Annotated in this window: 54 protein-coding genes (2 of these 54 only partly in view); 21 read left to right on the forward strand and 33 right to left on the reverse strand. The window is 56.9% G+C overall.

The window, feature by feature from the left end:
* A protein-coding gene (locus GCE01_RS02105; protein ID WP_099210612.1) for an MATE family efflux transporter crosses the window boundary here: on the reverse strand, positions 1 to 380 show its 5' end (the start). Its footprint begins 1,003 nt before the window's first position; only the first 380 of its 1,383 coding nucleotides appear in the window; its start codon is at positions 378 to 380; its stop codon lies beyond the left edge, outside the window.
* An 87-nt stretch (positions 381 to 467) separates the two neighbouring features.
* Here GCE01_RS02105 and cysS point away from each other — a divergent pair, with 87 nt between their 5' ends.
* Genes cysS through GCE01_RS02125 form a run of 4 tightly spaced genes read left to right on the forward strand, consistent with a single transcriptional unit; the run spans position 468 to position 4,460 of the window.
* Positions 468 to 1,826, forward strand: a complete 1,359-nt coding sequence (gene cysS / locus GCE01_RS02110) for a cysteine--tRNA ligase (RefSeq protein WP_099210614.1) — start codon at positions 468 to 470, stop codon at positions 1,824 to 1,826.
* A 4-nt stretch (positions 1,827 to 1,830) separates the two neighbouring features.
* Positions 1,831 to 2,607: an RNA methyltransferase gene (locus tag GCE01_RS02115; RefSeq protein WP_099210616.1), complete on the forward strand. Its 777-nt coding sequence runs from the start codon at positions 1,831 to 1,833 to the stop codon at positions 2,605 to 2,607.
* Positions 2,608 to 2,638: 31 nt separating this feature from the next.
* Positions 2,639 to 3,598, forward strand: a complete 960-nt coding sequence (locus GCE01_RS02120; protein WP_099210618.1) for an ion channel — start codon at positions 2,639 to 2,641, stop codon at positions 3,596 to 3,598.
* The gene (locus GCE01_RS02125) at positions 3,591 to 4,460 is read left to right on the forward strand and encodes an aldose 1-epimerase family protein (RefSeq protein WP_244591047.1); all 870 of its coding nucleotides are present in this window, start codon (positions 3,591 to 3,593) and stop codon (positions 4,458 to 4,460) included. The genes GCE01_RS02120 and GCE01_RS02125 overlap by 8 nt, the downstream gene beginning before the upstream one ends.
* A 47-nt stretch (positions 4,461 to 4,507) precedes the next feature.
* Here the strand turns inward: GCE01_RS02125 and gltX are convergent, their stop codons facing one another.
* Entirely contained in the window at positions 4,508 to 5,842 is a 1,335-nt protein-coding gene (gltX, locus tag GCE01_RS02130) for a glutamate--tRNA ligase (protein ID WP_099210622.1), read from the reverse strand.
* A 293-nt stretch (positions 5,843 to 6,135) separates the two neighbouring features.
* Here gltX and GCE01_RS02135 point away from each other — a divergent pair, with 293 nt between their 5' ends.
* Entirely contained in the window at positions 6,136 to 6,729 is a 594-nt protein-coding gene (locus tag GCE01_RS02135) for a LemA family protein (protein ID WP_046900877.1), read from the forward strand.
* A 17-nt stretch (positions 6,730 to 6,746) separates the two neighbouring features.
* Entirely contained in the window at positions 6,747 to 7,592 is an 846-nt protein-coding gene (locus GCE01_RS02140) for a TPM domain-containing protein (protein WP_099210624.1), read from the forward strand.
* 28 nt (positions 7,593 to 7,620) lie between these two features.
* On the opposite strand, the gene GCE01_RS02145 is transcribed toward GCE01_RS02140, so the two are convergent.
* Positions 7,621 to 8,799 carry a glycosyltransferase gene (locus tag GCE01_RS02145; protein ID WP_099210626.1) on the reverse strand — a complete coding sequence of 393 codons (1,179 nt, stop codon included), beginning with the start codon at positions 8,797 to 8,799 and terminating at the stop codon, positions 7,621 to 7,623.
* Positions 8,800 to 8,952: 153 nt separating this feature from the next.
* Between GCE01_RS02145 and GCE01_RS02150 the strand changes: the two genes are divergently transcribed.
* On the forward strand, positions 8,953 to 9,153 hold the full coding sequence (locus tag GCE01_RS02150) for an entericidin A/B family lipoprotein (protein WP_046899903.1): 201 nt from the start codon (positions 8,953 to 8,955) through the stop codon (positions 9,151 to 9,153).
* Between the two features lie 63 nt (positions 9,154 to 9,216).
* On the opposite strand, the gene ade is transcribed toward GCE01_RS02150, so the two are convergent.
* Positions 9,217 to 10,914: an adenine deaminase gene (ade, locus tag GCE01_RS02155; protein ID WP_099210628.1), complete on the reverse strand. Its 1,698-nt coding sequence runs from the start codon at positions 10,912 to 10,914 to the stop codon at positions 9,217 to 9,219.
* Positions 10,915 to 11,121: 207 nt separating this feature from the next.
* Between ade and GCE01_RS02160 the strand changes: the two genes are divergently transcribed.
* The 6 genes from GCE01_RS02160 to GCE01_RS02185 all read left to right on the forward strand — a co-directional run bounded on the left by GCE01_RS02160 (position 11,122) and on the right by GCE01_RS02185 (position 21,726).
* Entirely contained in the window at positions 11,122 to 13,680 is a 2,559-nt protein-coding gene (locus GCE01_RS02160; protein WP_099210630.1) for a TonB-dependent receptor, read from the forward strand.
* An 82-nt stretch (positions 13,681 to 13,762) separates the two neighbouring features.
* Complete coding sequence (locus GCE01_RS02165; RefSeq protein WP_086634423.1) at positions 13,763 to 14,986, forward strand: TIGR03862 family flavoprotein; 1,224 nt, start codon at positions 13,763 to 13,765, stop codon at positions 14,984 to 14,986.
* A gap of 4 nt (positions 14,987 to 14,990) precedes the next feature.
* Positions 14,991 to 16,436, forward strand: a complete 1,446-nt coding sequence (locus GCE01_RS02170) for an ATP-binding protein (protein ID WP_099210632.1) — start codon at positions 14,991 to 14,993, stop codon at positions 16,434 to 16,436.
* Between the two features lie 99 nt (positions 16,437 to 16,535).
* Positions 16,536 to 18,899, forward strand: coding sequence for a TonB-dependent receptor (locus GCE01_RS02175; protein ID WP_099210634.1), 2,364 nt, complete (start codon positions 16,536 to 16,538; stop codon positions 18,897 to 18,899).
* A 10-nt stretch (positions 18,900 to 18,909) separates the two neighbouring features.
* Positions 18,910 to 20,022, forward strand: coding sequence for a glycerophosphodiester phosphodiesterase (locus GCE01_RS02180; RefSeq protein WP_099210636.1), 1,113 nt, complete (start codon positions 18,910 to 18,912; stop codon positions 20,020 to 20,022).
* A 216-nt stretch (positions 20,023 to 20,238) separates the two neighbouring features.
* Entirely contained in the window at positions 20,239 to 21,726 is a 1,488-nt protein-coding gene (locus GCE01_RS02185) for a glycosyltransferase family 2 protein (RefSeq protein WP_099210638.1), read from the forward strand.
* Between the two features lie 409 nt (positions 21,727 to 22,135).
* On the opposite strand, the gene GCE01_RS02195 is transcribed toward GCE01_RS02185, so the two are convergent.
* The 11 genes from GCE01_RS02195 to tkt form a co-directional block, all read right to left on the reverse strand.
* Entirely contained in the window at positions 22,136 to 22,663 is a 528-nt protein-coding gene (locus tag GCE01_RS02195) for a type 1 glutamine amidotransferase domain-containing protein (RefSeq protein WP_099210642.1), read from the reverse strand.
* Positions 22,664 to 22,719: 56 nt separating this feature from the next.
* Positions 22,720 to 24,162, reverse strand: coding sequence for an aldehyde dehydrogenase (gene aldA / locus GCE01_RS02200; RefSeq protein ID WP_099210644.1), 1,443 nt, complete (start codon positions 24,160 to 24,162; stop codon positions 22,720 to 22,722).
* 143 nt (positions 24,163 to 24,305) lie between these two features.
* On the reverse strand, positions 24,306 to 25,172 hold the full coding sequence (locus GCE01_RS02205; RefSeq protein ID WP_099210646.1) for a LysR family transcriptional regulator: 867 nt from the start codon (positions 25,170 to 25,172) through the stop codon (positions 24,306 to 24,308).
* 75 nt (positions 25,173 to 25,247) lie between these two features.
* Positions 25,248 to 25,727 carry a YaiI/YqxD family protein gene (locus GCE01_RS02210; RefSeq protein WP_099210648.1) on the reverse strand — a complete coding sequence of 160 codons (480 nt, stop codon included), beginning with the start codon at positions 25,725 to 25,727 and terminating at the stop codon, positions 25,248 to 25,250.
* Positions 25,711 to 26,289 carry a gluconokinase gene (locus GCE01_RS02215; RefSeq protein WP_046899915.1) on the reverse strand — a complete coding sequence of 193 codons (579 nt, stop codon included), beginning with the start codon at positions 26,287 to 26,289 and terminating at the stop codon, positions 25,711 to 25,713. The genes GCE01_RS02210 and GCE01_RS02215 overlap by 17 nt, the downstream gene beginning before the upstream one ends.
* Entirely contained in the window at positions 26,277 to 26,969 is a 693-nt protein-coding gene (gene rpiA, locus GCE01_RS02220; protein WP_046899916.1) for a ribose-5-phosphate isomerase RpiA, read from the reverse strand. The genes GCE01_RS02215 and rpiA overlap by 13 nt, the downstream gene beginning before the upstream one ends.
* Positions 26,966 to 27,706: a 6-phosphogluconolactonase gene (gene pgl / locus GCE01_RS02225; RefSeq protein WP_099210650.1), complete on the reverse strand. Its 741-nt coding sequence runs from the start codon at positions 27,704 to 27,706 to the stop codon at positions 26,966 to 26,968. Before pgl ends, rpiA begins: the two co-directional genes overlap by 4 nt.
* On the reverse strand, positions 27,703 to 28,563 hold the full coding sequence (locus GCE01_RS02230; RefSeq protein WP_099210652.1) for a Cof-type HAD-IIB family hydrolase: 861 nt from the start codon (positions 28,561 to 28,563) through the stop codon (positions 27,703 to 27,705). The genes pgl and GCE01_RS02230 overlap by 4 nt, the downstream gene beginning before the upstream one ends.
* Positions 28,564 to 28,645: 82 nt before the next feature.
* Positions 28,646 to 29,644 carry a phosphogluconate dehydrogenase (NAD(+)-dependent, decarboxylating) gene (gene gnd, locus GCE01_RS02235; RefSeq protein ID WP_046899919.1) on the reverse strand — a complete coding sequence of 333 codons (999 nt, stop codon included), beginning with the start codon at positions 29,642 to 29,644 and terminating at the stop codon, positions 28,646 to 28,648.
* 2 nt (positions 29,645 to 29,646) lie between these two features.
* Entirely contained in the window at positions 29,647 to 32,517 is a 2,871-nt protein-coding gene (locus tag GCE01_RS02240; RefSeq protein ID WP_099210654.1) for a bifunctional transaldolase/phosoglucose isomerase, read from the reverse strand.
* Positions 32,518 to 32,528: 11 nt separating this feature from the next.
* Positions 32,529 to 34,586 (reverse strand): transketolase, encoded by a 2,058-nt coding sequence (tkt, locus tag GCE01_RS02245; RefSeq protein ID WP_099210656.1) that lies wholly within the window; start codon positions 34,584 to 34,586, stop codon positions 32,529 to 32,531.
* A 121-nt stretch (positions 34,587 to 34,707) separates the two neighbouring features.
* On the opposite strand from tkt, the gene GCE01_RS02250 reads away from it, so the two are divergent.
* The 4 genes from GCE01_RS02250 to GCE01_RS02265 all read left to right on the forward strand — a co-directional run bounded on the left by GCE01_RS02250 (position 34,708) and on the right by GCE01_RS02265 (position 37,751).
* Positions 34,708 to 35,727, forward strand: coding sequence for an MBL fold metallo-hydrolase (locus GCE01_RS02250; protein ID WP_244591049.1), 1,020 nt, complete (start codon positions 34,708 to 34,710; stop codon positions 35,725 to 35,727).
* 35 nt (positions 35,728 to 35,762) lie between these two features.
* The gene (locus tag GCE01_RS02255) at positions 35,763 to 36,266 is read left to right on the forward strand and encodes an ankyrin repeat domain-containing protein (protein WP_046899923.1); all 504 of its coding nucleotides are present in this window, start codon (positions 35,763 to 35,765) and stop codon (positions 36,264 to 36,266) included.
* On the forward strand, positions 36,263 to 37,333 hold the full coding sequence (hisC, locus tag GCE01_RS02260) for a histidinol-phosphate transaminase (protein ID WP_099210660.1): 1,071 nt from the start codon (positions 36,263 to 36,265) through the stop codon (positions 37,331 to 37,333). The genes GCE01_RS02255 and hisC overlap by 4 nt, the downstream gene beginning before the upstream one ends.
* 133 nt (positions 37,334 to 37,466) lie before the next feature.
* Positions 37,467 to 37,751 carry a hypothetical protein gene (locus GCE01_RS02265; RefSeq protein ID WP_046899925.1) on the forward strand — a complete coding sequence of 95 codons (285 nt, stop codon included), beginning with the start codon at positions 37,467 to 37,469 and terminating at the stop codon, positions 37,749 to 37,751.
* Positions 37,752 to 37,770: 19 nt separating this feature from the next.
* Here the strand turns inward: GCE01_RS02265 and GCE01_RS02270 are convergent, their stop codons facing one another.
* Positions 37,771 to 38,562, reverse strand: a complete 792-nt coding sequence (locus GCE01_RS02270) for a glycosyltransferase (RefSeq protein WP_099210662.1) — start codon at positions 38,560 to 38,562, stop codon at positions 37,771 to 37,773.
* Positions 38,563 to 38,759: 197 nt separating this feature from the next.
* Here GCE01_RS02270 and GCE01_RS02275 point away from each other — a divergent pair, with 197 nt between their 5' ends.
* The 3 genes from GCE01_RS02275 (at position 38,760) to GCE01_RS02285 (ending at position 41,006) form a co-directional block, all read left to right on the forward strand.
* Positions 38,760 to 40,007 (forward strand): aminopeptidase, encoded by a 1,248-nt coding sequence (locus GCE01_RS02275; RefSeq protein WP_099210664.1) that lies wholly within the window; start codon positions 38,760 to 38,762, stop codon positions 40,005 to 40,007.
* Positions 40,004 to 40,516 (forward strand): hypothetical protein, encoded by a 513-nt coding sequence (locus tag GCE01_RS02280; RefSeq protein ID WP_099210666.1) that lies wholly within the window; start codon positions 40,004 to 40,006, stop codon positions 40,514 to 40,516. The genes GCE01_RS02275 and GCE01_RS02280 overlap by 4 nt, the downstream gene beginning before the upstream one ends.
* Before the next feature lie 73 nt (positions 40,517 to 40,589).
* On the forward strand, positions 40,590 to 41,006 hold the full coding sequence (locus tag GCE01_RS02285; RefSeq protein WP_174694770.1) for a hypothetical protein: 417 nt from the start codon (positions 40,590 to 40,592) through the stop codon (positions 41,004 to 41,006).
* Here GCE01_RS02285 and GCE01_RS02290 read toward each other — a convergent pair.
* Positions 40,998 to 41,423, reverse strand: coding sequence for a flagellar FliJ family protein (locus tag GCE01_RS02290; protein WP_099210668.1), 426 nt, complete (start codon positions 41,421 to 41,423; stop codon positions 40,998 to 41,000). The genes GCE01_RS02285 and GCE01_RS02290 overlap by 9 nt on opposite strands.
* Before the next feature lie 20 nt (positions 41,424 to 41,443).
* Positions 41,444 to 42,820 carry a flagellar protein export ATPase FliI gene (gene fliI, locus GCE01_RS02295; RefSeq protein ID WP_099210670.1) on the reverse strand — a complete coding sequence of 459 codons (1,377 nt, stop codon included), beginning with the start codon at positions 42,818 to 42,820 and terminating at the stop codon, positions 41,444 to 41,446.
* 153 nt (positions 42,821 to 42,973) lie between these two features.
* Here fliI and GCE01_RS02300 point away from each other — a divergent pair, with 153 nt between their 5' ends.
* Entirely contained in the window at positions 42,974 to 43,714 is a 741-nt protein-coding gene (locus tag GCE01_RS02300; protein WP_099210672.1) for a response regulator transcription factor, read from the forward strand.
* A gap of 10 nt (positions 43,715 to 43,724) precedes the next feature.
* On the opposite strand, the gene thiD is transcribed toward GCE01_RS02300, so the two are convergent.
* From thiD to GCE01_RS02380, 15 genes are all read right to left on the reverse strand, one after another.
* Entirely contained in the window at positions 43,725 to 44,534 is an 810-nt protein-coding gene (gene thiD / locus GCE01_RS02305; RefSeq protein ID WP_099210674.1) for a bifunctional hydroxymethylpyrimidine kinase/phosphomethylpyrimidine kinase, read from the reverse strand.
* A gap of 3 nt (positions 44,535 to 44,537) precedes the next feature.
* A complete protein-coding gene (glmM, locus tag GCE01_RS02310) occupies positions 44,538 to 45,896 on the reverse strand; it encodes a phosphoglucosamine mutase (protein ID WP_086634403.1) in 1,359 nt (452 codons plus the stop codon).
* Between the two features lie 102 nt (positions 45,897 to 45,998).
* Positions 45,999 to 47,903 (reverse strand): ATP-dependent zinc metalloprotease FtsH, encoded by a 1,905-nt coding sequence (ftsH, locus tag GCE01_RS02315; RefSeq protein WP_099210676.1) that lies wholly within the window; start codon positions 47,901 to 47,903, stop codon positions 45,999 to 46,001.
* Positions 47,904 to 48,070: 167 nt separating this feature from the next.
* A complete protein-coding gene (gene tilS, locus GCE01_RS02320; RefSeq protein WP_244591050.1) occupies positions 48,071 to 49,315 on the reverse strand; it encodes a tRNA lysidine(34) synthetase TilS in 1,245 nt (414 codons plus the stop codon).
* A complete protein-coding gene (locus GCE01_RS02325) occupies positions 49,293 to 50,180 on the reverse strand; it encodes a tetratricopeptide repeat protein (protein WP_099210678.1) in 888 nt (295 codons plus the stop codon). The genes tilS and GCE01_RS02325 overlap by 23 nt, the downstream gene beginning before the upstream one ends.
* Before the next feature lie 155 nt (positions 50,181 to 50,335).
* Entirely contained in the window at positions 50,336 to 50,815 is a 480-nt protein-coding gene (gene pal, locus GCE01_RS02330; RefSeq protein WP_046899934.1) for a peptidoglycan-associated lipoprotein Pal, read from the reverse strand.
* Positions 50,816 to 51,413: 598 nt separating this feature from the next.
* Positions 51,414 to 52,778 carry a Tol-Pal system beta propeller repeat protein TolB gene (gene tolB / locus GCE01_RS02340; RefSeq protein ID WP_086634401.1) on the reverse strand — a complete coding sequence of 455 codons (1,365 nt, stop codon included), beginning with the start codon at positions 52,776 to 52,778 and terminating at the stop codon, positions 51,414 to 51,416.
* A gap of 17 nt (positions 52,779 to 52,795) precedes the next feature.
* Complete coding sequence (locus tag GCE01_RS02345; RefSeq protein WP_099210680.1) at positions 52,796 to 53,791, reverse strand: energy transducer TonB; 996 nt, start codon at positions 53,789 to 53,791, stop codon at positions 52,796 to 52,798.
* 12 nt (positions 53,792 to 53,803) lie between these two features.
* A complete protein-coding gene (tolR, locus tag GCE01_RS02350; protein WP_046899937.1) occupies positions 53,804 to 54,241 on the reverse strand; it encodes a protein TolR in 438 nt (145 codons plus the stop codon).
* 3 nt (positions 54,242 to 54,244) lie between these two features.
* The gene (gene tolQ / locus GCE01_RS02355) at positions 54,245 to 54,988 is read right to left on the reverse strand and encodes a protein TolQ (protein WP_046899938.1); all 744 of its coding nucleotides are present in this window, start codon (positions 54,986 to 54,988) and stop codon (positions 54,245 to 54,247) included.
* Between the two features lie 77 nt (positions 54,989 to 55,065).
* Positions 55,066 to 55,491, reverse strand: coding sequence for a tol-pal system-associated acyl-CoA thioesterase (gene ybgC / locus GCE01_RS02360; protein WP_046899939.1), 426 nt, complete (start codon positions 55,489 to 55,491; stop codon positions 55,066 to 55,068).
* Positions 55,492 to 55,520: 29 nt separating this feature from the next.
* Positions 55,521 to 56,564 carry a Holliday junction branch migration DNA helicase RuvB gene (gene ruvB, locus GCE01_RS02365; RefSeq protein ID WP_046899940.1) on the reverse strand — a complete coding sequence of 348 codons (1,044 nt, stop codon included), beginning with the start codon at positions 56,562 to 56,564 and terminating at the stop codon, positions 55,521 to 55,523.
* Entirely contained in the window at positions 56,561 to 57,163 is a 603-nt protein-coding gene (gene ruvA / locus GCE01_RS02370; protein ID WP_064273851.1) for a Holliday junction branch migration protein RuvA, read from the reverse strand. The genes ruvB and ruvA overlap by 4 nt, the downstream gene beginning before the upstream one ends.
* Positions 57,160 to 57,666 (reverse strand): crossover junction endodeoxyribonuclease RuvC, encoded by a 507-nt coding sequence (gene ruvC / locus GCE01_RS02375; RefSeq protein WP_046899942.1) that lies wholly within the window; start codon positions 57,664 to 57,666, stop codon positions 57,160 to 57,162. The genes ruvA and ruvC overlap by 4 nt, the downstream gene beginning before the upstream one ends.
* Positions 57,663 to 57,671, reverse strand: the end of a protein-coding gene (locus GCE01_RS02380) for a YebC/PmpR family DNA-binding transcriptional regulator (protein WP_046899943.1). 741 nt of this gene lie beyond the right edge of the window; the window shows 9 of its 750 coding nt (coding positions 742-750); the start codon falls outside the window, past its right edge — the gene reads right to left on this strand; its stop codon occupies positions 57,663 to 57,665. Before GCE01_RS02380 ends, ruvC begins: the two co-directional genes overlap by 4 nt.

Consider the following 57,671-nt stretch of genomic DNA (forward strand, 5'->3'; position numbering starts at 1 on the left):
AGCCATGCAAACAATGGCTGCACGAACCATAAGAGCAACGCACAGGGAATGAAGATCAGCAGTGCCAGAACGAACGCAGCGCTCATGACACTGCGACCGTCATGAGAATCCCGCCCGTGATCTTCCGCCCCACGACTATGAGACAGAAGAACGCCAGCTCCACCCAGAATGGTCTGGCAGGTCACCATGGTGGTAAAGAAAAAAGTATTGGCCAGACCGCCGACCGCCACTTCAGCTACCCCCAGACCGCCCAGAAGGATGGTGTCCGTCACGCCCATCGACATTTCGGAAAGCTGGGAAAGTGCAAGCGGAAGAGCCACGCGAAGCAGGGCAAGAGCATGCCCGCGTGAAGAGGTCGGATCTTTGAAGGTTCTACACATAAGCCTCACTATCGCAGTGCAGATCATACAGACAAGAGTAACAAAGCCTGTTGCACCAAAACGGTGGCTGGCGCATTGATCCCATCTATGGCCGATCCCGTTCCTCACGTGCTCCGTCTGCACGACACCCACGCGCGCGAAAAGCGACTGTTCACACCACTCGATCCGCAGAATGTGCGGGTCTATTTCTGTGGACCCACAGTCTATGACCGGGCGCACCTGGGCAATCTGCGCGCCATGATGGGCGCTGATATCCTGATCCGACTGCTCCGCGTGCTGTATCCACGTGTCACCTATGTCCGCAACGTCACGGACGTGGACGACAAGATCACAGCCCGCGCGAAAGAAAACGGTGAGGACATCTCCGCCCTAACCGCCCGTACGACTGAAGCCTTTCATGAAGATTTGGCGTCACTCGGAATTCTGCCGCCGGATATCGAACCCCGCGCAACCCACCACATTGGTGAGATGCTGGACATGATCGGCCGCCTGATCGAAAACGGGCATGCGTATGAAGCCGAAGGGCACGTCCTGTTCGCGGTCCGGAACTTCTCCTCTTATGGCGAGCTCTCCGGCCGCTCGCTGGATGACATGATCGCGGGCGCCCGCGTTGAAGTGGCTCCTTATAAACGTGACCCCGGCGATTTCGTGCTCTGGAAGCCGTCAACACCCGATCAACCCGGTTGGGACAGCCCTTATGGTCGTGGTCGCCCCGGCTGGCATATCGAATGCTCGGCCATGTCACACCGGTATCTGGGAGACAGCTTCGATATTCATGGGGGTGGCGACGACCTGCTCTTCCCGCATCATGAAAACGAGCGCGCGCAGTCTCTCTGCTGCTACCCGGGCAGCAAGTTCGCCACGCACTGGCTCCATAACGGCATGCTGCTCTCCAACGGGGAGAAGATGTCCAAGTCTCTGGGCAATTTCTTCACCATCCGGGAAGTTCTGGAAAAGTCCCCGGCGGAACCGCTGCGTCTGCTGTATCTGGGCGCGCATTACCGTTCGACGCTGGATTTCACGTGGGAGAAGCTGGAAGAAGCCCGCCGTATTCTGGATCGCCTCTACCGCGCCCTTGAGCGTGGAGACGCGCAGCAGGGCGCAAACGTTCCGGCCAGCGTGCTGGATGCCCTGTGTGATGATCTGAACACGCCACTCGCCATCGCTGCCCTTCACCCACTGGCAGACGCCGCCATGCAGGGCGATCAGGAAGCCGCATCCGGTCTTCTGGCTGCTGGAAAGCAGCTTGGTCTGTTTCAGGTCTCCCCGGCCGAATGGTTCCGCGCAGGAGTTGATGCGTCTGCCATCGAAGCGCTGATCGAGGAACGTCTAACAGCCCGAAAAGCCCGCAACTTCGCCCGTGCGGATGAAATCCGGAACCAGCTTGCCGCAGACGGCATCACGCTGGAAGACGGCCCCGGTGGCACCACATGGCGAAAGGCATAATCTCATGACCGGACGTGATGGTGGTGCCGATCTGGAACCGATCGGCGAATTTGACCCCGTTGTTATTCTCGTGCGCCCGCAGTTAGCCGAAAACGTCGGCACAACCGCGCGCGCCATGGCGAACGGTGGACTGTTTCATCTGCGCCTCGTCGCCCCACGGGATGGCTGGCCGCAGGAACGCGCATGGCCTGCGTCTTCCGGCGCCCATCGCATCCTCGACAACGCACAGGTTTTCGAAACGGTCGATGAGGCCGTGGCTGACCTGCACCGCGTTTTCGCCACCTGCCCCCGCCCCCGCCATGTCGTGAAGCCTGTCATGACGGCTCGCGGGGCAGCGGCGGAACTCCGGGTCGCTTCTACGCGCGGTCTGCGTACCGGCATCCTGTTCGGGCCAGAACGGGCGGGCCTCGACGTCGAAGACATGGCCCGCGCCGATACGCTGGTGCGTTACCCGCTCAATCCGAAGTTCATGTCCCTCAACCTCGCACAGGCCGTGCTCGTCATGGCTTATGAGTGGTACCTGACCGAAGACATGACGCCCCCACGCGAGCTCATGACCAATGAGACGCATGTGGCCACCAAGGGCGAGCTGGAAAACTTCATGTCCCATCTGCTGCGGGAACTTGATGACTGTGGCTTCCTGCGGAACGAGCAGAAGAAACCGGGCATGATCCGCAATCTACGGCATTTCTTCACACGAGGCGAAGTCACCGAGCAGGAACTTCGCACGCTCCATGGCGTGGTCAGCGAACTGGTCAGCGCCAGAAAGGCAAGACGGTAAGACCATGATCCACTGGCGACACAGGCACCGGATGACTCCACGGCCTGAGGCGCTGGTGGTCGAAACGGCCAACCGCATCCGGGCCCATGTTCTGGAAGAAAACGGCCGGGGCGACATTATCCGCACCGGTCTGAAAGACGGCTCCCTCGGGGACCTCTATCACCATCTGATGACCATGACATGGGGGGCGTTCTTCTGGGCGTCCCTCGCTCTGTATCTGGGCATCAATATCGGATTTGCCTGCCTTTATTACATGATCCCCGGCAGCGTCAGCGGCGTCCCGCACGGGGATTTTCTCGATGACGTGTTCTTCAGTGTCCAGACGATCTCAACCGTCGGATACGGCACGATGGCCCCCGTCGGACGCCTGACCAACACCATCGTGTCCTTTGAAGTGCTCGCCGGCATGATGCTCAACGCACTCGCGACGGGACTGGTCTTTGCTCGCTTCTCGCGCCCAAGCGCCCGTATCCTGTTCAGCCATGTCGCCGTCGTGGCCTATGATGACCTGATCCCGACACTGACCATCCGGATCGCGAACCGTCGTCGCACGCTGATCCTGTCTGCCAATGTTGAAATGACCCTGACGCGCCTGATGCCGGACGATCATGGGCGACTGGTCCGCCGTTTCGACAGACTGGCGCTAATCCAGTCGCATGTTCCGATCTTCCGGATCAGCCTGAACGCCACACACATGATTGATGAGACCAGCCCGCTTTATGGCCTGTCAGCAGACACGCTGATTGACCAGAATGCGGAAATCATCATCACGATGGATGGGACAGACGAAATCTCCTCCCAGACACTCTTCGCACGACATGCCTACGAGATCGGCCACGTGAAACACGGATACCGTTTCTCGGACATGATCCATCACCGCCCGGATGGCAGGGTCGAGGTCGACTTCACCCGGTTCCACACAACCGAACACGGGGACCACGAGCCGATTGATCCGTCCACAGCGCATGAAAGGCACCATCACCATGTCTGACACCCGGCACAGCTTCGGAAAAAATGGCCTGACGGCAACGGTTTCCGCCCATGGCGCAGAGCTGACCTCCCTGCGGACCACTTCGGGGCAGGACCTGCTCTGGAACGCTGGCCCCGACTGGAAACGCCATTCGCCCGTTCTGTTTCCTATTGTTGGAAAACCACCGGAAAACCTGACACTCAACGGCAAACCAGTTACGCTGAATCAACATGGCTTCGCACGTGACATGACCTTCCACTGGGTTGAGCGAACAGAAACCGGCTGCGTTCTGGAACTGGAAGACACGCCCAAGACTCGCGCACTCTTTCCCGCTGCCTTCCGCCTGCACCTCATCTACCGGATGGAAGAAACCGGCCTGCATGTCGGTTATGTTCTAACCAACCCGTCCGAAGATGCCCCGCTTCATGCCTCTCTGGGCGCACATCCCGCATTCATGTGGCCTCTCAGGCCAGAAGCAAAGCGCGCAGGTCATCGCCTGACATTTGAGAGGGTTGAAACCGATCAGATCCGGCGCATCAGCCCAGACGGGCTACTGCCAGATGGTGCCCCCTCCCCGATCAAGGATCGCGTTCTTCCGCTGGAAGACAGCCTGTTTGAAGCTGATGCCATCATCATGCTGGATGTACACAGCAAGGCCGTCGATTTTACAGACCCGGACGGAAACGGCCTGCGTGTCCGCTGGAACGGCTTCAGAGATCTCGGGATCTGGACCAAGCCAGGCGCGGGTTTCCTGTGCATCGAACCTTGGTATGGCTATGCCACACCCATTGGCTTCTCTGGCGATTTTTCGGAAAAGCCCGGCCTGCTGCATTTGCAGCCCGGCGAAAGCTGGGAAGCTTTCTGGAGCGTCGAACCAGTCTGACACTCGAAATTGGGAATGCCCGGATTACCGGCATTCCCAATCATAATTCAGGCGCCGATTGCGTCCTGAAGGCGGGACATCGTCCGCGCATGACCCATCAGGCCCAGCAGCACATGCAGTTCCGGCCCATTATCCTCACCCGTCAGCGCCAGACGGAGCGGCATGAACAGGGTCTTCCCCTTACGACCTGACTTTTCCTTCAGAGCCGTGGTCCAGTCCTGCCATGTGGTTTCGCCCCATGGCTCGGCTGGAAGGGTTTCAAGCGCCTGCTGAAGGAATTCACGGTCTTCTGGCTGCGACGGCGGAATGATCGTACCCTGCGTCACATCCCACCAATGCGGGATTTCAGCCGTCAGATCGACATTACCGCGCACTGCATTCCAGAATTCTTCCGTCGCCTCGGCCGGGAGATGTTCCTTCGCCACCGAGAACGGCAGATTGTGCAGAGCCTTGCGGTTCAGAGCCAGAAGCTGGCGCATATCGAACCGCGCCGCAGACTTGGAAACATGGGAAATCTCGTAGGCTGCAATCGCCTCTTCCATCGTCATGACTTCCGGATCATCAGACGTCCCAACGCGTGCCAGATACGACACGATGGACATCGGCTCGATCCCATCCTGACGAAGCGACTTGAGGCCCAGCGCATCGAAACGCTTGGACAGCTTTCCGCCGTCAGAATCCAGCAGCAACGGCAGATGCGCGAACGTAAAGCGATCCGGCTTTGCACCCAGCGCTTCTGCAATATCGATCTGAACACCCGTGTTCGTCACATGGTCTTCACCGCGGACGATATGTGTGATGCCCATTTCCAGATCATCAACAACCGAGGCCAGCGTATAGAGGATCGTGCCATCAGCGCGGATCAGAACCGGGTCTGAAATTGCCGTCAGCTTGACGGAGCAATCGTCCATGACGAGATCCTGCCACTTGCGGCTGCCATCCGTCAGCTTGAAGCGCCAGTGCGGCGTCTTGCCATTGGCTTCGGCACGGGCCCGCTGGTCCGGCGTCAGTTTCAGCATAGCGCGATCATAGATCGGGGCCTTGCCAGCCCGGATCCGCATCTCGCGCTTGGCGTTCAGCTCGTATTCGGTCTCGAAACACGGATACAGCCGACCAGAGGCTTTCAGCTTGTCGATCGCCGCAGCATACCGCTCCATCCGCGAGGACTGACGGGCCTCTTCGTCCCAGTCCAGACCGAGCCACGCCAGATCCTTACGGATCGCGTCCTCATATTCAGGCTTGCTGCGCGCGACGTCCGTATCGTCGATACGCAGGAGGAACTTGCCGCCATGGCGGCGGGCGAACAGGAAGTTGGCGACGGCCTGACGGGCGTTACCAACATGGAGATAGCCGGTTGGCGATGGGGCAAAGCGCAGTTTCATGCCGCCTTAATGCCGCATGATTGCGCGTCATGCCAGATGCATGAAGCATCGTGTTCAGAACACCCAACACTCTCCAGTTTCTCGACACTCCAGCGGGCAAATAAAACATGGCCATTCTACCGATATAACATAACGGGAAACCGGAATACTTGGCTCACAAACATGGACTAAAAAGAAACGTTTTTTCCTTCAGCCCACCCTGTTGTATAAAGGCGAAGAACAGACACTCGCGACTGACGATTTTTTCTGCGATCGGAGTGATGATCCGTTTTTTGATTTAAGAGGACCCCCTGATGAGAAAACTTCTCATTCCTGCCATTCTGGTAATCGGCATTATTGCCCTGCTGGGATCAAGTTATAACCGTTTCATGGGAGCGGACCAGAACGTCAAGGAACAGATGGGTCAGCTTCAGAACGAAGTTCAGCGCCAGACCGACCTGATTCCCAATCTGGTCAACACAGTCAAAGGCTATGCCACCCACGAGCATGACACCCTGACGGATTACGCTGCGGCACGTTCGGGTGAAACGCCCCTGAACCGCATTGATCCCCGCTCGGTCAGTGATGAGGACCTTCAGAAAAAAATCCTGGACGCACAGACCCGTAACGCACAGGAAATCAAGGCCATCAACGTTGTGGCTGAACAGTCCCCGCAGCTACAGGCCAATCAGAACTTCACAAGCCTGATGGTTCAGCTTGAAGGCACACAGAACCGCATCACTGTGGCACGCCAGCGTCTGCAGCAGGCCATTTTGGCTTATAACCAGACGGTCATGCACTTCCCGGGCAACCTCGCCGCCGGGATCATGGGCTACCATCAGCGCGTCTACTACGAGGCTTCCCCAGCCGCACAGACGCCGCCAGTCGTAGACTTCTCCAAGCATTGATCTAACTGAAGGACCGGATGAACGTGCCGACCGTTTCCCGCCCGCTTCTAACGCGCACCCTGCATCTGGTCCTTGCCGTGACTGCCCTGCTGTGCCTGTCCCTGACTGGTCCGGCAGGCGCGGCCACACCTTTAACCGAGCTCGTGACAGACCCGCATCAGAGCCTGTCCGGGCAGGAACAGGATCAGCTCGTCCAGAAACTGACGGACCTTCGGCAAACACTCCCAAGTCACCCGCACATTCTGATCGTTCTTCCCGGCCATGTGGACGATATCGATCAGTATGCGAATGAGACGTTCCATGCCTCCGGCATTGGTCAAAAAGGGCAGGACAACGGTCTTCTGATTGTTCTGGATATTCCGGATAATCAGGCCCGCATCGAAGTCGGGTATGGGTTTGAAGGCGACCTGACCGACCTTCAGACATTCAATATCCTGCATGCTGCCCAACCGGACCTGAAAGCCGGTCACTATGCCGCCGCACTAAACGGGATGCTGGATTCCATCGCCGACATTTTGCGTAAAAGCGAGACGCAGGTGCACGAGGAGCAGGCCACATCCGATACGGACTTCAACATCAACGGATTTGATCTCGCACTCGGTGTCGGAGGGATGGTGCTGTTTGCTCTTGGCTCTGGCTTTACCGTCCGCGCTCAACGCCGCGAAGCTCAGGGCCTGCCTCTTTCAATTTTTGACAGGTTTCTGATCAGCATTCCCTGGGACGTTATCCTGAGCCTGCTGATCAATATTCTATCAGCCGCCTCACGTAATAACGCCAACTCGTCCGGCGGCGACAAAAAGAGAAACTCTTACAAATCCGGCGGAGGCGATTCTGGCGGAGGCGGCGCGAAGGACTCCTGGTGACGGACGCCTTCGTAAGTTTATCCTTCGGTCAGCGGCCTGCAGCATCAAGACGCAGTAACTGAGCCAACGCCGCATCAAGCTTCTCGGGCGTATGATTCTGCAATATCAGATCACGCCCGTGACGAACGACCATCTCCCATCGAGAGGCCTGTGTGTAGAGCGCCACAATGGCATCCACCACATCCTGCGGAAGATCAGCAACAACCAGCTCTTTGAGCTGCGGCGTGAAGTCGAAACCTTCAGCGGCAACGGATGTCATGACACAGGGTACGCCATGAGACAGGCTGCTTAGAACCTTTCCTTTCGTCCCAGCTCCATACCGAAGCGGCGCGACAGTTATCCTTAAACTGTTCAACACGGCCCCCAAATCTGGCACGTGCCCTAGCACAATCAGCCGCGCGTCTTTCTCCGCCCATTCTGTCAGCCAGTCCGGCGCACCCGCCCCCACGATCAGAAATCTGCAATCCGGCATGCGGACAGCCAGATCCGGCCAGACATGCTCTAGAAAATAACGCACCGCATCTTCATTCGGCCGATGCCCGAAATTGCCGATGAAACCAATATCGCGGCGCGCGTCCCAGCCCTCTCCCTCCGCAGATGGCCGGGGGAAAGCCAGATGAACAACCAGCGCTTCTGGCAATTCCTGACGTAAAAGATTTTTCTCATAACTGGACACCACCAGTGTTGCATCCGCACGACGCATAATGGCGAATTCATTATCCCGCGTGACCTCAACGGCTTTAAGCGCGGTATGATCTCCCTCCAGACGCGCAGCCCGTTCTTCTCGCAGAAAATGCAGATCACACGCGTAGAAAATCATGCGGGCGGATGGAAACGCCGCACGAAGCCGATCGTAAGCTGCGCCCCCACAGCTCACGCGGCATGGGATGCAGGTATCAAGACTCGGCCCGATTTGTTGAAGAGCCTCTTCGATCCCCTTCCATCCGGGTGAAGCCACATCATCACCGGGCGTCAGGCAGGTCACTCCAAAGGCGCGATATTCTTCCCTCGCGTTCCTATCCCGCTGCTCTCTGGGAAGGAAATACTCCCCCAGCGCAAGGAAGCTGACCTTACATCCCTGACGCAGCAGCGAGTGGATCAGCGCGTCCAGATCCATCGAACCGGAATCATGGAGGGGCCGCGGAAAATTACAGTCCACAATCAGAACTGACTTTCCAGGCGAACGCTCCGGGTTACGACGAAACACTCTGAACGTCGCTGTGGCCCAATGAAATTTCTCTAACAATTTTCAGGCCTTTTTCCGTTCCTGCCCACGCAGGTCAGTACTTAAAAACGCAACTTTTTGACACGACAGGCTTTTACCCCTGAACAAACACACAGAACATAAGGACATGCCCGCATGACCAAGACCCGTAAATCCACGTTCGCTCGCCTGATGCTGGTCTCTGCCCTGCTTACAGGTACGGCAGTGTCTCTGTCCGCCTGCAACACGACGCGTGGCGCAGGCCAGGATGTCAGTGCTGTTGGCCATGCAACGTCTCATGCTGCAACCAGTGCACAGCAGGGCATTGCCAATGCAACGGGTGCCTCCACCCACTGATCAGCCTTCGTCAGGCCTGATGAAAAAGACCCGCCCTCTCACAGGGGCGGGTCTTTTTGCGTTTCAGACCAGTTCCATCGTTCTGACGTCAATCATTCCAAGATCCGTAATCTTGAGATGCGGGATAACAGGCAGAGGCAGGAAAGCCAGTTGTAAAAATGGCTCTTCCAGAGAAACGCCCATCTCTTTCGCAGCTTTCCGCAATACGATCAGTTCGTCGCGGACCTGTTCGAACGTTGCATCACTCATGAGGCCCGCCACCGGCAGCTTCAGTTCTGCCAGCACCTTGCCATCCTGAACGGCAACAAATCCGCCACCCGTCGCCTCCAACCGGTTCACAGCAGTCGCCATATCCGCGTCATTGGTGCCCACAACGCAGATATTATGGCTGTCATGGCCGACAGACGATGCCAGTGCTCCGTGCTTCAGTCCGAACCCTTTCACAAACCCCCTGCCGATATTGTCATTATGTCCATGTCGCGCCACCACACAGACCTTGGCCACATCGTTCGGAACATCCGGCAGGGCCTGCCCGTTCTCTTCCGGCAATGTCAGCCGCAGATATTCCGTAATAATCTGCCCAGGAATGAGCCCCATCACAGGGCGGTCTGTTCCGCTGCCCTGAATTTCCATATCCGACGCAGAAACCACACCTGGCAACTTCACGCTGCCCAGCCCCACGGGTGGAATAATCTCCCTTGCAGCAAACAGGGCATCCGTGACCAGACGCCCGGCAGAAATGACGTCTGACACCAGACAGGCCTCAAGATCATCCAGAAGCACAACATCTGCCCGCTTGCCTGGAGCAATCTGCCCGCGGTCCCTCAGACCAAAGGCATTGGCAGCCGAAAGTGACGCTGCACGATACGCAGCCAGCGGCTCAACCCCCAGTTCGATTGCCCGGCGGATCAAAAAGTCCAGATGCCCTTCATGCGCGATTTCAAGCGGATTACGGTCGTCTGTGCAAAAGGCAAAGAAGGGCGACGTTGCAACATTCAACAGCGGAACCAGAGCTTCCAGATCCTTGCAGACGGAGCCTTCCCGGATCAGCACGGTCATGCCCTTTCGGACTTTTTCCAGCGCTTCTTCCGCGGCGGTTGCTTCATGGTCCGTCGAAATGCCCGCAGCCAGATAGCCATTCAGGGCCTTGCCGCGCATCAGCGGCGCATGACCATCAATATGACCGCCAGCAAATGCGGCCAGCTTGTCCAGGCAACCTGGATCACCGTTCAGAACACCCGGGATATTCATGAATTCTGCCAGCCCGATCACCTTGGGATGGTCCCGGTAGGCCACCAGATCAGTTGCATCCAGTGTGGCCCCGGATGTTTCCATAGGGGTTGCGGGAACGCAGCTCGACAGATTGACCCGCAGATCCATGACGGTCCGCTCAGCCGCTGCCAGGAAATAATCGAAGGCTGACCGCCCAAGGACGTTGGCCATCTCATGGGGGTCACAGATAGCGGTCGTCACGCCATGCGGCAAAACGCACCGATCAAACTCGAAAGGCGTGACCAGAGAGGACTCAACATGAAGATGGGTATCAATGAAACCGGGAACAGCGACCCGCCCGCGTCCGTCGATCTCCTTCCTGCCTTCGTATGTCCCGTACGTTCCAACGATCCGGTCACCGCAGATCGCAATATCAGTCGGGACCAGTTCGCCTGTCACGAGATCCAGAAGACGGACGTTGCGGATCACCAGATCTGCTGGTTCCCGTCCCTGCCCCTGAGCCACCCGGCGCTGGATTGCGTTCTGCATGCCTGAAACCTCCGAATGTCAGCAATGACCACTTATAGCGCGCAGATGCCCCGGCACTCAAAGCAAGCTTTCGGGCCACTTTTTGTTGCGAAAATATCACGATTATTTATGTCATAATGTTTCATATGCCAAACTGTTGATGATTGTGACAAAGCGTGGTTTTCCCCTTCTCGCTTATTTCACTATCCGAGAAAGACCATCTTCCTGATGCGCCTTGCACGCCTGCTTTCAACGTCTGCACTCATTGCCTTAGGGGTTGCTCCTGCACTGGCAGCCCCCGCCGCGTCGTCCCCTGATCATAAGTCAAATCGCCATCAGGCAGCCGCAGCGGCACCATCAATGATGGGTAATACCGCGCCAACAGATGAAGTGCATGAAGAGCACGTGTCCGTCAGCGGTCGTCGCAAGTATTTTGATGGCGTTACACGCCGTGACGTTGGTGGCGGCCTGATGCAGAAGCAGGACGCAGCAAAATCGGTTTCCAGCGTGTCTCGCGATTTCATTGAAAAGCAGGCCCCGGGTCAGGACCCGATGCAGCTCATTTCCCTGCTTCCAGGCGCCAACGTGTCGTCTTCCGACCCTGCAGGCCTGACAGGAAGCCACATGAGCTCCCGTGGCCTCGATCAGACGCAGATGGGCTTTACCCTTGAAGGCTTCCCGATCAACGACGTCGGCTCTTTCCAGACATATTCCCAAGAAATCGTGGATTCAGAAAACCTTCAGAAGGTTAATCTCGCTCAGGGTTCCGCGGATCTGGACAGCCCACATCTGAGCGCCACGGGCGGCGTGGTCGACATGTACATGATCGATCCGAAGATGAAGGCTGGCGGCGCATTCGACGTGTCCTACGGGTCTTATGATTATACCCGCGGCTTCCTGCGCCTCGACACCGGCAAGATCGGCCACACGAACCTGCGCGCCTATTTTTCCGGTTCCTATGCGACGGAAGATGCCGTCCACAGTGAAGCAACAAACCGGAAGCTGCACGCCGAAGGCAAGATCGTGAATGACTGGGGCGACGGCAACCGCGTCTCTCTCGCAATCGTTGGCAATCGCCTCTACAACTACCTGAACCGCTCCGTGAACATGGCGTCGTGGGACGAATACGGTCTGGGCGTGAAGGACAAATACGTCACGTCCTGCTCGGCTGGTGCAACCTGCACGCGCCCAAATGGCAGCACATTCAAGAACACCACCACGTCCACGATCTCCAACACCGTCTATAATGGCGTGTACAAAGATCCAACCGGCCAGACCACGAAGAGCGATGCGGACTATTACAAGTTCCATCAGAACCCGTTCACCAACATTTATGTCAGTGCACCGTCCACCTTCAAGCTGACCGATCACCTGACACTGACGGAAACGCCTTACTTCTGGTACGGCAGCGGCAGTGGCGGCGGGGCATACACGGTTCCCACTAGCTATGGTGCGACAACAATGGGCGGAACGCTTGAAGGGCAGTCCGTTGCCAAGGGCAGCCTGCTCTATGAACCGTCCATCACCACAACCTACCGTCCCGGTGCCGTCACGAAGCTGACGCTGACCACAGGGGTCAACCGCCTCATGGTTGGTTACTGGTTCGAATATTCCAAGCAGATCCAGAGCGGCCCCGCCACGGGCATTGGTGCAGACGGAACGCCCTGGAGCGTTTGGGGACAGGCTGCAAACTACGTCTTTGATAACGGGCAGACCTATCAGTACCGCTCGAACCTCACGCAGACCCGCGTGCACACGATGTTCATCGGTGACAGTCTGTCTCTGCTGAACAACAAGCTCACGATCGAGGGCGGCCTGAAATACGCCATCGTCACCCGTGATGCGCAGAATATGCTGCCAAACACATCCACTGGCCCGTACATCAACAAGACGTACTATGAGCCGCTGCCGACGGCGTCGATCCGCTATCAGATCAACCCGGAAAACCAGATCTTCATCTCCGGTGCGACCAACTTCCGGATGCCAACGAACTACGCGCTTTTCGATGCCGGCACGTATTACAATGTGAAGGCTCCCAACCAGGCCAGCAGCGGTTACGCCACACGCGGCACCTCCAACCTCAACCCGGAAATTTCCATCTCGGAAGAAGCGGGCTGGCGTTACACCGGGTCAACCGTCATGGGATCGATCACGTACTTCCATTATAATTTCACCAACCGGTTCTTCTCGCAGAGCCAGTGCACCGATGACGCCTGCTCAAACTACTACAGCAACAACATCAATGCGGGCGGCCAGAGCACAAACGGTGTGGACGCAGAAATCGGCACACGTCCGATTTTCTATCATCTGCGCCCGTATGTATCCTTTGAGTATGTTGATGCCCGCACGACCAGCAACCTGCGCGGCGGCAGCGGAAGCTCCGTGGATTACCTGCACACCAAGGGCAAGTTCGCGCCTGAAACACCAAAATATCAGGTTGGCTTCAATCTGGATTACGATGACGGAAATCTCTTCGGCGCCTACAGCCTGAAATACGTGGCCAAGCAGTATTCAACGTTCATGAACGACGAGGCACTGCCGTCTTACGTGCGTATGAACCTGACCGTCGGTTATCGCTTCCACAATGTTGGCTTCATGCAGAGCCCCAACGTCAAGCTCAACATCTCCAACATTGCCGACAAGCACTATCTGGGCTTCCCGCTCAGCGTGCAGACGAATGCAACAACCATGAAGGGCATTTTCGGCAATACGGTAAAGGGCACAGCCCCGACCTACGCCATTGCAGCACCTTTCGCCGCAACGGGCTCCATCAGCGCCGGTTTCTGATGCCCTCCTGAGGCTGACCCTCGTCGGCCTCAGAAGCACGTAGAACCTGACAAACCATCCGGCTCATGGCAATCAGACAGCCATGAGCCCTTTCTCCACGCCTCCAGTTGTTGCCATCGTTGGCGCAGGTCCCGCCGGCCTGTTCGCCGCTGAATATCTTTCTGGTCATGGATGTCACGTCGAAATCTTTGAGCAGATGCCCAGCGTGGGGCGGAAACTGCTCATGGCAGGCCGAAGTGGCCTTAACCTGACCCACTCTGAGCCACTCGACCTTTTCATAACACGCTATGGACCAGCTCAGGACTGGCTGACCCCAGCCGTGCTGAACTTCCCGCCAGATGCCCTACGCCGCTGGGCTGAAAGCCTTGGGCAAGAGTGCTTTAGTGGAAGCTCGGGGCGAGTTTTCCCCAAAAGCATGAAAGCGTCTCCCCTCCTTCGCGCATGGCTCAATCGACTTGCAGAACAAGGTGTTCAGATCCGGACACGCCATCGCTTCACAGGATGGGAGGCTTCACGACTGACCTTTGAAAGCCCTTCAGGTCCTGTCACCTTTGCTGCGGACGCCACGCTCATGGCCACAGGCGGAGCAAGCTGGTCTCGCCTGGGGTCAGACGGGCGGTGGGCCAGTCTGTTCCCTGCGGAAACATCCCCTTTCAAACCGTCAAACTGCGGCTTCATGCCCAACTGGCCCGATGACGTCCTGCAACGCCATGACGGGGAAGTGCTCCATTCCGTCGGACTGTCGTTTCAGGGAACGGAAACCCGTGGAGACCTCACCATTACGCCGCGCGGACTGGAAGGCTCTGCCCTTTATGCCCTCTCGGCCTCTCTCCGTGATGCCATCACCTCTACGGGCACCGCCACCCTGTCACTGGATCTGCGCCCCCCCCTTTCTGAAGACGCCATTCTCAAACGCCTTCAGAACCAGCGACCGAGAGAGAGCCAGTCCAACCGCCTCCGCAAAGCTCTGTCTCTCGATAGTGCCTCCCGAGAATTTCTGCGACAGGCAACGCCAAAACAAGCGACACCCCTCCAACTGGCCCGGGCCATTAAAGCCCTCCCCATCGTCCTGACCGGGACAGACACCCTCGACCGCGCCATTTCGACGGCAGGGGGATTACGTCAGGACGCATTGGACGAAAAATTCATGGTGAAGGCTCATCCCGGGGTGTTTGCAGCTGGCGAAATGCTGGATTGGGAAGCCCCAACCGGGGGTTATCTTCTGCAGGGATGTTTTTCCACCGGTCTTGCCGCAGCAAAAGGCGTCCTTGGGTGGCTAGAATCGTCAGTTTCGGGTATCCGCTGACGCCATGACATCCATCGTTCTCGGACAGGGCCGCGACGGCTCAGACACCTGCATTGATTTGCCGGAACTGCTGGCCACGCGCCTATTGGTTCAGGGTAACTCCGGCTCGGGCAAATCCCACCTTCTGCGCCGCCTGCTGGAACAGACAGCAACTCTCGTTCAACAGGTCATGATCGACCCGGAAGGCGACTTCGTCACCCTGGCAGACCGCTATGGCCATCTGGTCATTGACGTTGAAGACCAGTCTGAAGCCAGTTTGCGCGCAGCCGGTGAACGTGTCAGGGCGCATCGTGCATCTGTCGTGCTGAATCTTGAACAGGTGGAAGCGGAAATGCAGCTGCGTGCAGCCGGTGCATTTCTGAACGGCATGTTCGAAGCACCCCGCGCCAACTGGTATCCGGCTCTGGTTGTGGTGGACGAAGCCCAGCTTTTCGCACCCGTTGCGGGCGGGGACACATCCGATGAAGCCCGTCGCCTCTCACTCGGGGCCATGACGAACCTCATGTGTCGTGGGCGCAAACGTGGTCTGGCCGGTGTCATCGCAACTCAGCGTCTGGCCAAACTGGCCAAGAACGTCGCGGCAGAGGCCTCGAACTTCCTGATGGGCCGGACCTTCCTCGACATCGACATGGCCCGTGCCGCAGATCTTCTGGGCATGGAGCGTCGGGCCGCGGAATCGTTCCGTGATCTTGCCCGTGGGCAGTTCATGGCGCTCGGCCCTGCTCTGTCCCGTCGTCCGAAGCTGCTGACAATCGGCCCCGTAGAAACAGCCAGCCACAACACGGGGCCAGTGCTTGTTCCCTTGCAGCCCATGGATGCCGAGGACCTGCGAGACATTATTCTCGAGCCCGTTCACGAATTTTCGCCCCGCCCCCGCCGCGAAACGCGACCCCCTCCGCCGGATCTTCTCGCACAGCTTGATGCCTATGGCGCGACCCGCGAAGCGGCTGAAGAACCCACCACAGCAGCCGAAACGACCGAGATTGATCCAGCCCATATCTGGGACATGGTTTCTGGCGTGGCATCCGAGGAGGGCGCGGATTACAAGCCGCTTGCCACCCTCTATCAGGACTTCCAGCTCCGGGCGCGCATTCAGGGGCTATCACGAAATATCCTCGATCTCGGTCGTTTCCAGCGCATTCTTGCAACCATCCGCGCGGGTCTGGACCGGGAACGTGCAGAAAGTGAAGAGTGGCAGAAAGCCGAAGCCATAGCCGCGTCTCTGCCGGAAGACGTTCAGGGCGTCTTTTTGTTGCTGGCGCGCACGGCACTCGATTCGGAAACCTGCCCGGATGACAGCGCTCTTGCCCGCGCCTACGGCACGCACTCCCTGGGACGGGCCCGCCGCCAGCTGACCTATCTTGAGGAAAGAGAAGTCATAGTATTGCAGGAGACCCCGTTCGGACGGCGCGTCGCGATCGTGGGCCTAGGCTGGCAAACGGCGTCATAAAACTGTCACGCCGCCTTCACACTAGGTTCACACAACCATCACGATATTGAGACTAGTTTCCGCCCGTTCCGACTCCGCTTCGTTACGGGAAAGCTATCCATGTCATCCAAATCCCAGCGCAACCGCGCGCTGCTCTTTCTTTTCTGCTCTCCGCTGGCAGTGAGCATGGCACTGCCTTCAGCCAAAGCTGCCACCGCGTCGACAAACAGCAAGAAACACACCGCAGCGCACAAGGCCGCAGCCGTTTCCGGCGGATCGGAACAGCTGGTTATTACCGCAAAGCGCACCCGTTCCGAGCAGACACTTGGCCGCGTTCAGATCCAGCGCATCATGCCGGGCATCAACCCCATCAAGGCGCTTCAGATCCTGCCAGGTGTTGTGTTCAACAATGCTGATCCCTGGGGCAACAACGAACAGAACTCATCACTGTATGTGCATGGTTTTGCCAAAGAGCAGCTCGGTTATACGCTTGATGGAATTCCCCTCGGCGATCAGGCCTACGGTAACTACAACGGTCTTTCACCGCAGCGCGCATCCATCAGCGAAAACATCGGCTCTGCGTCCATTGCCACCGGTGCAGGCGGTCTGGGCACGGCATCCACGTCCAATCTCGGCGGTACACTCGAATTTACGACGCAGGATCCACTGCGCAAGCGCGGTGCTCAGATCGAACAGGTCTTTGGCAGCTGGTCCACATTCCGCACCTTCGCGCGTCTCGACACGGGTGAGTTCGGAAATGGCAATTCGGCTTATGTCTCATTCGCTCGTCAGGATGCACGCGCGTGGGACTTCGCCGGTCATCAGGGCGGCTATCAGGTCAATGCCAAGTTCGTTCACCACAGCGCCCATGATCACTTCTCAGCTTTCTTCGACTGGTCCCAAAAGGTTGAACCGAACGAAGACAGCGTAACCCTGCCGCAGGGCTACGGCACTTATGTCCGTCCGTTCATGTACCCAGACTTCAACTATGCAAAAGCCAACAGTAACGCCGTCGGCCTGAATTACCGCAATTACTATTCCGCAGCCCAGCGCGAGGATTTCCTCGCCTATTCCAAATGGACGCATGATTTCAGTGCCAACCTGCACTGGGACAACTCGATTTATTATCATCACGATCTGGGAGAAGGTGTCGTCGCCGGCCCCATTTCTGCCGCAGGCCTGCCGACATTGTTCGCAGCGTATTTTCCGGGCCAAGACCTCAACACCGTTTTCGGCGGCTCCGGCTATGCGACCCGTACAACCGAATACTGGGACAACCGCGGCGGCCTGATCTCCACGTTGCGGTATCACCTCGGCAAGCATTCCATCGAAGTTGGTGGGTGGTATGAGCGCAACAACAATACGCAGGCTCGTCGCTGGTACCCGCTGGATGCCAACAACCCGACCACACCATACGAGCGCCAGCAGAACGCCCTGATCGACCAGTATACAAACAACTTCTACACCAACACGTTCGTCACCCATCTGCAGGACAACTGGCAGGTTTCCAAGAACTTCTCCCTGACGGCTGGTTTCAAGTCTGAGCTGGTTTACACGAACGGCACACTGCCTGTTGCGGCAAAGGCGGGCTCGCTTTCTCCGTCCTACGCTGTCACAGCTCCGGGTGGTACGATCGCTGCGGAACGTCCGTTCCTGCCATCCTTCGGTGCGGTCTGGAACATCACGCCGAATGAACAGTGGTTCGCCACCATTCAGGAAAACATGCGCTCCTTCCAGGACGCGGGCTATGGCAACGCCACACCTTGGGGCGCAACCAGTCAGGCTGCGTTCGAAGACTTCAAGAAGAACGGCAAACCCGAAACATCATGGACGTACGAGACCGGTCTGCGTGAGCATCGCCAGATCCATCTTGGCCCGCTGACGTCTATCGAAGGGCAGCTGTCATACTATCACGTGCACTTCTCGAACCGCCTTCTGGCTGTTGCCACCACGCAGACGCTGTCTTCCATCATCGGGTCTGCCACAACGCTTGCCAACGTCGGTTCCGTCACGACCGATGGTATGGACTTCTCCTTCACGTCCCATTTCGGCGAGCATTTCTCGCTCTACAACGGGCTGTCCTATAACAAGTCCACCTACAACGATAACTACAGCACCGGCACGACAGTCGTGCATACGGCTGGCAAGAATGTTGTGGGTATGCCTGCCTGGTCTGAGAAGTTCGTCTTCAGCACCAACTGGGGCAATGCTTATGGCCAGTTCATCGGTGTCGTCACCGGCAAGCGTTATGCAACCTACACCAACGACATGTACGCCGCCCCGTTTGCTCAGTTTGACATGAACGCCGGCTACACGTTCCATGGCATCCCACACATCGCAGCCCTGCGTGTCCAGGGTAACATCACCAACCTGACCAACACACACGCCTGGTCCACCATCAACGCGACCCAGACTTCTGGTCAGTTCAGTGCCTTCCCGGTTGCCCCGCGCAGCTTCTTCCTGACACTGAACGCCACGCTGTAAGGACTGATCCATGCTGACGCGCCGCCGCACTCTGGGGCTGCTTTCCGCCGCCCTCCCTGCCCTTCACCTGAGCCGCTCCGCAAAGGCGGCTCCCTCCCTGGCTCCAAAGCCACTGGTGTTCGCCCACCGTGGCGCGTCGGCTCTTCGTCCTGAACACACACTCGGTGCTTATGCCAAGGCAATGCTGGACGGTGCTGATTTCATCGAGCCCGATCTAGTCATGACAAAAGACGGCCATCTGGTCGTCCGTCATGAAAGCAACATCGCCGATACGACGGATGTTTCCGATCATCCGGAATTTGCCGACCGCAAAAAGACCGTCACCATCGACGGCCAGAAGCAGACCGGCTGGTTCACCACGGATTTCACGCTTGCGGAACTGAAAACACTCCGCGCCCGTGAGCGTCTGGCCACCCTTCGTGTCCATAACACCCGCTACAACGACCGCTTTGAAATCCCGACGTTTGAGGAGGTCATCGAAGTTGTGGCTGCCCAGGCGGCTGCCACCGGCAAGACCTTTGGCCTCATCCCGGAACTCAAGCATTCAACGCATTTTCACAGCCTCGGTCATGATCCGGAAGCGATCTTCCTCAAGACCATCGCGGCACACGAATATACGCGTCAGGCCCCGCTCGAAATCCAGTCTTTCGAAACGTCCAACCTTGCCCGTATCCGGGAGCAGGCACTGGCCATCAATCCCCAGACACGGCTGATGCTTCTGATGGGTGAACGCAAACAGGTTCCGCCTGATCTTGCCGCAGCAGGAAAAACAACAACCTTCGGCAACCTGATGACACCGAGCGGCCTCAAGGATGTCCGCCATTATGCTGACGTCATCGGCCCATCGAACACGGACCTGATCCCCCGTGATTCTAAAGGCGCCTGGCTCGAACCCAGCACACTGGTGGATGACGCGCACCGTGCAGGTCTGCTCGTTCATTCCTACACAGCACGCCCGGAAAACTACTTTCTTCCTGCTCAGCTTCGAAATGACGCAGGCCCAGCGGCTCGCAACCCCCAAGGTATGATCGCAGAGGTCCGCCGCTACCTGGATATGGGGATCGACGGGTTCTTCACAGATGACCCAGCCCTGGGACGCCATCTCGTGGACACAAATTTCTAAATAGAACCCACATGTTACTCAGAAACGTATAAATCAATCTATGTGGAGAGGAGATTTCATCTTCTTGAAATTAAGGTAACAGGCCCTCAGTAAAATGCAAAAATAGACTTCTGCATCCTATTTTTCTAATAAAATTTTCCGCTTGGCTTTAAATTTTCTCCATGATTTAAATACAAAAAACGCTTCTGATCTGGTATTTTAAAAACGGAGAGTACAATGAAAATTGCGGTTGTTTTATTTATAAAAGATGAAGTAGAAGAAATATATTCTTGGATATCATGGTACAAACTCATTGGTGTCGACACAATAATAGTTGCCGATGATAATTCCAATGACGGAACATTTGAGGCGCTCTCCGATATTTCCAACAGTTTTGACGTTAGAGTTACCAGATTACCTCCATCAGAAACTCCTCACTCATGGAGACAAAAAGAAGTTTATATTTCTGCTATAAATAACTTCAAAGATGAATTTGAATGGATCGGATTCTTAGACTGTGATGAATATCTTCTTTTAGAAAAACATCAGAACCTAAAAGACTTCCTTGGCGAATTCAGACCCACTGTGGGTCAAATTTGCTTTAATTGGTGCAATTACGGAAGCTCTGATAATATCACAAAGCCTGCATGGCCAAGTACTTTTTCTTACAGGCATCACCTCTCTAAAGAAGAGTTCATCAACAAACATACAAAATCTTTCATACGACCAAAATACTGGTCCGGAGAATGGCAAACAGTTCATTCTTTCAAAATGAAAAATGACATAGAAACCGTAAGCTCTTCAGGAAAAAAATTTACCTGGTCAGATACAGTCGGAATCATGGAAGATGAACCAGACTGGACCAATGGAAAGGTTATGCACTTCCAATGCAGAAGCATGGAGCACTTTGTAGAGAGATTTAAAAAGAGAACAAATATAAACCCCTCTACCCATCTATGGCTTGAATACAATAAGGGACATGAATACGATGATAAGGGGAGTAAAAATGTTTTAAAATTACGCGAAACAATGGGATACTTTTTTGAAAATACCATCCAAAGAGTTGCCAATGAAATTGGCGTATTTGGAAAACAATACAAATATATTTCAATGGAAAAATTTGAATCGGATCTTTTTCAAAGCATTAACATACTCCCACACGTTAATTTGTTTAAGCTGAAAACATTTCATGATAAATATTGCGGCGTTGATTCCCGCGGGCTGACCGTTGCCAATGATGGCAATTTACAAGAAATATATGGTATAAAATTTACGGATAAAAATAAAATTTTTATTTTTTCTAAAAATTTAAATCGATTTTCTATTCTGCATGATCGCAGATTACGCCGGTTTTTTTCTTATGAAATTTTCCCAACAGGAAAAGAAAACCAGTTCTTTTTAAGACATCCTAACACAAAACATTTTTTAACTTCCGAGCCAGTTCATATAGGCGGAACTATAATTTCCGACAGAAAAAAAACAGGAGATTGGGAAAAATTTCATATAGAAAAGGTTAATGTTACTGAAGAAACACTTAAGGAACGCTTACAGCATATTTCCATGTTTGTTTGTAATTTTCCAAATAGGTTAATTACCACGAGGAATGAAGAGATAACAAAAAAAGATTTATCATGCGTAACAGAAATAGTTTTTGACTTGCTAGATAAAGATGGAAAAGATTTCGTTCGTGCAAAACTAAAGGATAGCAGCTCCTATATAATATAGTAATTAATTCGGAATGTAGAATAAGATGCTTTCAAAATATTCTTGAAAGCATCTATCATCCATTTTTATATATTCCATATTATCTTACATCATTCCAATCGAAGCATCAGACGACTGCAAGCAGAGCCCGTTTTCCTTGGAACTTCCTAGTCAACGTATGGATGAGCGACTGCAAAACCTTGCTCACCAGACAGGGTGTTTCGTAGAGGTGGATCCGGCGCTTCTAGGCACCATGAAAGCGCCAGCCGTCTCAGGTGTCTTGACGCCCCGACAGGCATTCAGTCGATCCCTAAAAGGGAGCGGCCTACGCTATCGGTTTGTGAAAGATCATTGGAAAATTACATCTCCAAGCCAGACGACCGACCATCCAATTCATGACTCGTTCGTCCAGCCTTGGTGATGCGATGTATCACCCCACCTTGAAATGCTTGATAATCGCCTTGTTGAAAGCAGGCAGATCGTCGGGGCATCGTGAGAAAACATAAGGGCCGTCTGTCACAACTTCTGTGTCCACCCAGCTTGCTCCCGCATTTTCAAGATCGGTCTTGATTGCAGGCCATGATGTAACGGTACGGCCTCGTAGCTCGTTTACTTCGATCAAGACCTGCGCTCCGTGACAGATCGCAGCGATCGGCTTGTTGGCCTTCACAAACTCCTTCACGAACGCCACGACATCCCGGTTCATGCGGAGGCTATCAGGAGAGGCAAGCCCTCCCGGCAGCAAAAGAGCATCAAAATCGGAAGCTTTCGCATCCGCAATACCCAGCTCTGCTTTAATTTTGCGAGACGGATAAATGTCCTTGTTGACCGCCTGGAATTCCCTAGCTTTCAACGAGATTACAGTAACAGTAGCGCCCGCTTTCTCCAGCGCCTCTTGTGGCGATGTCAGCTCGATTTCTTCCAGGCCATCAGTGGCCAGTGCAGCAACTTTAACCATGTTTCCGGTCCTTTCATAAAAAAGGGCAGTCCGGTTTCGGACTGCCCTTTTCAACATCAAGCGTTGAGATAAATCGTCTTGGTCTGCACATAGGCTTCCAGCCCGTGCTGTCCGTCTTCCCCCCCAAGGCCACTTTCTTTGTAGCCATGGTGGAAACCTTGCGGCGCTTCACCGCCGGGACGGTTCACGTAGACCTCCCCGAACTCCAGTTCGCGCGTCATACGCAGGATACGACTCAGATCCTTCGTGAAGAGGTAGGCTGACAGCCCATACCGGCAGTCATTGGCCCAGGCGAGCGCCTGATCAAAATCCGCCACCTTGATAAGCGACATGACAGGGCCAAACACCTCGTTATGAACAATGTCCATATCCTGTGAGACGTCCGTCAGCAGTGTGGGCGCGTAAAAATAGCCCTTATCGTAGACACCGCCCGTTAAGCGTTTCCCACCGGTTTCCAGCGTAGCACCTTGGCGAACAGCCTTTTGGACAATCTCGTGAACCTTGGTGAGTTCGTCTTCGCTAACCTTGGGGCCCATGTCCGTTGAAGGGTCAGTCGGCAGACCAACCTTCAGTGCGTCGATCTTCTGGCGAACCTTCTGCACAAAGTCGTCATAAACTGCTTCATGGATGTAAGTGCGTTCATTGCATGTACAGACCTGCCCCGTGTTCATGAAGCGAGATTGCACGGCCGCTTCCGCAGCCTTCTCCAGATCAGCATCTTCCATCACCAGGAAAGGAGCCTTGCCACCAAGTTCCAGTCGAACTTCCTTCAGCGTCTCCGCTGCGGCGGCCATGATCTTTTTCCCGGCAGGCGTTGAGCCGGTCATGGTGATGAGCTTCACATCCGGATGCGCGACCAGCGGAACCCCGACTTCCGGGCCATCACCCGTAACGATATTAACGACACCTTTGGGAATGCCCGCTTCCTCAACCAGCTTTGCCAGATGAAGCGACGCAAGCGGCGTCAGTTCGTGAGGCTTTACAACGATTGTATTGCCCGCAGCGATGGCCGGCCCAATCTTGCGAGCACAAAGAGCCAGCGGAAAATTCCAAGCCGTAATGGCTCCAATCACGCCAAGAGGCACACGATCAATCAGAATTTTCTCGTCCGGGGTACTCCCAGGAATGATTTCCCCCTGAAGGCGCAACGTGTTTTCAGCCGAAAACCGCAGTAGCCCGATTGCGAAATCAACTTCGACTTCAGCTTCTTTCAGGGGCTTACCCATTTCGGACGTAATGATCTGGGCCAGAACCGTCTTGTCCCGCTTCACCAGATCTTTCAGCGCATGGACATAATCAGCGCGCTCCGTCGCTGTCTTTCGGCTCCAGGCCGGAAATGCCGCCTTGGCTGCGGCTACTGCCTTATCCAGATCGGCTTCACCACCCCGAGCCGCCTGGCCGACCGTTTCTTTCGTGGCAGGATTTTCGACAGCAATCCATTCTCCCGTCTGCGGGGAAACCCATTCACCGTTAATGAAGAGATCGTATTTCTGAGCCATGAGTGCTCCTGTTTTGCAGGAAGCGCATCCTGCGCCGCTTTATTCCAGACGCATGAGACCGCTGCCGGTTCAATCGATGGCCCGACACTGGCAAGAGATATGTTTTATTAAAAGTGATGATAAATCAGTGTTTCGTTCACTATTTATGAGTCTTTAGAGATTGAACCCAGACTATCCATGAACAGCCGGGCCAACACGCTCACTCGCGGCTCCCGCCAGACCGAATAGATATCACTGCCCTGAAGATCGGTGGGGTACTGCACAGCGATACTTGTCTTACGGACAGACCCCAGAGTTGAGAGAACACTCTGAGGAATACACGAAATACCCAACCCCGCCTCTACGCAGGCCAAAATGACGTCATAAGACTCAACGGTATGGATAAGGCCGCCGCCAAAGCCCTTCTGCTCCAGCCAAGCCTCAAAATACCGGCGATACAAACAGTCTGTATTGAACAGAAAGACTGTCTGGCCTGACTGAAGTGTCTTCTGTCCTTCGGGCAAAATAAGTGCCAGACGCTCGCGAAAGGCAAATGCACTGCCCATCATGGGATGCTCGATTGGCCCATCCGTCAGAGCAAGATCAATCTCGCCATCAACCAGCATACGCTCAAGTGTATCTGTCGGCCGGATCAGAATTCTGATTTCCACACCCGGTGCCGCCGCCAGAAACTGCGGCACTCGACTGGGTAAATATTCCTTCAGTGCGACGTCCAAGGCCCCGACAGTCAGTATTCCGCGAGGCACACCTTCAGAAAAGAGATCTGTCAGGTGCCGTGCCTCTTCCACGACGGTTTTGGCCTGTTGGTGAAACAATCGTCCTTCCGGCGTCAGAAAGAGACGGTTCTTTTCCCTCGTAAACAACTCCCGCCCCAGAAGCTGCTCCAGTTCCCGCAAGCGCGCTGTCACGTTGGATGCCACACAGTTCAGTTTCCGTGACGCTGCGACCACCGTTCCTGTCTCGACGACAGCACAGAACATTTCCAGCTGTGCAAGACGCAACGGATTCATGGGCGATTTTTCCTCAGCAGCGGACTCTTATCCCCAGATTCATGGAACATCTCCGGGGACGTCCCTGTGGATGTTTTATGAAGAACTGGGGATCACTCTGGAAAGGGCAGCTTTCCTGCGGAGTCGCACGATGAGCGTATCGAGAGCGGAAAGAAACCGGCTTCGATCTGCTTTTCCAAAGGATGGATTGTACGTATTCATCACCCCGGTTTCGCGCAGGTCATGCATCAGATCCCGCATGGCCGAGACCATTCCCACGGACCGATCATCGATTTCTTCGCCATTAGGGCGCAAAACGGCCGCCCCCTTTTCCAGACACCGCACGGCCAATGGCACGTCGTTCGTAACCACGATGTCTGCTGTGACAGCCTGCTCTGCAATCCAGTCATCCGCAACGTCTGGCCCTTCCGGCACGACCACACGCTCAATCAGTGGCGACTGGGGGATATTGATCCAGCGATTGGCAACAACCAGCGTCTGGAGGCCATAACGGCCTGCCACACGGTAAATCTCGTCCTTTACAGGGCAGGCATCTGCATCAACCAACAGCCGCATGGAGTTCCTTCTGGTTTTCTTCATCACGAAACTGCTGGATCAGTTTCTCCAGCACAACATCGGGGTGATCTTCACCACAGACATGAATAACCGGCTCGTCGTCACCCGGCTCTTCAAATGTGGAAAGCTGGCTCGGCAGCAGACTTGGCGGCATGAAATGACCTTTTCGATGGGTCATACGATCAGCCAGAGTGTCACGAGCAACACGGATATGAATAAATTCAACGGGAAGATCGCGGCGTAGCTGTTCGCGATAAATGCGCTTCAAGGCGGAGCAGGTCAGGACAGCACCGTGACCCGCTTTTACTTCCCTGCTCAGCCAGTCATGACAGAGTTCCAGCCAAGGCTTGCGGTCTTCGTCCGTCAGCGGCTGACCTGAGCTCATTTTGTCAACGTTACTTTGGGGATGGAGCGCATCCCCTTCCTGAAAATGCCACCCCAGACGGGTGGCAAGGCCGGTGGCGATTGTTGTTTTGCCTGTCCCGGAAACACCCATCACGACCAGAAAACGCGGCCGGACACCTATGGCCTTACTGACGTGCGCAGTCTCTATGGTTCCCATCGCTCCACTCCCTGTTCTGTCGCAACCAGAACTTCAGACGCCATGTTCAGGAACATGCCGTGTTCCACCACGCCCACGATCGCGTCTATTTGGCGCGCCAGATCTTCCGGGTCCTCGATCGGGCCGAACGTGCAGTCCAGGATCATGTTGCCATTGTCACTGACGAACAGGTTCCCATCACGGTCGGTCCGGGGCTTAACGCCCTTGGCACCGCAGGCTGACAACCGTTCTGCCGTGCATTCCCAACCAAAAGGAATCACTTCCACGGGAACAGGAGCACGCTCCCCAAGGTGATCAACTGGCTTGCTGCCATCCACAATCACCACAAATATCTTCGAAGCCTGAGCTACGATCTTTTCACGCAGCAGCGCCCCGCCAAGGCCCTTGATGAGGTGCAACGGCCCCCGCTGAACCTCATCCGCGCCATCAATGGCGATATCAAGCTGACGATGAGCGGAAAAATCCGTCAGCGGAATCCCCGCTTTTTTGGCCTTGCGGGCACTGTCTTCGGATGTCGGAATCCCGACAATGTGAAGGCCTTCTGCCACCCGCTCACCGAGCCGCTCGATCATGTAGGTGGCGGTGCTTCCCGTGCCGAGTCCAACCACCATGCCACTCTTGACCATATCGGCAGCACGACGAGCGGCAGTGCGCTTGTGCGCCTCCATATCCGAACTCATGCGGCGTCTCCCGTTGCGGCACGATCTGCCAGAATGACGATACGGCCTTCACTGGTCACATTTGCAGACGGCAGAGTTTTGTCGCCCTCACGAAGACGCTGGAGCATTTCAACCTTGGATGCCCCGGTCACCAGAAAGACGACCAGCGCGCTGGACTGGATGGCAGGATACGTCAGCGTAATGCGCTCGTAGGGTGCGGTCTTCGGCGCTGCAGTTCCCACCCATGCCGTCTTTTCCTGAAGCACAGGCTCGCCCGGAAACAGGGAGGCCGTATGTCCATCAGTTCCCAGACCAAGCATCACGAGATCAAACAGCGGACGAGCGGGATCCAGCTCCGTCGCGCCGTATGCAGTCTCAAGAGTTTTCTGATAGGCGCGCGCATCCGCCTCGACCGTCCCACCCGTCGGGATCGGATGCACGTTCTCGGCAGGAACCGGAACACGGCTGATCAGAACAGACTGGCCAACCGTATGGTTGCTGTCCGCATGCCCTTCGGGAACATGGCGCTCATCCCCGTAGAAAATCTCAATACGATCCCACGGAATGCGCTTTGCCAGCTCTGGCTCGGCCAGCAGTTCGAACAGTCGCTTGGGTGTCGAACCGCCAGACAGAGCCACACGGAACTTGCCGTCCGTCTTGGCAAAAACACCTTCCACCAGAAGATCCGCCATTCGAAGGGCAACTGCTTCTGAGCTTGGCAGTGTTTCCAGTGTGGCAGTACGGATATCGGTCGTCATGTGTTTTTGACCCTTGGCAGAATGTAGCGCTCAATGGCTTTGGCCCAGCCATCACGCTCATTGGTGTCAGTAAGAACCTGGGCAGCGGCTCTCACATCGTCTTCAGCCTGCCCCATGGCAATGCCCAGCCCCGCGACGGCAAACATCGGCAGGTCGTTATGAGCATCACCCAAACAGGCCACTTCATGCGGCTTTACACCGTGAGCGAGAGCCAGCTCACGGACGGCTTCGCCCTTGTTGGCGAGCGCAGGCGTAATATCGAGCAGCATTTCGGAGGAACGGCGCACACTGGCTTCACCACGAAGCATAACAGCCAGTTCCGTCTCGACACGCTGAAGAAGATCGTAGTTGTTGCTCACACCCATGACCTTACCGATCCCGTCAAACTCATGACGCAGATCCGGCACGGCATGAGGCGTCAGCCCGGTAATACGGCGCTCATGCTCGACAAACGGCGTCGCGGCGTCACTGACCATCCAGTAAGACTGACGCAACAGCCACGTTTCAATCCCATGGACATGCAGCATGTCATGCACCACGGAGAGCACATCACGCGACAGGACGCGGCTCACTGTTGGTGTTCCGTCCGGCGAGAAGATAATGCCGCCGTTGAAACCCGCGTTCTGACCGCTCAAGCCGAGTTGTGAAATGTATTTTGTCATCGCAGCCGGGGGCCGCGCGCTTGCCAGACAGAGCGGAATACCGCGCTTCTGGAGCTCCTTTGCCATCGCCATCGTAGAGGGAGCGATTGTCTTTTCCGGTGTCAGGAGCGTTCCATCCATGTCGGACACAACCATCCGGATCGTATCCGGAAGCGCTGGAAGTTCCGCGTGAATGGTATCTAGGTCAATGGACATACAAGCCCCTGTCGGTCGGCCATATTGAATGGGGGAGTGAGCATACTGTGCTCACTCCCCCTTGCCCATCCGTCAGAGGGGCTTATTTCTGCTCGACGTGACCGCCAAAGCCGAAACGCTGCGCCGAGAGAATCTTCTCGGCGAAGTTATTGCCCGACCGCGAACGGAAACGGGTAAACAGCGCCGCCGTCATCACTGGCGCCGGCACATTTTCTTCAATGGCGGCTTCGATCGTCCAGCGACCTTCACCAGAGTCAGCAACTTCACCCGAGAACTCGGACAGTTCGCCTGACTTCGCGAGCGCTTCCGCCGTCAGATCCAGCAGCCAGGACGACACGACACTGCCGCGACGCCAGACTTCGGCAATATCCGCCATGTTCAGGTCGAAGCGTTCACCTTCGGCCAGAACGGGCGAGTTCTTGCTCTTCATGATGTCAAAACCTTCAGCGAAGGCCTGCATCATGCCGTACTCGATACCGTTATGGATCATCTTCACAAAGTGGCCCGAACCGGACGGACCACAGTGCAGATAACCCTGCTCGGCACGCGGATCGAGATTGGTCGCATCCCGGTTCGGCGTGACAGGAACATCGCCCTTTCCAGGAGCCAGAGCCGCCAGAATTGGATCGATATAATCCGCAGCCTCTTTCGGCCCGCCATACATCATGCAGTAGCCACGTTCGAGGCCCCACACACCGCCGGACGTGCCAACGTCAACGTAGGAAATCCCCTTCGCTGCCAGCTCTTCCGCACGACGGACGTCATCCTTGTAGTAGCTGTTGCCACCATCAATGATGACATCTCCCTTGCCGAGAAGCGTGCCGAGCTGCTTCACGCAGGCTTCGGTAATCGCACCAGCCGGAAGCATGACCCAGACGACACGATGCGTGTCACCTTCAAGACCCTTCACAAGCGCCTCGACGCTGTCCACGCCTGTGGCGCGACCCTTTTCGGATCGCTCCACAGTCGCTGCCGTCACGGCAGCCGTGCGGTCATGCACAACAACATCATGTCCATGCCGGGTCAGACGGACGGCAATATTGCCGCCCATACGACCCAGACCAATGATACCGATCCGCATGTTTATGCTCCTGCCACCGCTTTATGGATTGCCGTGGCAAGGGTCTTCAGGCCCTCTTCCAACGGTCCATCGATATGCACCCGGAGGGCACGACGCCCACGGGCCGAGAGAACTTCGAAGTCACCACGTGCCTGTGCCGCTTTAACGACACCGAAGCTGAAACCATGCCCCGGAACCGGGACATCAGCAGCATCAGCCGCAGTTACCTGAAGGAAAACACCACTGTCGGGGCCACCCTTGTACGCCTGGCCCGTCGAGTGCAGGAACCGCGGACCGAACTCGGCTGCCGTGGCAACCTTCAGCACGTCGCGCAATTCCATCCGAACGTCCTGCGCCCAGTCCCGTGTTTCACGGTTGCGCTCGATATAGGCCAGAAGGCCAACATAATCGCCCGCACCAACACGGCTGAAGTGCTTCTTGAGAACGGAAACAGCGTCTCCTCCCCCAAGAACACCCGCATTCTTTTCATCTGCGTAGAAAGACAGCTTTCCGTCGATCGCGAACGGCTCTTCTGCTGGCAAGGAGCCAGTTTCAGCATAGGCGTTCGTCAGCTTGCGGGTTTCAACCTTGCTGAACTCGACATCCGGCTGATCAAACGGGTCAATGCCCAGAACCGCACCTGCGACAGCAGTTGCAAATTCAAAGACAAAGAAGGCCTGCCCGATCTCGTTTTTGTCTGCCAGACGCACGGTAATCACCGGAGCTCCAGCTTCACGCAGTGCCCCAAGACGACTGTCCGGAACATCGTCGCCCAGCAGGATGTCCACGAAAACGCGGTCCTTGCCGTAGACGTCGGGCGTGCCGAGCACTTCCTCGTCAATCGGGATCAGACCTGTGCCCTTCTTACCTGTGCTTTCCGCAATAAGCTGCTCAAGCCAGGCCCCGAAGGACGCAATGCCCTTGGACGCAAGGATTGTCACCTTGTCACGACCGAAGCACTTGGCGGAATGACCAAGGATCAGACCCAGCGTCACACCCGGGTTAACGTGTGCCGGTGCGCTTGGACCACAGCTCTCGACCATCAGATTGGTGATGGTCAGGAACTTGCGAACATCAAGACCGCTGACTGCGGCTGGCACCAGTCCAAAGTTTGACAGGACAGAGAACCGGCCACCAATCTTCGGATCACCGTAGAAAATACGCCAGAAGCCGTTCTCTTCGGCGACCTTCTGCATGTGGGAGTCAGGGTCCGTGATGGCGATGAAGTTATCGCCCGGAGCCTTGCCCAGAGCCTGACCGGCAACCGTCCAGAAATGCGCGAACAGAATGTTCGGCTCCAGCGTACCGCCAGACTTGCTGGCCACGATGAACAGGGTCTTCTTGAGATCAACGGCCTTCTCGTAAGCACGAACCTGCTGCGGGTCAGTGCTGTCAAGAACATGCAGCTTCGGCCAACCTTCCTGCTGACCGAAAGTTTCGGCCAGAACCTCTGGGCCAAGGCTCGAACCGCCCATACCCAGAAGCAGGATGTCAGAGAAACCACGACTGCGGACATCACGAGCCAGAAGTTCCAGCTCCTCAATGTGCCACAGACGATCCTGAACGATGGTCAGCCAGTTCAGCCAACCGGCTTCAGCACCATTCGTCCAGACAGAGGTGTCCTTCGCCCAAATGCGACGGACCAGACCTTCCTTGCTCCACGCCGTCTCGGATTCAGCAACATCGTCGCGGATATCCGAGGGAAGGTCAGCTGTGACGTGGAGCAACCGTTTTCCCAGCACAGACTCCCGCTTTTCAGCGACCGCACCGAGAAGAGTGTCGAAGGATTCAGAGAAGGAGGCACAGCCATCCTTCACCAGCTTCGCCGTGACACCGGCCAGATCCAGACCAAGGCGCTCGGCCTCAGCAAGAACGTGACGGGCTTCTTCAATGTTTTCCGTCAGGCTCTCACGGAGCTTGCCGTGATCGCGGAACGCATCGAACGTTGCTGGCGGAATGGTGTTGACCGTCTCAGGACCAATCAGCTCTTCGACGTACAGGACGTCAGAGTAAGCCTTGTCCTTCGTGCCGGTGCTGGCCCAGAGCAGACGCTGCGGATTTGCACCCTTGGCAGCAAGTGCCTGCCAGCGCGGGCTCTTCTTGACGTCAAGGTAATACTGATAGGCGGCCTTGGCGTTTGCGATGGCAACCTTGCCACGCAGAGCCTTGAGCGCTTCCGCATCCTTGTCACCAGCAGCGACGCGGCGATCGATTTCGCCATCGATCTTTGCGTCAATACGGCTGACGAAGAAGGAAGCAACGCTGGAGATGTGGGAAATGTCTTCCCCACGGGCTGCGCGGGCTTCAAGACCGGAAATGTAAGCTTCCAGAACGGCCTTGTAGGCATCCAGAGAGAACAGCAGCGTCACGTTGATGTTGATGCCGTCTGCAATCGCTTCGCGGATCGCACCCGTGCCTTCTTCCGTACCCGGAATCTTGACCATCAGGTTCTTGCGACCGACAGCCTTCCACAGGCGACGGGCTTCCGTGATGGTACCGTGCGCGTCAAAGGCCAGATACGGAGAAACTTCGAGGCTGACGTACCCGTCCAGACCCTTTGTCTTTTCAAACACCGGATAAAGGACACCGCAGGCAGCGCGGATGTCATCAATCGCGAGGTGTTCGTAAAGGTCTCCAGCAGAGAGACCTTCGCCTTCGAGAAGCTTGCGGATCTGGGGATCGTATTCCGTCCCCTTACCGATGGCCTTCTCGAAAATGGCCGGGTTGGAGGTGACCCCACGAAGCCCGTCTTCCTCGACAAGCTTCTTGAGGCTGCCATCTTCCGTAAAACTGCGCTGAATAAAGTCCAGCCAGGGGGACTGGCCGTGCTTTTCCAGATCCCGCAGGACACTGCCCACTTTGTCTAGGCCGGTGTTAGAGATTGTGTCCGCCACAGGTTCTCTCCTTACTTGCTACGGGCAGCCTGACGCTTCGCGGCGCCATAAACTGCTTCCGGCGTAAAACCGAACTTGGTCAGAAGTGCAGAGGCAGGAGCCGATGCACCAAACGAATTCATGGCAATGATCGAGCCGCCAAGACCGACATAACGGTCCCAACCGAAGGCCGCAGCCTGCTCGACAGCCACGCGGCCGATCACGTCAGGCGGCAGAACGGAATCGCGGTATTCCTGGCTCTGCTCTTCAAACAGATCGAAACTCGGGATCGACACCACGCGGGCCTTCACACCTTCTGCCGTAAGCTTTTCATAAGCTTCGACAACCAGCGATACTTCAGAACCCGAAGCCATCAGAATCACATCCGGCTTACCTTCACAGGAGGCCAGAACGTACGCGCCCTTGGCCAGACCGGAAGCCGCTGCATATTTCGTGCGGTCAATGGTTGGCAGATTCTGGCGGCTTAGAGCCAGAACAGCAGGCTTGTGCGTCATCGGGATCAGCGTGCGCCATGCCTCTGCCACTTCGTTGGCGTCGGATGGGCGGATTGTCATGATGCCCGGGGTCGCGCGAAGTTGAGCAAGTTGCTCGATCGGCTGATGGGTCGGGCCATCTTCACCGACGCCGATGGAGTCATGCGTAAAGATATACGTGACCGGCAGTTCCATGATGGCCGACAGACGGATCGGAGCCTTCATGTAATCAGAGAAGATCAGGAAGCCAGAGCCGTAAGCGCGGATACCGGACAGTGCGATACCATTACAGATCGAGCCCATCGCGTGTTCACGCACACCGAAATGCAGGTTGCGGCCACCATAGGTGCCACCCCACTGTGGCGGCTGGAACGATCCGCCCCCCTTGATGTCTGTCTTCGTGGAGGGCGTCAGGTCAGCAGACCCACCGATCATCCAGGGCAGGTTCTTAGCAACGGCATTCAGCACCTGGCCAGAGCTTGCACGGGATGCAACGCCCTTGGCATCAGCCTCGTAAACCGGGATGTCCTTGTCCCAGCCTTCTGGCAGACGGTGCTCGAAGATTGCTTCAAGCTCGGCGGCTTCCTTCGGATGAGCTTCCTTGTAAGCCGAGAACAGTTCGCGCCACTGAGCACTGGCCGCTGCACCGCGCTTGCCGAGACCTTCGGCGAAATGCTCTTGGACACCATCCGGAACATAGAAATCACCGGCATTTTCCGGCCAGCCATAAGCTGCCTTCGCGCCCTTGATTTCATCTTTGCCCAGCGGTTCACCATGAGCGGATGCCGTGCCAGCCTTCTTCGGCGCACCGTAACCAATGACCGTCTTCAGAACGATCATGCTTGGGCGGTCCGTGACCTTCTTGGCTTCCTGAAGGGCCTTCAGGATTGCCTGAACGTCGTTACCGTCCGTCAGTGTCTGAACGTGCCACTTATAGGCCTCGAAACGCTTGCCAACATCTTCGGTCAGGGCAAGGTCGGTCGAGCCTTCAATGGAGATCTGATTGGAATCGTAAACCCAGGTCAGGTTGCCGAGGCCCAGATGACCGGCCGTTGAAGCCGCTTCCGAAGCCACACCTTCCATCATGTCGCCATCACCACAGAAAACCGTGACGTGATAGTCGAACAGCTTGAAGCCAGAGCGGTTGTACGTTTCAGCCAGCCACTTTTCAGCAATGGCCATACCCACGGAGTTGCCACAGCCCTGACCCAGCGGGCCGGTCGTTGTTTCAACGCCTGAGGTGAAACAATATTCCGGGTGGCCCGGCGTCCGGGAGCTCAGCTGGCGGAACTGCTTCAGGTCCTCGACAGTGAGAGCTGGCTGGTCCACGACCTTTCCATCCTGGATGTCCCGAACGCCTGTCAGGAACAGCGTCGAGTACAGGAGCATGGAGGCGTGTCCGACGGACAGGACGAACCGGTCACGGGCTGGCCATAGCGGATCGGCAGGATCGTAGTTCAGATCATGCTGCCAAAGCGCATACATGGCCGGGGCGAGAGCCATTGCGGTTCCGGGATGCCCGGAATTCGCACGCTCGACGGCGTCCATGGAAAGGGTGCGGATGGTATTGATACCGAGTTCAGGAAGCGTACTCATCGGTATGGGGTCTCCGGCTTGTGACGAGCGGGGGAAAGGTCAATGATGCCCCCGCACCTTCTGCAGCCACGGCATGACGCGATATCACGTCTGACGCAATGCTTGATGGGTAAACCATATTGTGAAACACGGTCTTGTGCTTGAAGACAACCCGCCTCACTTCGATGGAACACGTTATTTCAACCCACCTTCGTGGCGCCCGGATAACGCTGTTTCAGGACGAACCCCTGCCCAGCGCTTCCGCAATATCCTGAAGTGGCAGCTCAGCCTGCGTCCCCGCTGGCCTGATGCCCTGCCCCCTCAGAAACCCCACACCCTGACTGCTCCCGCGCCCGGTGAATGTCTCGCAACGTTCATCGGCCATGCCACCGTTCTGCTCCAGTTCGGCCGACAGGGACGTGAACCATTACGCATCATCACGGACCCGGTGTTTTCAGAACGCTGCTCCCCGTTCCGGAGTTTCGGCCCCAGACGCGTCCGGCCACCTGGCATCTGTTTTGAAGACCTGCCGCCAATCGATCTCATTCTGGTTTCACATTGCCATTACGACCACATGGACCTCCCGACCCTGCGCATTCTGGCGCGCAAAGGTGATCCGCTGTGCATTACATTGCCGGGGAACCGTAGCCACCTGGAAAAAGCTGGACTGCCCCGCATTGTCGAACTCGACTGGTGGAACAGCACGCAGGCGGAAGGCGCGCGCATTTCTGCAACGCCCGCCCTGCATGGAAGTGCCCGTACTCCGTTCGATCAGAACAAGGCCCTCTGGGGCGGCTTCGTGATCGAAACTCAGGACAAAACCGTGTTCTTCGCCGGAGACACAGCCTGGGGCCGTCACTTTGATGCGATCCATAATCGCTGGAACACGATTGACCTCGCAATCCTGCCAATCGGTGCCTACGAGCCACGCAATTTCATGCGTCGTGTGCACATGAATCCAGAAGAGGCGGTCATGGCCTTTGACACCCTCAAGCCCACCCAGGCGATGGCCATTCACTTCGGGACATTCCAGTTGACTGATGAAGCTATTCTGGAGCCTGCGGCACGCCTCAATCTGGCCTTTCAGGACCGTGCCCGTCCCTTTAAAGCTCTGGAAAACGGGGAAACCCTGGCTCTTTCGCCCCCTCCCGCAAGCCGCTAACCTAACGGCACTATGTCCCCCTTGTGGAAACCGTCATGAACGCACAGACCGTCAATTTCACGCCTGAACAGATCACTGCCCTGTTCATTGACGCCGCCCGTGAGGGTGACACGGACCTCCTGACCCAGTTTCTGGATGCAGGAATGGTCATCGATACACCTGACAGTCGCGGCTACACGGCCCTCATTGTCTCGACCTACAACGGACATCTGGACGCCGCGCGGCTACTCCTCGCACGCGGGGCCAATACGGAATCCGTTGATCTCAAGGGAGCCACAGCGCTGTCTGGCGTCGCCTTCAAAGGCATGACGGACATTGCACAGGTCCTGATCGACAATGGCGCTCAGGTGGATCACGCAAATTTCTCGGGCCGGACGCCTCTGATGTTCGCCATCATGTTTGGCCGTACGGACATGGCACGGCTTCTTCTGTCTGCAGGCGCCAATCCGGATCATCGGGACGGCGACGGCGTTTCTGCCCGTGACCTCGCAGAGCGACAGGGTGTGACCGGCTTTTTCGATCAGGAAACAGGCGCATGAGCCGCTTCTGGAACAAACGCGTCCACGCTCTAGACCCTTACGTCCCCGGCGAACAACCTAAACTAACCAACCTGCTGAAGCTCAATACGAACGAGTCTCCGTATGGTCCGAGCCCGCGGGTGCTGGAGGCTATTCGAGAGACTGCAACGGACGACCTTCGCCTTTACCCGGACCCGACTGCAACGGTCCTGTGTGAAACCATCGCAAAGCGCTTCGGTGTCACAACAGACCGGGTTTTCGTTGGAAATGGCTCCGATGAAGTCTTGGCTCACGCCTTCCGTGCCCTCTTTCACGATGACGCACCGCTCTACTTCTCGGACGTCACTTACGGCTTCTATCCGGTCTATTGCAGCCTGTTTGAACAGCCCTTCAAGCAGTTCCCGCTCAACGACGACTACGAGATCGACATCAACGCTTATGATGGCCCCTGCGGTGGCGTTGTCGTCGCGAACCCCAACGCGAATACGGGTCTAGCCCTCTCGCTTGAACAGATCGAGACGCTCGCTCTTCGTCATCCGGACCGGACGGTCATCATCGACGAAGCATACGTGGATTTCGGTGCCGACTCGGCCATCGAACTGACGAAGCGTCATGACAACCTTCTGGTCGTCCAGACACTGTCAAAATCCTATGCTCTGGCAGGGCTGCGCGTCGGTTTCGCAATCGGCTCGCCGGAGCTGATTGAAGGACTGATCCGCGTCAAGGACAGCTTCAACTCCTATCCGCTTTCACGCCCGGCGCAGGCGGGGGCTATCGCTGCTATCAAAGACACGGACTGGCTGGAAGAGATTACAGCCCGGGTGATCGCCAGCCGGAAAACACTTGTCCCTGAACTGGAAAATCTCGGCTTCCAAGTCCTTCCATCCTGTGCCAACTTCATTCTCATGCGCCACCCGGCGCATCCGGCCGGATCGGTTGCGAGCGCCCTGCGCGAGCGTTCGATCCTGGTGCGGCATCTTTCAACCCCGCGTATCCAGAACTGGCTACGCGTCACGATCGGAACTGACGAGGCCTGCACACGCCTGATTGACGCCCTGCGGGCCATCATTCTCACAAACCGATCCTGAACCACAGTTGGGCGGACTAATCCGCCCTCACGATCATGACCTTTCAGAGGCTGCCCGGTGTGCATTCGCGCACCGTTCCGCATTCAGTGATGATGCGGAGGCCTCTGGCGTTTCGTGCTGAAAGACCAAGACCATGCGCGCATTCCACGGACAGATGTCCGACAATCAGCCTATCCGCCGTAACCAGGCAGAGAAGGAAAAGCAGCTTCGGGACCTCAAGGAAACACTTGCTTCCATGAAGTCTCACACATCCCCTGCTCTGAAAGAGAGCGTCCAGCGCCGTATCAAGGAACTGGAAACCGAACTCCGTGCCGCAGCCCGTGACAAGGCTACCCGCGCCGCCAACCCGAGCGCCCAACCGCAGGACCAGCAGCGTCAGCGCCGCGCGCCGCGCCGGAACACCATTCGCTCCATGTGAAATTGCGAACCGGGCAGCCTTACAGGCCAGCCCGGTTCCATGCCTCTCCCATGCACTGCAGACGAACGGGATGCATGCCGTCCGTTTCCGTCAGAACATAAAATGCTGAGTACTTTCCGGTAGGTTTGCCGGGCCGATTTTTCAGCCAGCTGAAAACACTTCGATCTGCCGTCATCCCGCCCTGATCCTGCGGAAGAGGCTGATTCCAGAGATCCAGAACCTCCGGAACTCTCGTCCGATCAATCATCAGACAATTCGGGTCTACAAACCCTCCAAAGGACTCGCGGAAGAGCCCTCCGCCCGGGCCCACAGATTCCCACTGATCTTCACAAACCGGCCTTAACGTTTTGGGATGTACAAACCATCGACCTGACCAGGCCCAGTCCTTTCCATCAATCGCTTCAAGAAGCGATGACAGATGATCTGGCGCCCACCAGTTGTCATCATCCAAATAAGCCACCCGACGCGCATTGGAGAGCTGGCTCAAGACACTCCGCAGCACGCCTCCATCACGTGCGCGGCCAAACCCTCCATGCCGCACAGACGTGGAATATCCGGGCCATAGCACGTCCACTGACCAGCCCTCCGGACGCGCCTGACAGGCACTCTCCAGCATCTCCTGCGCTCCATCTGGTGGCGTAGTATCCGCACCGATCATGACCTGCACGCGCAGGTCACCACTCTGGGCGAAGATCGACCGCAAAGCGTGAAATAATGAGGGCCTCAGCAGGCTGGGCATGACAACAGCGACATCAAACGGCTGCTGATCCGGCTGACCATCGTCAGCGAAAATATGAAGTCCAGGACGCATCCTGCAAGACTACGGCGTGCCGCACTCTCCGTCCATGCTGGTCAACCCGGCACTTCATCTCGTCCCATCTCAAAAAGCCACACCAACCGCATTAAAGCGAAGGTCCAACCACCTCAGACGCCCCCAGGCATGCTCTTGCACTTCGGACGTGCAGCCCCCACGATGAAAAACAGAATTCCACTGCGAAAGAGCAAGATGTGTCCGCTACTTCCCAATTTTCGCACGAGCAGCTTCTTGACCGCCTTGGCGAAGTCGCAGTTCGCGTCGGACTGAACATCAAGCCGGGGCAGCAGCTCCTCATTACAGCCCCGCTGGATGCCGTTCCGCTGGTCCGGCGCGTTACCGAACACGCCTACAAGGCTGGAGCATCACTCGTCACAACGCTGTACGCCGACGATGAGACGACACTCGCCCGTTACGTCCATGCCTCTGATGCCGCCTTCGATACAGCCCCGACCTGGCTGGCTGACGGCATTGCCCGCGCCTTCCGTGAGGGAGCGGCGCGCATGGCTATTACTGGCGCCAACCCAACCCTTCTTGCAGGCCAGGATCCAGAGCGGATTTCACGCGCAAACCGCGCAAACTCAGCAGCCAACCGACCGGCGATGGAAATCATTACCCAGTTCGCAGTGAACTGGAACATCATCGCCTGCGCCACCCCGGCATGGGCCGCACAGGTCTTCCCCGATCTGGCTCCAGAAGATGCACTGACAGCGCTGTGGAACGGCATCTTCAAAGCTTCGCGCGTGGATGTCCCAGATCCGGTAGCAGACTGGAAGGCCCACAACGCCCGCCTGCATGCCCGTGCAAAATTCATGAACGACACACGCTTTGACGCTCTGCACTTCACCGGTCCCGGTACTGATCTTACGGTTGGCCTTGCAGATGGCCATGCCTGGGCTGGCGGATCGGAAGAGGCACTGAACGGCATTGTCTGCAATCCGAACATTCCAACCGAAGAAATTTTCACAACACCGCATCGCTCCCGTGTGAACGGCACCGTCTGCAGTACCAAGCCGTTATTCCATCAGGGTACCCTGATCGATGACATTTCCGTCCGTTTTGAAGATGGCCGCATTGTCGAAGCACATGCGAGCAAGGGTGAAAACGTTCTCCATCGTATTCTGGACACTGATGAAGGCGCACGCCGGATTGGCGAGGTGGCTCTTGTGCCCCACTCGTCGCCAATTTCCGCAAGCGAAATCCTCTATCGGAACACCTTGTTCGATGAAAACGCGTCCAGCCACATTGCGCTGGGCCAAGCCTACACCAAGTGCATGGTCGACATTGAAGGTCTGACGCCGGAACAGCTTCTGGAGCGTGGCGTTAATGACTCCCTGATCCATATCGACTGGATGATTGGCTCGGATAAAATCGATCTCGATGGGATCAAAAACGGCAGCCGCACGCCTCTGATGCGTTCCGGCGAATGGGTAAACGCATGACTTTAAACATCAAAACGCTCACAGCGCTCGCTCTCTTCGCCAGCGCGGCTCTTCCTTGTTCTGCGTACGCACAGGGCTACCCAAGCCAGACCCAGGTTGATGGGCAGCAAGCCCAGCAGCCTGCGCAGGTTCCCCCGCAGTTCAAGGCCGACACAGAGCGCGCTATGCGCTACGCCCTGCCAGCAGACTTCATGCCACGTGCAACGAGCGCGATTGGTGAACTCCAGGCGCGCAATATCCAGCCCCCCAACTCTCAGGGACTTGGCTTGCAGGCGATGATTAGCCAGGCAGGTCAGGTTCCCGGTTTTGCCGCTGTGCTCTCATCCCATGGCTTTACGCCGGAAAGCTTCATCACGGGCATGACGACCTTTGGCATGACGCTTGCCGTAAGCAACGGACAGGTTCCAGCAGGCATGCCGTCTCCCAACCCGAACAACGTTGCGCTGTTCAAAGCCCATCCGGATCAGGTCAACGCCCTGATGCAGGCCATGGGCAACCCTCCCCACTAATTTTTACGGGCGTGCCCTGACTTTGTGCAGGGCGCGCCTTCTTTTCCCAATCCCTCGCTGATAAAAAGCCGACATGTCTGTCGTGCTTGATCCTTCCTCACTCCCTGCCGTCAACATTCTGGGGCTTGCCCAGTCTGGAGCTATTCTCCGTGCTGAACGGGAAACACCGCCCGATGGTGTTCCTGCGTTCATCACAAGAGAAGGATGGGACGAGCTTGTTGCCGCCCACGCCGCAGAACATGATACGCCGCACACCATCGTGCTTCCGGCTCTCGAAAAAGCCGTAACGCGACTCTTGGCCCATGCCGCTCAGGCGGCGTCTGAAGAAGGCGGGACTGCTCCCGTCGTCAGCCTTGAAAGCGATCTTTTCCCGAGCGACAGGACTTTGATTCTCGCCTTCGTCCGTGATGAAACGCACCCTGTTGCCTGCACACTTATCGGAACGGCACACCAACTCGCAGTCGTTCTACGCTCGGCAACGTCAGTATAAGGCCCTCTGACGCAGCGCCAGTTCATCCAGAGCGGCTTGCTCCTTACGGAGAGCGAGATAATTCATCTCAAGCCGCTGCTTATCCTGCAGTTTCTCAACAGCTTTTAGAGCTGCCTGAGCCATTAGTAGAGCCGAACGAAGACAATCCCGATCGAGTGCTGCCTCCCGGCAAAGCTCCTGCGCGTCAGCGATCGCACGCTGGCCAACGGGCAACCAACGGCTGAATGCTTCTACTGCATCGTCATCAGCCTGTGGATCTGACGCCAGCCCCTGCTCCTGAATCAGGAGCAGATGGGCCTTGCTCAACACTGCTTCAGCAGCAGTCTCGCGCGCTACTGCTTCGCCAAACGCTTTCTCAACCACCTCGAGTTCATGGCGCCGCAGGCGCTTGAGCGTATCCAAGGGCATCTGCTTCATTTTACCTGCTCCCATTGTGTCTAGGCCTCGGCATTCACAATGCTGGAAAGCTGTTCAAACGCTTCCGCACAGTTAGACCGTTCGCTCTTGCCTTGAGAAAGAAACTCTTCAAGCCTGGGCATAAGCCGCACAGCCTCATCGACGTCCGGCTCCGTTCCAGCCTTGTACGCCCCCAGACGAATCATATCGGCCATCCGTTCATAGGTTGCCATGGTCGCCCGCGCCTGCTTCGTGAGCCTGTTTTCCTCAGCTGAATTACATCCCGGTACGGCACGTGACAGAGACCGAAGAACGTCAATCGCGGGGTAACGCCCCTGCTCACCGATCCGCCGATCCAACACAATATGTCCGTCGAGAATTCCACGAACGGCGTCTGCAACCGGCTCGTTATGATCGTCACCTTCCACAAGCACAGTGAACAGGGCGGTAATCATGCCTTCTCCCGGATAACCAGGCCCGGCGCGTTCCAGCAATCGCGGCAGTTCAGCAAAAACAGATGGAGGATAGCCACGCGTGGCAGGAGGTTCGCCAGCTGACAGACCGATCTCACGCAGGGCCATGCAATAACGGGTCACACTATCCATTAGCAAAAGTACGGATTTACCCTGATCACGAAAGTGCTCTGCAATCGCCATACCCGCAACGGCAGCATCCCGACGCATCAACGGCGGGGCATCTGATGTGGCAATGACCACCACACTCCGCGCCAGCCCCTCAGCCCTCAGATCGTCTTCAATGAATTCACGAACTTCACGGCCGCGCTCACCGACCAGTGCAATGACCGCCACATCGCAGTTGGCACCGCGCGCCAGCATGGACAGCAGAGTGGATTTTCCGACCCCAGACCCGGCAAACAATCCCAGCCTCTGACCACGCCGACAGGTTGTAAACGCATCGAGCGCCCGCACTCCCAAATCTATGCGCTCTCCAAGCCGTGCCCGCGTTGCAGCGTTTGGAGGTGCGGCACTGACAGGCTGTTGCTGGAATGCCGGCGCTAATGGCCCCTTCCCGTCGATCGGCATCCCGAGGGGGTCCACAACTCTTCCAAGCCAGCTCTCATTCACACCCAGACCGGCAGACTGACACCCACTCAAAGAAATACGCGCCTCACACCCAGGCCCAATCCCTTCAAGGCTACCAAAAGCCATGACCCGGGCGTGTGCATTATGAAACCCTACAACCTCAGACTGTATCGACACTCCAGAACGTGCCTTCACGTTAATTCTGTCACCGATAGAAACGAGTCCCTCAAGGCCGTGAATGGTCATGCACAACCCCGTTACATCCCGAACAACTCCGGTTGCACCGTCAACGTGCAGGGATGAGAGCTTTTCGAGAAGGCTCTTCAACCCGCCTTTTCCCTGGATTTTCTGAGGATTTCCGAGGTGTGATGTCATCAAACAACCATAAGGAGCGCAACCTTAACAAACCCTGAACACGCACCCTTTAATGAAGCAATGATGAAAATTTTACGCTTTTTGATTTGTATCTATCGACAAACACAACTCTGGGTAGTAACCATTGCTTCACCAATCCGGGAGTTGAGAAACATGCGTATCCTTCTTGTCGATAGCGATCTTCAGGCCGCAGCCCATCTGTCTCAGACCCTTCGTACGGCTGCCTTTACCGTCGATCATACGTCCTCTGGCGAGGAAGCAATCGAGATGCTCCGGCATTACGATTATGATCTGATGGTGCTGGAACTGATGCTGAACGATATCGAAGGTTACGATGTCATCCGCCGTGTCCGCGCAGCCCGGATTACGACGCCCGTTCTCGTTCTCTCTGCGCTTCTCCGTCCCCAGGCTAAAATCCGTGCCTTCTCGATGGGTGCCGATGACTACATGACAAAGCCTTATGACTCAGGCGAGCTTGTTGCCCGCCTTCAGGCCGTCATGCGCCGCTCTCGCGGCTTTTCCGAACCTTGCCTGCGCATTGGTAATCTGGAACTGGACCTGAACGGGAAAAACGTCACTGTTGAGGGTAATCCCCTGCACCTGACGGGCAAGGAGTACGCCATTCTGGAGCTTCTGGTTATTCGGAAAGGCTCTGTCCTGACCAAGGATGCTTTTCTGAATCATCTTTATGGCGGCATTGATGAGCCTGAGATGAAGATCATCGATGTCTTCATCTGCAAACTTCGCCGCAAGCTTCAGAAAGCAGGGGCCAGCAATCTCATCTCTACAGTCTGGGGACGTGGCTATATTCTGCGTGAAGAAACAGCGGCCGAGCCCATGCCCGCTTCTGTCAGCCCAATGACCAGAGCCGTATCTGAACTGACAGTGGCCTAAAACAGACTCTTCAGGATTGGTACCAGTCCGGCCGGATCGTCACACCATGATTGACCGGCCCGTGACCAGCGCCATATCCCGGCGCATTTGAGAGCGCGAGCCGTAGATAGGCATGAGCCCGCCGCACCGCCGCTTCAAGATCCATGCCCTGTGCAATGCCCGTCGCAATGGCACTGGCAAGTGTACAACCCGTTCCATGAGTATGACGCGTATGAATTCGCGTTGCGCGGTGTACGTACTCATCTCCATTTGGGAAGACCAGAAGATCCTCGAGATCCTCTCCCGTCATATGCCCCCCCTTAAGCAGAACGGCCGCGGCTCCCCGCTTTTGCAGGATATGAGCTGCCCGACGCATTCCTGCCAGATCATGAATCACCTCACCCGTCATGACTTCTACTTCGGGAATATTGGGAGTCACGATTAAGGCCCGGGGCAAAAGACGGGTCATCACGGCATCTACGGCGTCATCAGCCAGAAGAGCTGACCCGCTGGTGGACACCATGACCGGGTCAAGCACCAAAGGGAGATGCGTATGACTTTCCAGTTCGTCAGCAACGGCATGAACAATGTCTGCTGTCGCGAGCATTCCGGTTTTGCAGCAATCTGCACCCAGATCATCAAGAACGACCTGCATCTGCTGCCGAACAAACGCCGGGGAAACAGCCTCCACCCCAAAGACGCCGAGTGTATTTTGTGCCGTCAGAGCTGTAAGGGCGCTCATTCCAAAGCCCCCCAGAGCGGTAATGGTCTTCAGGTCGGCCTGAATCCCGGCCCCACCACCGGAGTCACTTCCCGCTACTGTCAGAACCCGGCCACGCATGCCTCAGGCCTCCGTAATTGCTCTGATCGCCTCACAGACATGATCCACAACCTGAAGAACCAGCGCATCGTCTTCTGCTTCCGCCATCACGCGAATCAGAGGTTCGGTGCCACTGGCTCTCAGAACAAGACGACCGCGCCCGGCGAGACGTTCTTCCGCCCAGGCTTTGGCAGCAGCCAGTTCTGGACTGCTCAACGGATTAGCTCCTGAGTAGCGAACGTTTTTGAGAAGCTGCGGGAAAGGCTGGAAGACCTGACAGATCTCGCTGGCAGGCTTCTTGGTCTCCACCGAAACAGCCAGAACCTGGAGGGCGGCAATCAGCCCATCTCCGGTCGTAGCGTAATCGGACAGGACCATGTGCCCGGACTGCTCCCCGCCCAGGTTCCCACCATTCTCACGCATGCGCTCAACGACGTAGCGATCACCGACTGCCGTCCGCTGAAGCTCCAGACCATCTTCCGCCAGAGCCTTCTCCAGCCCCATATTGGACATGACCGTGGCCACAACTGTGTTGGTCCGCAGACGTCCATGCTGCTTCCAGAAGCGGGCGATCAACCCAAGAATCTGATCGCCATCAACCAGATTGCCGTTCTCATCGGCGATCAGAACACGATCAGCATCTCCGTCCAGCGCAATGCCGAAGTCCGCGCCATGCTCCTTCACGGCAGCACAAAGTGTCTCTGGATGGGTAGAGCCAACACCATCATTGATGTTCAGGCCATCCGGTGAACAACCAATCTTGATGACTTCCGCACCCAGCTCCCAAAGAGCGGTTGGTGCCACGCGATATGCAGACCCATTTGCGCAATCGAGAACAATCTTCAAACCATCCAGACGCAGCCCGCGCGGGAAGGAAGCTTTGGCATTCTCAATGTAGCGACCAGCGGCATCGTTCAAACGAGAGGCACGCCCGATTTCTGCCGGTGAAGCCAAACGCTGAGACAGATCCTGCCCCATCATGGCTTCAATCTCCCCTTCAACTTCATCGGAGAGCTTGAAACCGTCTGGGCCAAACAGCTTGATGCCATTGTCGGTGAAGGGATTGTGAGAGGCCGAGATCATGACACCGAGGTCTGCCCGCAAAGACCGCGTCAGCATGGCAATCGCTGGCGTCGGAAGCGGACCGACAAGGATCACATCCATACCGGCAGACAGAAAGCCAGCCACAAGCGCACATTCAATCATATACCCGGACAGGCGCGTGTCCTTGCCCAGCACAACAGTGTGTCGACGGCTCTGACTGCGCATGAAATACAGGCCTGCGGCCTGTCCAAGCTTCTGGGAAACTTCCACCGTCATCGGAGCAGTGTTTGCGGTTCCCCTGATGCCGTCCGTCCCGAACAGAGCCCTCTTGCTGGCCATGGTTATGAAATCCTGCCTGTCTCGATAGATAAGAAAAAGGCGCGGCACCAGAGAGGAAATTCCCCTCCAATGACGCGCCTTGCGGTGCGGTTAACGGTTTGATTAGCCTGCCTGAAGAGCCGGATCAAACGCACCCGGACGCGTCGTCGGCACAGAGGCGCGGCGATTATCCGGCAATTGCTCGTCATCGGACGGGCGCTCGATCGCCTCTCCACGCATGATCCGACCGACATCGTCTCCGGTCAGGGTCTCATACTCGAGCAGAGCCGCTGTCAGACGGTGCAGATCATCAATCCGCGTCAGAAGCAGATGATGCGCCTGCTGGTAAGCCGTATCGATCAGAGCCTTGATCTCTACGTCGATATCGCGCGCCGTCTGCTCAGACAGATTTTTGTTCTGTGTGACAGAGTGCCCCAGGAAGACTTCCTGTCCGTTATCGCCATAGGAAATCATGCCGAGCTTGTCGCTCATGCCCCATTCCGTGACCATTCGGCGAGCCAGATCGGTAGCGCTCTTGATATCACCAGACGCACCAGCACTGACTTCTTCCGGGCCAAAGATGATTTCTTCAGCCACACGGCCACCCATGGCAATCACCAGACGCGCCAGGCACCATTTCCGGCTGTAGGAAATGTTGTCTTTCTCAGGCAGCGTCATCACCAGCCCCAGAGCGCGCCCACGCGGCACAATCGTAGCCTTGTGAATAGGGTCACTACCCGGCGTGAAGATCGCGCAGATGGCGTGACCAGCCTCATGATAAGCCGTCGAGCGCTTTTCATCTTCGGTCATGACCATGGACCGACGCTCTGCGCCCATCATGACTTTGTCCTTGGCCTCTTCGAACTGAGCCATTCCGACCGTGCGGCGTCCCTGACGGGCAGCCATCAGAGCAGCTTCGTTCACAAGATTGGCCAGATCAGCACCGGAGAAGCCTGGCGTACCACGAGCAATCACTTTTGGGTCCACATCTGAAGACAGCGGTACTTTCTTCATGTGAACGCGCAGGATCTTTTCGCGACCAGCAACATCAGGGTTCGGCACAACGACTTGACGATCAAAACGCCCCGGACGCAGCAGAGCCGGATCCAGAACATCCGGACGGTTGGTTGCTGCAATCAGGATAACGCCCTCATTGCTCTCAAAACCATCCATCTCGACGAGCATCTGGTTAAGGGTCTGCTCGCGCTCATCATTGCCGCCACCAAGACCGGCACCACGATGGCGGCCAACAGCGTCAATTTCATCGATGAAGATGATGCACGGAGCAGCCTTCTTGCCCTGCTCAAACATGTCACGCACACGGGATGCACCGACACCAACGAACATCTCCACGAAGTCCGAACCGGAAATCGTAAAGAACGGCACATTGGCTTCACCAGCAATCGCACGGGCCAGAAGCGTCTTACCCGTACCTGGAGGGCCGACCAGCAGGGCGCCCTTGGGGATCTTGCCACCCAGACGCGTGAACTTCTGCGGGTCTTTCAGGAATTCGACGATTTCCTCGAGCTCAGCCTTGGCTTCATCGATACCTGCCACATCATCAAATGTGACGCGGCCCGTCTTTTCCGTCAGCAGACGAGCCTTGGACTTGCCAAAACCCATCGCACGGCCACCACCGGCCTGCATCTGGCGAAACACCATAAAGCACAGGCCAACAAGCAGAAGAACGGGAAGATAATTTCCCACATACCGCAGGATGGAGTTCTCACCGCTATCCATTGGCTTGGCTGTCACTTCAACACCCGCGCCGGTCAGACGAGCCGGAAGGCCCGGATCCATCGGTGCATAGGTTTCGAAGGAGGTACCGTTCGTCAGTGTTCCAGAAATATTCTGTTCCTGGATAACCACCGAGCGCACCTGGTGCTCGTCCACATCATGGACAAAATCGGAATAGGCGATCTGCTGGGCAGCATGCTGGCTTCCACCGGGCTGGAAGGCGGTCAGCACTGCCATTCCGACCATGATGATGACCACCCAGATCGCAACGTTACGGCCTAAATTGTTCATCTCGTTCTCTGTCGTCCTTCAGACTGTCCGTCAGATGCAGCGGGGCTTCATCATCTCAACAGGCCGACGTCATAGTCTGCGTTGACTTCATAACATAGGCGGTCCTGCCCATGATCCTACCCCACCAAGGGCAGGAAAACGCATTTCCACGCATTTTGGTACGCTTTTCACCCATTTACGCCGTTTTCGCCGGTAACTGGAACCCCGCCAGCCCAGACGAATGGAACCGTTCCGGCCCTTTCCAGAAAATCTGGCAACCCTATGACATAGCCGTCGCGCCAGAGAGCGGGGAGTGCCTGTAATGCTTCGACAGGAATTCCCAATCGTCTGGCATCAAGACCCTGCGCCCCACTTCCAAGAGCTCCAATAAGAGTTCCTTCAGGCACATCCTCTTGCAGGCATCGCCAGCGCCCATCCCAGAGAGGCTGCCCGGCAGCACAGACAGATGCCTCTACAGATCGCATTTCTCTGACAAAGATAACGCCGTCCCCAAATCGCCCTGCTGTCCGCATGATCACGCCCCCGAGTGAGCCTCGTCCCTGCTTTATGAGTGACAGGACTTTCTCACGCGATGGGCGATAACGACTGCCAGAGACCAACCGTACCAGAGCAGACACGCTGTCCTCGCAAACGCCGTTTTTTCTTAAGAAAACCCAGCCCGCAGGATGCCATACGGCCTCATTCGCCAGTAAGTCAGCTAAACCAGCGTCTCTTACCGCGCGGTTCAGTACGGCGCCTGCTTGCCACTCGCGAGCTTGAGTCCGCTCGCTCTGTGTCAGATCCTGGCGCCATCGCACCCGTTCAAATCGACGATTCTGATTGGAAGGATCTTCGACCCAACTCAGGCTGGCAGCTCGCAGCGTCCCTCTCAGGCGTTCGGGATGACAGGCCAACAACGGCCGAACAATCCTGATCCGCCCCCGAATGGCAGAGGCAGCAATCCCAGCCAAACCGGCCTGTCCGCTTCCAGCACCATGCCGCATCGAGACGGTTTCATCCTGGTCATGAAGATGGTGCGCCACCAGAAGGTCCAGGCACCCTGCGTCGACACATGCCCGTTCCAGAGTATCAAATCTCGCATCCCGGGCTCGCTCCTGAAGCCGCCCCTTTGGAAATGGCCCCAGAGTTAATACCCGGGCTTCCACCCCCATCTCGGACAGCCTTTGAGCCGTTAGTCTCGCTTCTGCTGCGGACTCGGGACGCAGGGCATGGTCAACAATGAAGGCGAGAACATACTGGCGCCAGCGCCGTGCAAGCCATGCCAGCGCCAGAGAGTCTGCGCCTCCGGAAACTGCAAGCCCGACCGGCGCGATTGGCGCATCAGGCAACCAAGGCCCCAAAGACTCCATCCAGGCAGAAAACTCTGCCGCCTGGATGGGAGTTTTTACATCAGTGACAGGCTGCACGCCCACGGAACGTCGCTGCTGCCGATTTGACGCGAGGCGTCGGTGTCGGGAATTCGGTCTTCAGCTTATCAAGTGCCTGACAGGCCGAGTTCTTATCGCCCATAGCCAGCAGAGAAGCCGCAACACCCAGGAGGGAGTCCTGTGCTTTCGGCGTTTTCGGAGCTTTATTGTAGGCGTCGTAATAGGCGACTGCAGACTCACGATACTGCTTCTGCCCCGCTAGGGACTGAGCCAGCAGGAACTGAGAATCCATTTTACCCGAAGCGCTTTTGGCGGTCTTCACGGCAAAGCGTGCATTCGTTTCAGCATCTTCATACTTGCCAGCCTTGAGGGCAGCATTGCCGGCCTTCAAAGCTTCAAGAGCCGTTTTGGGGGCCTCATCGGAAGACGCAGGCGCCGTCTCTGCTGCTTTAGACGAGGCCACAGCAGCACCGGCGGCGGCAGGAGCAGATGCTCCACCTCCACTGCCACCATTCTGGGAGGCGAACTGCATGTCAGAAATCTGCTTGGACAGATTGGCCTGCGTTTCCTTCTGCGCATTGCTGAGCTGATCCAGCTCACCCCGCATCTGACGGTTCTGCTCTTCAAGCGCAGCAACACGCTCGAGAAGCTGGGCCGTCATGTTGCCATCAGTTCCCGAAGAGGAGGAACCACGCGATGATGACGAACTTGGCGCAGGCAAAGGCCCACTATTCTGGATCTGCGAAAGCTGCTGCCGCAATGAGGCAATTTCATCCTGAAGGGCAATCGCCTCGCGGGAGGAAATACCCCCACCATCTGACGCGTCCTGAGCCATGACTGGCAGGACAGGACAAAGCACAGAAAGCGCCGTTCCGAGCATGACGGCACGGAGGGGACGGGACAGGGCCATGCAAGATCTCCTGAAACATGTTCGACGCCCGGCCTGAGCGCCCTCTCGCAATCACCGGCGAGTTCGGCTGATGAACAGTCTTAAAACAGAAACGGCCGGGGGATAAACTCCCCCGGCCGTTCAAACTGTCAGTCCGTCAGACGGATGACCTGGGTTCAGCGAACCGAGGTGATCGCGTTACGGTTCTGAGCCCATGAGGCTTCATCGTCACCGTCAGCCGTCGGACGATCCTTGCCGTAGGAAATCGTCGTGATGCGGGAAGCGCTCACGCCCTTGGCAACAAGGTAGTCACGAGCAGCATTCGCACGACGCTGGCCGAGAGCAATGTTGTATTCTTCGGTGCCGCGATCATCGCAGTTACCAGCGATCTGAACGCTGACCTGCGGGTACTTCGCAAGCCATGCAACCTGCTTATCCAGCGTCGCACGAGCTTCTTCAGAAAGCTGGGATACATTCAGCTCGTAGAAGATACGGTCGCCAACATTGGCAACCAGGTCAGCTTCGCTGCCCGGCGTCGGGCCGGCTTCCTGCGTGGCTGCGCCAGCACCGGTGCTGTTGCCCGTATCGGTTTTGCCGTCGGAGCAGGCTGCGAGAACAAGCGCCAGACCAAGCGCACCAAACACCTTGAACTTCATGTGTCTCAACCCTGAGAACGGTTCCGTATCAGAAACCGAAATGCGGCATATTGCCGCGTTGTTCCGGACCACACACCCTTCCACTCAGGAACGCTCAAGAATCCTTTACGAACTCTCTGCGACCCACTGGAAAAGCACTGGCCACTAGCGCCCATACCCATGACTTAAATCCGGGGTCAAGCATCCTGTGAGGGCCTACCCCCGAGCCAGAGAACGATTCTGTTTCGAAACTAGAAAATGCAACATAAATGTCACAGCAGTTAGACAGGAATGTGGCGGAATTCTGCCAGTTGTTTTGCTGAACATTCTTTAATCGTTTTATCCTCATGCAAGCCTTGCGTATCAGCCAAGCGCCGCATGCGGGGCACATTCAATCCGGGAGCTGAGGCGCTAAAGTCGATTTACAGAAGATGCGATGGAACGCCGGACTCTGACACCTGGAGAGAACGCCCAAAATCGACTCCGTTCAAACCCATTTTTTACGCATTTCATCAGGACAGATGTTTCGTGCCCCTGTGTGATCGAGCGAACGCTCCAGATCTGTTCAGGGCAAAATACTCCCCGTTGATCGTTGCCAACGGGGAGGGAAAAAAGCTGATCAGCCGTTCAGTGGAGACCAGGCTGGATCAGAAGCCCCTGTTGCCGTGCGAATTGGGCGCTCATTGAAGCCCGTGATGTCGATTGTACCGATGCCAGATGCAAACCCGGCACCGCCCGCACCCGAAGCGCTTTGACGGCAGAACGCCAGCACACGGCCATTCGGGCAGAACGTCGGAGACTCGACAGTAAAGCCCTGCGTCAGGATACGTTCACCCGTACCATCCGGGTTCATGACGCCCAGAGAGAAGCCACCATGCCCAATGCGGGTAAAGGCAATCAGATCGCCACGAGGTGACCAGACCGGAGATCCATACTGGCCGGAGCCATAGGAAATCCGGCGTGCACCACCGCCCGATGCTCCCATGATGTAAAGCTGCGGGCTGCCACCACGATCGGAGTTGAACACGATCTGGCTGCCATCCGGGCTGAAGCACGGGCTGGTATCAATCGCACCACCAGAGCTGGTGATCTGATGCTTGCTGCGGGAGGCCAGATCTACAACAAAGATGTCAGATCCACCACCGCGCGTTGCAGACAGAACAACGCGGCTTCCATCCGGAGAGAAGCGCGGCGCGAAGGAAATGCCGTCAAACTCACCCAGCATCTGCTGACGGCCAGAGCCCAGATCAAACAGATACACGCGCGGACGGTTGTTCGCATACGACATGAACGCAACCTGATCGCGCGCCGGGTTAAAACGCGGTGTCAGGGTCAGCCACTGGCCGCCTGTCAGCATTCGGGAATTGAACCCGTCCTGATCCATCAGCGCCAAACGGGTGATCTGATGACGGCGCGGACCTGTACGGGCAATATAAGCGATACGGGTATCGAAGTACCCCTTCTCGCCCAACATCCGCTCGTAAATCACGTCAGCAATAATATGTGCAATCCGACGCCAGTTGGATGGCGACGCCGTATAGGCCGTACCCTGAAGCTGCTCACCGGCAACAACATTCCACAGGCGCATCTCAACGCGAACACTGCCCGAACCAACTGCACGTCCGGCAACAGCAGCGCGCGCGCCCTGAGCCTTGAGCGCACTGAAATCCGGCGTGCCACTGGGCGACACATCGCCTGTCATCACTTTGAACAGGCCAGTCCCAGCCAGATCGGAAGAAATGACACTGGAGATCTGTTCACCCATTCCGGCACCAAAGCTCGGAATGACAATGGGGATAGGCGCCTGACGAGCCTGATCAACAGTAATTTCAGCTTCCCCAGCCCCACCGGCCGCAGTTCCTTGCGCAAAAGCAGAAAGCGGGGTTGCAAGAAGACCACCAGCCGCGGCTGTGGCACCGAGGATGGAACGGCGCGACAGCAGCGCGCTCAGAGCATCAGCTTCGGAATCGGAAATGAAGGTCATGATGATTCCTCTAGGGTTTACGGCCTGAAGACAAAACGCAGCTGATGCGTCTGGCCTAGCAGGTTGGAAGGAATGGGGAGATGGGCACAGGTCGGGCTCAGAACCGCATCCCGCGCACGCTCGGCCAGCACACGATAGGATGGGTCTGACGCCATCTTCGCTGCCGTATCAGGAGCATACTTCACAAGACGCGCCTCACCCGTTGCATCCACCGTCACAATCAGATGCGCGACAAAGCTCGCATAGTTCCGCGCTTCCGTGTCTTCCGTGTAGCAACGCCGCACGGAGCCACCGATCGCCTTCTGATCCGCCATGGACAGAGACTTGGTGATATCGCCATTCGGCACACCGCCGCCATCCGGCGCACCACCCTGTGGCGGATTGGCCTTCGCCTTGGGTGCATGCGTCTGCTTCTGGTCAGACCGGAAACTATCCAGTGTGGCCAGCAGGGAGTGACTGTCCGCCTGCGTATTCTTGGACGCATTCGGCTGGGTCAAATGCGAGAACTTCGGCGTATCCGGCAGCTTGTCAGCCTTCTGTGTCTGCGGGCTCGGGGGAGCCACCATTGCAGACTTAGACGGCGGAGACGGCTTCGGCGGAGACGCAGGAACAGGCTCAGGCGACGACTCCGTAATTTTTGGCGGAAGCTTCGTCGGCGGCAGAGGCTGAGGCTTTGTCTCAGGCGTAGGCGGAACAGGCTGCGGCGGCGGTGGTGGCGGAGGCGGTTCTTCCGTCGGCGCCTTCAGAGGAGGCGTCGGAGACGGAGGAGCCTCGTTCTTCACGGGCGCAGGCGCAGGAGCCGGCTTCGGAGCCGGATGGTCAGCCTTGATGGGATGGGTGGGAGGCCCTGCCTCCTCAAATTCCATCTGCACCGCCGGAGGCTCCGGCGGTTCAGGTGGTTTCTCGAACGGGATCCGCACAACCAGGTACAGGATCAGTGCCGCATGGACACCGACTGAACCCAGAAGCGCGTTGCGAAAGCGACGCCTGTCCGAACGACGTGGACGCACCACTGCGGTGTCCTCTTACTGGCCGCTCTGAGGCTGCTGAGCCAGCAGTGCCACATGCGTAAAGCCGCCAGACGTAATCTGTCCCATGACCTGCATCACGCGACCATAGTCGATATGTGCATCAGCCCGGACAAAGATCCGATGGTTCGGATCGTTCTGGGACTGGACCTTGAGCTGGTCCACAAGCTGCTCGGGTGTGATCGGGTCTTCCCCCAGATACAACGAACCATCGTTGCGCAGGGAAACCGTGATCGGCTTGGTGTCAGCATTGACCGGGCTGGCATCCGTCTTGGGCAGATCGACATTGACGCCACTGGTCATCATCGGCGCCGTCACCATGAAAATGATGAGCAGCACCAGCATGACGTCCACAAGCGGCGTAACGTTGATCTCAGACGCGGGGCGCCGACGACGGCCACCCATACGCCCACCTCCTCCAGCGGACATCCCCATGGATCAGGCCTTCCCGCTGGACGTCTCGTCCGCACGTTCTTCCGACTGACGGGAAAGAATGGCGGCAAATTCGGTCCCGAACGCATCCATGCGGTCCGCGAACTTGTCCAGCGAGTTGCTGATGACGTTATAGGCCACATAGGCTGGGATAGCGGTCACAAGACCGATCGCCGTTGCGAACAGAGCTTCAGAAATACCCGGGGCCACAACGGAGAGGTTGGTGTTGTGCATGGCAGCGATCGAGCCGAACGCATGCATGATACCCCAGACCGTTCCGAACAGTCCGACGAACGGCGCAACCGGGCCAATCGTGGCAAGGAAAATCACGCGGCGACCCAGACGGTCGTTTTCGCGCGAAACGGTGATGTTGATGGCACGGTCGATACGGTCCCGCACGCCACCGCGCGCCAGATCAATTCCGACAATCCGTGCCGAACGACGCCATTCGCCCATGGCAGCGCCGAACACGGCAGCCATCGGATGAGTCGGGCGTGCGCCATCAGATTCGTAAAGGTCGTCCAGCGAACCGCCGGACCAGAAACGGTCTTCAAATTCCGTTGCTTCGCGATTGACGCGACGCATCAGAAGGATTTTTTCCGCAATGATCGCCCACACGCCTGCACTGCACAGGACGAGCCCGACCATGACCAGCTTAACGACGATGGACGCGTGCAGGAACAGGTCCAGAGGCGACAGACCGGCCGCACCGACCGCCCCAAGCGCACTCGAACTTACCTCATGATCCACTGTTCTCTCCTGTCCAGATCCTGTCCCTTACGGGTCAAGACTCTCCATTGCACTTCGTGAGGAAACAGGAAAGTGGGTCAGACCTCTCCAGCCTCGAGTTTTCGAACAGCATCACACCACCGAGGCGGAATTTTGGCAGGTTTCATGGCTTCAGCAGAAAGACACGCCAGCTCTACGTCAATGACGACGGCGGTTTCGTTGCCATTCGTGCTGTTTCGAACAGTTTGTTCAAGTTTCAACCGCGTTGGCGTCATTGCAACCAGCGCTGTCTCGATTTCCATTTCATCATCGAGTCGCAACGGCGCGCGATAACGCACCCCAACTTGCCGCACGACAAACGCCAGACCAAAATCGCGCAGAAGCTCCGTCACCGAAGCCCCTGCATCGCGCATGGCTTCACTGCGCGCACGTTCCGCAAAGCCGAGATAGCGGGCATGATAGACGATGCCACCTGCATCCGTGTCTTCATAATAAACCCGGAAACGGATCTTATGCGTTGCCATCAGTTTCTCCGCTCATTGGCAGTAGCTCTTCAGCCTGCCGTGTCGTCGTCGAGCCCGGACAGAAGATCAACCTGGCTCGCTGGCGGGTTCAGGCCCAGATGTCTCCACCCAGCCTCACCCAGCATGCGCCCCCGCGCTGTCCGCAGGATGAGCCCCTCCTGAATCAGATAAGGCTCGATGACGTCTTCCAGTGTGTCACGCGCCTCTGCCAGACCGGCAGCCAGCGTCTCAACACCTACAGGGCCACCATGGTGGTGCTCTGCGATACGCTGCAGATAGCGGCGGTCCATCGCATCCAGACCGCGCTCATCAACTTCAAGACGGGAAAGTGCGGCATCAGCCGTTGCGCGATCAATGATCGGCTTCTTCGCGACAAGCGCAAAATCCCGAACACGGCGCAGAAGACGGCCCGCGATACGGGGCGTGCCGCGAGAACGACGGGCAATTTCCTCTGCTCCGTCATCATTCAGATGAACCCCGAGCTTCGTGGCGCCGCGTGATACGATCGCCCGCAACTCTTCCGGCGTGTAGAACACCAACCGCAGGGGAATACCAAAACGATCCCGAAGAGGCGTTGCCAACAGGCCTGCACGGGTTGTCGCAGCTACAAGCGTGAACGGCGCCAGATCAATCCGCACCGAACGTGCTGCCGGCCCTTCCCCGATAATCAGGTCGAGCTGGAAATCTTCCATCGCCGGATAGAGAATTTCCTCGATCGCCGGCTGAAGACGATGAATTTCATCGATGAACAGCACATCACGAGGCTGGAGATTTGTCAGGATTGCCGCAAGGTCTCCAGCGCGCTGAATCACCGGCCCAGATGTCGCCCGAAATCCAACGCCCAATTCACGCGCCACAATCTGCGCTAGTGTCGTCTTCCCCAGACCTGGCGGTCCATGCAGCAACACGTGATCCAAGGCATCCCCACGGGCCTTTGTTGCCTCGATGAAGATAGCCAGATTTTCACGGCTTGCTTTTTGCCCTGTAAAATCCGCTAGCGTTTCAGGCCGCAAGCCGCCTTCGGCAATATCGTCCGGCAGCCGCGCGGCGTCCGTTTCACGAAATTCGCTCATCGGGCGAGATCCTTCAGGCAAAGGCGAATTGCCAGATCAAGCGAGGCATTTTCGTTTTCGGCCAGAACACGACTGAGAACAGGCCACGCCTCTGCCCGCCGAAAGCCGAGACCAGCCAGAGCCAGGAGCGCATCATTCTCGACGTTTGGCCCGGTCACCACGCCTGGCATAGGGGCGGACGCGCCACCACCGGGCATCTTGGCGACTTTGTTGCGAAGTTCGCTCAGAATTCGATCGGCAAGACGAGGGCCGACACCTGCCGCCCGCGTCAGAGAACCACGATCGCCCGCATTGATTGCCAAGAGAAGCTCACCGGGAGAGTTGGCCGAAAGGATCGCCAGCGCGACCTTGGCACCCACACCTTGCACGGTCGTCAACAGGCGGAACCACTCACGTTCGTCCGTTGTCACGAACCCATACAGAAGGATCGCGTCTTCCCGAACAACGGTTTCGATCAGAAGACGCACGACTTCCGGAGGCTGCGGAACGGATGAGAGTGTGCGTGTTGACGCTGACACCACATAACCAACGCCATTGACGTCAACGATGCAGCGCTCTCCTTCGATCTGCCCGACAAGCCCTGTAAGCTGTCCAATCACGCCATCCGCCTTCCAGCCGTTACATAGGCCGCACTTGCACGATAATGGGCATGGCAGATCGCTACAGCCAGCGCATCCGAAGCATCGGCCTTGTAGATGGCGACGCCGGGCAATAGCCGCTTCACCATCATCGTGACCTGTTCCTTCGTGGCAGACCCGGTTCCCACAACAGATTTCTTGACTGTCATAGCGCCATATTCCGCTACCGGAAGGCCTTCGTAAGCGGGCGTCAAAAGCGCCACGCCACGTGCATAACCGAGCTTGAGCGTGGAAGAGCCATTGCGGTTTACGTAAGTTTCCTCAACCGCCGCCTCGGCGGGAGCATACTCACGGATCAGGTTCTGGAGTTTCCCGTGCAGCTCACAGAGCCGCAGGGGAACCGATTCATGACCATCCGTCGCAATCACACCAGAGGCCACATGCTTCAGGCGGTTGCCATCCACATCAATAATTCCCCAGCCCATGAAACGCAGGCCGGGGTCTATTCCCATCAGACGGATCAAGCGGC

It is taken from the genome of Gluconobacter cerinus, assembly GCF_002723935.1.
Classification (GTDB): Bacteria; Pseudomonadota; Alphaproteobacteria; order Acetobacterales; family Acetobacteraceae; genus Gluconobacter; species Gluconobacter cerinus.

Excerpts from the sequence above, each read along its gene's own strand:
- cysS (WP_099210614.1), top strand. The coding sequence starts at position 468 with ATGGCCGATCCCGTTCCTCACGTGCTCCGTCTGCACGACACCCACGCG.
- GCE01_RS02215 (WP_046899915.1), bottom strand. The coding sequence starts at position 26,289 with ATGGGAACCATAGAGACTGCGCACGTCAGTAAGGCCATAGGTGTCCGG.
- GCE01_RS02205 (WP_099210646.1), bottom strand. The coding sequence starts at position 25,172 with ATGAATCCGTTGCGTCTTGCACAGCTGGAAATGTTCTGTGCTGTCGTC.
- GCE01_RS02280 (WP_099210666.1), top strand. The coding sequence starts at position 40,004 with ATGACTTTAAACATCAAAACGCTCACAGCGCTCGCTCTCTTCGCCAGC.
- GCE01_RS02180 (WP_099210636.1), top strand. The coding sequence starts at position 18,910 with ATGCTGACGCGCCGCCGCACTCTGGGGCTGCTTTCCGCCGCCCTCCCT.
- GCE01_RS02265 (WP_046899925.1), top strand. The coding sequence starts at position 37,467 with ATGCGCGCATTCCACGGACAGATGTCCGACAATCAGCCTATCCGCCGT.
- GCE01_RS02210 (WP_099210648.1), bottom strand. The coding sequence starts at position 25,727 with ATGCGGCTGTTGGTTGATGCAGATGCCTGCCCTGTAAAGGACGAGATT.
- ybgC (WP_046899939.1), bottom strand. The coding sequence starts at position 55,491 with ATGGCAACGCATAAGATCCGTTTCCGGGTTTATTATGAAGACACGGAT.
- hisC (WP_099210660.1), top strand. The coding sequence starts at position 36,263 with ATGAGCCGCTTCTGGAACAAACGCGTCCACGCTCTAGACCCTTACGTC.
- ade (WP_099210628.1), bottom strand. The coding sequence starts at position 10,914 with ATGCAGAACGCAATCCAGCGCCGGGTGGCTCAGGGGCAGGGACGGGAA.
- gnd (WP_046899919.1), bottom strand. The coding sequence starts at position 29,644 with ATGCGGATCGGTATCATTGGTCTGGGTCGTATGGGCGGCAATATTGCC.
- ruvB (WP_046899940.1), bottom strand. The coding sequence starts at position 56,564 with ATGAGCGAATTTCGTGAAACGGACGCCGCGCGGCTGCCGGACGATATT.
- aldA (WP_099210644.1), bottom strand. The coding sequence starts at position 24,162 with ATGGCTCAGAAATACGATCTCTTCATTAACGGTGAATGGGTTTCCCCG.
- tkt (WP_099210656.1), bottom strand. The coding sequence starts at position 34,586 with ATGAGTACGCTTCCTGAACTCGGTATCAATACCATCCGCACCCTTTCC.
- pal (WP_046899934.1), bottom strand. The coding sequence starts at position 50,815 with ATGAAGTTCAAGGTGTTTGGTGCGCTTGGTCTGGCGCTTGTTCTCGCA.
- GCE01_RS02325 (WP_099210678.1), bottom strand. The coding sequence starts at position 50,180 with ATGGCCCTGTCCCGTCCCCTCCGTGCCGTCATGCTCGGAACGGCGCTT.
- GCE01_RS02165 (WP_086634423.1), top strand. The coding sequence starts at position 13,763 with ATGAGCCCTTTCTCCACGCCTCCAGTTGTTGCCATCGTTGGCGCAGGT.
- GCE01_RS02150 (WP_046899903.1), top strand. The coding sequence starts at position 8,953 with ATGACCAAGACCCGTAAATCCACGTTCGCTCGCCTGATGCTGGTCTCT.
- glmM (WP_086634403.1), bottom strand. The coding sequence starts at position 45,896 with ATGGCCAGCAAGAGGGCTCTGTTCGGGACGGACGGCATCAGGGGAACC.
- tolB (WP_086634401.1), bottom strand. The coding sequence starts at position 52,778 with ATGACCTTCATTTCCGATTCCGAAGCTGATGCTCTGAGCGCGCTGCTG.
- ftsH (WP_099210676.1), bottom strand. The coding sequence starts at position 47,903 with ATGAACAATTTAGGCCGTAACGTTGCGATCTGGGTGGTCATCATCATG.
- GCE01_RS02125 (WP_244591047.1), top strand. The coding sequence starts at position 3,591 with ATGTCTGACACCCGGCACAGCTTCGGAAAAAATGGCCTGACGGCAACG.
- GCE01_RS02195 (WP_099210642.1), bottom strand. The coding sequence starts at position 22,663 with ATGGTTAAAGTTGCTGCACTGGCCACTGATGGCCTGGAAGAAATCGAG.
- GCE01_RS02230 (WP_099210652.1), bottom strand. The coding sequence starts at position 28,563 with ATGTCCATTGACCTAGATACCATTCACGCGGAACTTCCAGCGCTTCCG.
- fliI (WP_099210670.1), bottom strand. The coding sequence starts at position 42,820 with ATGACATCACACCTCGGAAATCCTCAGAAAATCCAGGGAAAAGGCGGG.
- GCE01_RS02120 (WP_099210618.1), top strand. The coding sequence starts at position 2,639 with ATGACTCCACGGCCTGAGGCGCTGGTGGTCGAAACGGCCAACCGCATC.
- tolR (WP_046899937.1), bottom strand. The coding sequence starts at position 54,241 with ATGGGGATGTCCGCTGGAGGAGGTGGGCGTATGGGTGGCCGTCGTCGG.
- GCE01_RS02185 (WP_099210638.1), top strand. The coding sequence starts at position 20,239 with ATGAAAATTGCGGTTGTTTTATTTATAAAAGATGAAGTAGAAGAAATA.
- GCE01_RS02170 (WP_099210632.1), top strand. The coding sequence starts at position 14,991 with ATGACATCCATCGTTCTCGGACAGGGCCGCGACGGCTCAGACACCTGC.
- GCE01_RS02300 (WP_099210672.1), top strand. The coding sequence starts at position 42,974 with ATGCGTATCCTTCTTGTCGATAGCGATCTTCAGGCCGCAGCCCATCTG.
- thiD (WP_099210674.1), bottom strand. The coding sequence starts at position 44,534 with ATGCGTGGCCGGGTTCTGACAGTAGCGGGAAGTGACTCCGGTGGTGGG.
- GCE01_RS02270 (WP_099210662.1), bottom strand. The coding sequence starts at position 38,562 with ATGCGTCCTGGACTTCATATTTTCGCTGACGATGGTCAGCCGGATCAG.
- GCE01_RS02285 (WP_174694770.1), top strand. The coding sequence starts at position 40,590 with ATGTCTGTCGTGCTTGATCCTTCCTCACTCCCTGCCGTCAACATTCTG.
- GCE01_RS02140 (WP_099210624.1), top strand. The coding sequence starts at position 6,747 with ATGAACGTGCCGACCGTTTCCCGCCCGCTTCTAACGCGCACCCTGCAT.
- GCE01_RS02290 (WP_099210668.1), bottom strand. The coding sequence starts at position 41,423 with ATGAAGCAGATGCCCTTGGATACGCTCAAGCGCCTGCGGCGCCATGAA.
- rpiA (WP_046899916.1), bottom strand. The coding sequence starts at position 26,969 with ATGAGTTCGGATATGGAGGCGCACAAGCGCACTGCCGCTCGTCGTGCT.
- GCE01_RS02135 (WP_046900877.1), top strand. The coding sequence starts at position 6,136 with ATGAGAAAACTTCTCATTCCTGCCATTCTGGTAATCGGCATTATTGCC.
- pgl (WP_099210650.1), bottom strand. The coding sequence starts at position 27,706 with ATGACGACCGATATCCGTACTGCCACACTGGAAACACTGCCAAGCTCA.
- GCE01_RS02115 (WP_099210616.1), top strand. The coding sequence starts at position 1,831 with ATGACCGGACGTGATGGTGGTGCCGATCTGGAACCGATCGGCGAATTT.
- gltX (WP_099210622.1), bottom strand. The coding sequence starts at position 5,842 with ATGAAACTGCGCTTTGCCCCATCGCCAACCGGCTATCTCCATGTTGGT.
- GCE01_RS02160 (WP_099210630.1), top strand. The coding sequence starts at position 11,122 with ATGCGCCTTGCACGCCTGCTTTCAACGTCTGCACTCATTGCCTTAGGG.
- GCE01_RS02175 (WP_099210634.1), top strand. The coding sequence starts at position 16,536 with ATGTCATCCAAATCCCAGCGCAACCGCGCGCTGCTCTTTCTTTTCTGC.
- GCE01_RS02255 (WP_046899923.1), top strand. The coding sequence starts at position 35,763 with ATGAACGCACAGACCGTCAATTTCACGCCTGAACAGATCACTGCCCTG.